The 55,892-nt window shown below is 63.9% G+C and carries 55 protein-coding genes, 1 tRNA gene and 1 pseudogene (2 of these 57 only partly in view); 24 read left to right on the forward strand and 33 right to left on the reverse strand.

The window, feature by feature from the left end:
- The 5 genes from Bsp3421_RS24900 to Bsp3421_RS24920 form a co-directional block, all read left to right on the forward strand.
- A protein-coding gene (locus Bsp3421_RS24900) for an aminotransferase-like domain-containing protein (RefSeq protein ID WP_273998507.1) crosses the window boundary here: on the forward strand, positions 1-158 show its final stretch. The gene continues 1,024 nt to the left of window position 1, outside the view; the window shows 158 of its 1,182 coding nt (coding positions 1,025-1,182); the start codon falls outside the window, past its left edge; it ends in the stop codon at positions 156-158.
- A gap of 99 nt (positions 159-257) precedes the next feature.
- Complete coding sequence (locus Bsp3421_RS24905; RefSeq protein ID WP_273998508.1) at positions 258-716, forward strand: RidA family protein; 459 nt, start codon at positions 258-260, stop codon at positions 714-716.
- A 20-nt stretch (positions 717-736) separates the two neighbouring features.
- Complete coding sequence (locus tag Bsp3421_RS24910; RefSeq protein WP_274004344.1) at positions 737-1,609, forward strand: PhzF family phenazine biosynthesis protein; 873 nt, start codon at positions 737-739, stop codon at positions 1,607-1,609.
- Positions 1,610-1,798: 189 nt separating this feature from the next.
- Positions 1,799-4,159, forward strand: a complete 2,361-nt coding sequence (locus tag Bsp3421_RS24915) for a bifunctional diguanylate cyclase/phosphodiesterase (RefSeq protein ID WP_273998509.1) — start codon at positions 1,799-1,801, stop codon at positions 4,157-4,159.
- Positions 4,160-4,301: 142 nt separating this feature from the next.
- On the forward strand, positions 4,302-5,498 hold the full coding sequence (locus tag Bsp3421_RS24920) for a chromate transporter (protein ID WP_273998511.1): 1,197 nt from the start codon (positions 4,302-4,304) through the stop codon (positions 5,496-5,498).
- Positions 5,499-5,519: 21 nt separating this feature from the next.
- Here Bsp3421_RS24920 and Bsp3421_RS24925 read toward each other — a convergent pair whose 3' ends face one another.
- From Bsp3421_RS24925 to Bsp3421_RS24935, 3 genes are read right to left on the reverse strand one after another with little or no spacing between them, the layout of a single operon-like run.
- On the reverse strand, positions 5,520-6,545 hold the full coding sequence (locus Bsp3421_RS24925) for a histone deacetylase family protein (RefSeq protein ID WP_273998513.1): 1,026 nt from the start codon (positions 6,543-6,545) through the stop codon (positions 5,520-5,522).
- A gap of 59 nt (positions 6,546-6,604) precedes the next feature.
- Positions 6,605-7,858: a Zn-dependent hydrolase gene (locus Bsp3421_RS24930; RefSeq protein WP_273998514.1), complete on the reverse strand. Its 1,254-nt coding sequence runs from the start codon at positions 7,856-7,858 to the stop codon at positions 6,605-6,607.
- A 1-nt stretch (position 7,859) separates the two neighbouring features.
- Entirely contained in the window at positions 7,860-9,170 is a 1,311-nt protein-coding gene (locus Bsp3421_RS24935; RefSeq protein ID WP_273998515.1) for an MFS transporter, read from the reverse strand.
- Between the two features lie 205 nt (positions 9,171-9,375).
- On the opposite strand from Bsp3421_RS24935, the gene Bsp3421_RS24940 reads away from it, so the two are divergent.
- The gene (locus Bsp3421_RS24940) at positions 9,376-10,335 is read left to right on the forward strand and encodes a LysR family transcriptional regulator (protein WP_273998516.1); all 960 of its coding nucleotides are present in this window, start codon (positions 9,376-9,378) and stop codon (positions 10,333-10,335) included.
- Between the two features lie 78 nt (positions 10,336-10,413).
- On the opposite strand, the gene Bsp3421_RS24945 is transcribed toward Bsp3421_RS24940, so the two are convergent.
- Positions 10,414-10,851 carry a multidrug/biocide efflux PACE transporter gene (locus Bsp3421_RS24945; protein WP_273998518.1) on the reverse strand — a complete coding sequence of 146 codons (438 nt, stop codon included), beginning with the start codon at positions 10,849-10,851 and terminating at the stop codon, positions 10,414-10,416.
- A 103-nt stretch (positions 10,852-10,954) separates the two neighbouring features.
- Between Bsp3421_RS24945 and Bsp3421_RS24950 the strand changes: the two genes are divergently transcribed.
- Positions 10,955-11,839, forward strand: a complete 885-nt coding sequence (locus Bsp3421_RS24950) for a LysR family transcriptional regulator (RefSeq protein ID WP_273998520.1) — start codon at positions 10,955-10,957, stop codon at positions 11,837-11,839.
- A gap of 10 nt (positions 11,840-11,849) precedes the next feature.
- On the opposite strand, the gene Bsp3421_RS24955 is transcribed toward Bsp3421_RS24950, so the two are convergent.
- The 5 genes from Bsp3421_RS24955 to Bsp3421_RS24975 all read right to left on the reverse strand — a co-directional run bounded on the left by Bsp3421_RS24955 (position 11,850) and on the right by Bsp3421_RS24975 (position 19,602).
- The gene (locus Bsp3421_RS24955; protein ID WP_273998522.1) at positions 11,850-12,308 is read right to left on the reverse strand and encodes a CopD family protein; all 459 of its coding nucleotides are present in this window, start codon (positions 12,306-12,308) and stop codon (positions 11,850-11,852) included.
- A gap of 218 nt (positions 12,309-12,526) precedes the next feature.
- Positions 12,527-14,845 carry a DNA topoisomerase IV subunit A gene (parC, locus tag Bsp3421_RS24960; RefSeq protein WP_273998524.1) on the reverse strand — a complete coding sequence of 773 codons (2,319 nt, stop codon included), beginning with the start codon at positions 14,843-14,845 and terminating at the stop codon, positions 12,527-12,529.
- 55 nt (positions 14,846-14,900) lie between these two features.
- On the reverse strand, positions 14,901-16,883 hold the full coding sequence (gene parE, locus Bsp3421_RS24965) for a DNA topoisomerase IV subunit B (protein WP_273998526.1): 1,983 nt from the start codon (positions 16,881-16,883) through the stop codon (positions 14,901-14,903).
- Between the two features lie 247 nt (positions 16,884-17,130).
- On the reverse strand, positions 17,131-19,074 hold the full coding sequence (locus Bsp3421_RS24970) for an ATP-binding cassette domain-containing protein (protein ID WP_273998527.1): 1,944 nt from the start codon (positions 19,072-19,074) through the stop codon (positions 17,131-17,133).
- 120 nt (positions 19,075-19,194) lie between these two features.
- Positions 19,195-19,602 carry a DUF4399 domain-containing protein gene (locus tag Bsp3421_RS24975; RefSeq protein WP_273998528.1) on the reverse strand — a complete coding sequence of 136 codons (408 nt, stop codon included), beginning with the start codon at positions 19,600-19,602 and terminating at the stop codon, positions 19,195-19,197.
- Positions 19,603-19,800: 198 nt separating this feature from the next.
- Here Bsp3421_RS24975 and Bsp3421_RS24980 point away from each other — a divergent pair, with 198 nt between their 5' ends.
- Together Bsp3421_RS24980 and Bsp3421_RS24985 are read left to right on the forward strand one after the other, a co-directional pair.
- Entirely contained in the window at positions 19,801-19,983 is a 183-nt protein-coding gene (locus Bsp3421_RS24980; protein WP_273998530.1) for a rubredoxin, read from the forward strand.
- 145 nt (positions 19,984-20,128) lie between these two features.
- Positions 20,129-20,551 (forward strand): hypothetical protein, encoded by a 423-nt coding sequence (locus Bsp3421_RS24985; RefSeq protein WP_273998531.1) that lies wholly within the window; start codon positions 20,129-20,131, stop codon positions 20,549-20,551.
- Positions 20,552-20,779: 228 nt separating this feature from the next.
- On the opposite strand, the gene Bsp3421_RS24990 is transcribed toward Bsp3421_RS24985, so the two are convergent.
- Positions 20,780-21,394, reverse strand: a complete 615-nt coding sequence (locus Bsp3421_RS24990) for a trypsin-like serine protease (RefSeq protein WP_273998533.1) — start codon at positions 21,392-21,394, stop codon at positions 20,780-20,782.
- A gap of 272 nt (positions 21,395-21,666) precedes the next feature.
- On the opposite strand from Bsp3421_RS24990, the gene Bsp3421_RS24995 reads away from it, so the two are divergent.
- Together Bsp3421_RS24995 and Bsp3421_RS25000 are read left to right on the forward strand one after the other, a co-directional pair.
- Positions 21,667-21,741: transfer RNA gene (locus Bsp3421_RS24995), tRNA-Arg, on the forward strand.
- 163 nt (positions 21,742-21,904) lie between these two features.
- The gene (locus Bsp3421_RS25000) at positions 21,905-23,119 is read left to right on the forward strand and encodes a tyrosine-type recombinase/integrase (RefSeq protein ID WP_273998535.1); all 1,215 of its coding nucleotides are present in this window, start codon (positions 21,905-21,907) and stop codon (positions 23,117-23,119) included.
- 66 nt (positions 23,120-23,185) lie between these two features.
- Here Bsp3421_RS25000 and Bsp3421_RS25005 read toward each other — a convergent pair whose 3' ends face one another.
- Complete coding sequence (locus tag Bsp3421_RS25005; protein WP_273998536.1) at positions 23,186-23,443, reverse strand: helix-turn-helix domain-containing protein; 258 nt, start codon at positions 23,441-23,443, stop codon at positions 23,186-23,188.
- 63 nt (positions 23,444-23,506) lie between these two features.
- Here Bsp3421_RS25005 and Bsp3421_RS25010 point away from each other — a divergent pair, with 63 nt between their 5' ends.
- Both Bsp3421_RS25010 and Bsp3421_RS25015 read left to right on the forward strand, forming a co-directional pair.
- Positions 23,507-23,863, forward strand: coding sequence for a hypothetical protein (locus tag Bsp3421_RS25010; protein ID WP_273998537.1), 357 nt, complete (start codon positions 23,507-23,509; stop codon positions 23,861-23,863).
- Positions 23,864-23,870: 7 nt separating this feature from the next.
- Entirely contained in the window at positions 23,871-24,206 is a 336-nt protein-coding gene (locus Bsp3421_RS25015) for an H-NS histone family protein (RefSeq protein ID WP_273998539.1), read from the forward strand.
- A gap of 903 nt (positions 24,207-25,109) precedes the next feature.
- Here the strand turns inward: Bsp3421_RS25015 and Bsp3421_RS25020 are convergent.
- The 8 genes from Bsp3421_RS25020 to Bsp3421_RS25055 form a co-directional block, all read right to left on the reverse strand.
- Positions 25,110-27,962, reverse strand: coding sequence for a DUF927 domain-containing protein (locus Bsp3421_RS25020; protein WP_273998540.1), 2,853 nt, complete (start codon positions 27,960-27,962; stop codon positions 25,110-25,112).
- A gap of 127 nt (positions 27,963-28,089) precedes the next feature.
- A complete protein-coding gene (locus tag Bsp3421_RS25025) occupies positions 28,090-28,416 on the reverse strand; it encodes a hypothetical protein (protein WP_273998541.1) in 327 nt (108 codons plus the stop codon).
- 9 nt (positions 28,417-28,425) lie between these two features.
- Entirely contained in the window at positions 28,426-28,770 is a 345-nt protein-coding gene (locus Bsp3421_RS25030) for a hypothetical protein (RefSeq protein ID WP_273998542.1), read from the reverse strand.
- 234 nt (positions 28,771-29,004) lie between these two features.
- The gene (locus tag Bsp3421_RS25035; RefSeq protein WP_273998544.1) at positions 29,005-29,181 is read right to left on the reverse strand and encodes a hypothetical protein; all 177 of its coding nucleotides are present in this window, start codon (positions 29,179-29,181) and stop codon (positions 29,005-29,007) included.
- Positions 29,182-29,545: 364 nt separating this feature from the next.
- Positions 29,546-29,827 carry a hypothetical protein gene (locus Bsp3421_RS25040; RefSeq protein WP_273998545.1) on the reverse strand — a complete coding sequence of 94 codons (282 nt, stop codon included), beginning with the start codon at positions 29,825-29,827 and terminating at the stop codon, positions 29,546-29,548.
- Positions 29,824-30,525 carry a Rha family transcriptional regulator gene (locus Bsp3421_RS25045; protein WP_273998548.1) on the reverse strand — a complete coding sequence of 234 codons (702 nt, stop codon included), beginning with the start codon at positions 30,523-30,525 and terminating at the stop codon, positions 29,824-29,826. The genes Bsp3421_RS25040 and Bsp3421_RS25045 overlap by 4 nt, the downstream gene beginning before the upstream one ends.
- Positions 30,525-30,788: a helix-turn-helix transcriptional regulator gene (locus Bsp3421_RS25050; protein WP_273998549.1), complete on the reverse strand. Its 264-nt coding sequence runs from the start codon at positions 30,786-30,788 to the stop codon at positions 30,525-30,527. Before Bsp3421_RS25050 ends, Bsp3421_RS25045 begins: the two co-directional genes overlap by 1 nt.
- Positions 30,789-30,901: 113 nt before the next feature.
- Entirely contained in the window at positions 30,902-31,792 is an 891-nt protein-coding gene (locus tag Bsp3421_RS25055; RefSeq protein ID WP_273998551.1) for a hypothetical protein, read from the reverse strand.
- Positions 31,793-32,278: 486 nt separating this feature from the next.
- On the opposite strand from Bsp3421_RS25055, the gene Bsp3421_RS25060 reads away from it, so the two are divergent.
- Positions 32,279-34,159, forward strand: a complete 1,881-nt coding sequence (locus Bsp3421_RS25060; RefSeq protein ID WP_273998553.1) for an ATP-dependent nuclease — start codon at positions 32,279-32,281, stop codon at positions 34,157-34,159.
- 286 nt (positions 34,160-34,445) lie between these two features.
- On the opposite strand, the gene Bsp3421_RS25065 is transcribed toward Bsp3421_RS25060, so the two are convergent.
- From Bsp3421_RS25065 to Bsp3421_RS25075, 3 genes are read right to left on the reverse strand one after another with little or no spacing between them, the layout of a single operon-like run.
- On the reverse strand, positions 34,446-35,342 hold the full coding sequence (locus Bsp3421_RS25065; RefSeq protein ID WP_273998554.1) for a plasmid partitioning protein RepB C-terminal domain-containing protein: 897 nt from the start codon (positions 35,340-35,342) through the stop codon (positions 34,446-34,448).
- Positions 35,339-36,253: a ParB/RepB/Spo0J family partition protein gene (locus tag Bsp3421_RS25070; protein WP_273998556.1), complete on the reverse strand. Its 915-nt coding sequence runs from the start codon at positions 36,251-36,253 to the stop codon at positions 35,339-35,341. Before Bsp3421_RS25070 ends, Bsp3421_RS25065 begins: the two co-directional genes overlap by 4 nt.
- A complete protein-coding gene (locus tag Bsp3421_RS25075; RefSeq protein WP_274004345.1) occupies positions 36,246-37,742 on the reverse strand; it encodes a recombinase family protein in 1,497 nt (498 codons plus the stop codon). Before Bsp3421_RS25075 ends, Bsp3421_RS25070 begins: the two co-directional genes overlap by 8 nt.
- Before the next feature lie 854 nt (positions 37,743-38,596).
- Between Bsp3421_RS25075 and Bsp3421_RS25080 the strand changes: the two genes are divergently transcribed.
- Both Bsp3421_RS25080 and Bsp3421_RS25085 read left to right on the forward strand, forming a co-directional pair.
- Positions 38,597-39,172 carry a recombinase family protein gene (locus tag Bsp3421_RS25080; protein WP_273998558.1) on the forward strand — a complete coding sequence of 192 codons (576 nt, stop codon included), beginning with the start codon at positions 38,597-38,599 and terminating at the stop codon, positions 39,170-39,172.
- A gap of 518 nt (positions 39,173-39,690) precedes the next feature.
- Positions 39,691-41,163: a P-loop ATPase, Sll1717 family gene (locus tag Bsp3421_RS25085; RefSeq protein WP_273998561.1), complete on the forward strand. Its 1,473-nt coding sequence runs from the start codon at positions 39,691-39,693 to the stop codon at positions 41,161-41,163.
- A 386-nt stretch (positions 41,164-41,549) separates the two neighbouring features.
- On the opposite strand, the gene Bsp3421_RS25090 is transcribed toward Bsp3421_RS25085, so the two are convergent.
- Positions 41,550-42,812 (reverse strand): IS256 family transposase, encoded by a 1,263-nt coding sequence (locus Bsp3421_RS25090; RefSeq protein WP_273998330.1) that lies wholly within the window; start codon positions 42,810-42,812, stop codon positions 41,550-41,552.
- A gap of 47 nt (positions 42,813-42,859) precedes the next feature.
- Here Bsp3421_RS25090 and Bsp3421_RS25095 point away from each other — a divergent pair, with 47 nt between their 5' ends.
- Positions 42,860-43,339 (forward strand): DUF2778 domain-containing protein, encoded by a 480-nt coding sequence (locus Bsp3421_RS25095; protein WP_274004346.1) that lies wholly within the window; start codon positions 42,860-42,862, stop codon positions 43,337-43,339.
- Complete coding sequence (locus tag Bsp3421_RS25100) at positions 43,336-43,623, forward strand: hypothetical protein (RefSeq protein WP_273998563.1); 288 nt, start codon at positions 43,336-43,338, stop codon at positions 43,621-43,623. The genes Bsp3421_RS25095 and Bsp3421_RS25100 overlap by 4 nt, the downstream gene beginning before the upstream one ends.
- A gap of 19 nt (positions 43,624-43,642) precedes the next feature.
- On the opposite strand, the pseudogene Bsp3421_RS25105 reads toward Bsp3421_RS25100, so the two are convergent.
- Positions 43,643-43,816, reverse strand: a pseudogene (locus Bsp3421_RS25105) (lysis system i-spanin subunit Rz); the annotation flags it as partial.
- 19 nt (positions 43,817-43,835) lie between these two features.
- On the opposite strand from Bsp3421_RS25105, the gene Bsp3421_RS25110 reads away from it, so the two are divergent.
- The 3 genes from Bsp3421_RS25110 (at position 43,836) to Bsp3421_RS25120 (ending at position 45,325) form a co-directional block, all read left to right on the forward strand.
- Positions 43,836-44,543 carry a PRTRC system protein B gene (locus tag Bsp3421_RS25110; RefSeq protein ID WP_273998565.1) on the forward strand — a complete coding sequence of 236 codons (708 nt, stop codon included), beginning with the start codon at positions 43,836-43,838 and terminating at the stop codon, positions 44,541-44,543.
- Positions 44,544-44,646: 103 nt separating this feature from the next.
- Positions 44,647-45,033 (forward strand): DUF1493 family protein, encoded by a 387-nt coding sequence (locus tag Bsp3421_RS25115; protein ID WP_273998566.1) that lies wholly within the window; start codon positions 44,647-44,649, stop codon positions 45,031-45,033.
- Positions 45,034-45,049: 16 nt separating this feature from the next.
- Positions 45,050-45,325, forward strand: a complete 276-nt coding sequence (locus Bsp3421_RS25120; RefSeq protein ID WP_273998568.1) for a hypothetical protein — start codon at positions 45,050-45,052, stop codon at positions 45,323-45,325.
- 441 nt (positions 45,326-45,766) lie between these two features.
- Here Bsp3421_RS25120 and Bsp3421_RS25125 read toward each other — a convergent pair whose 3' ends face one another.
- The 9 genes from Bsp3421_RS25125 to Bsp3421_RS25165 all read right to left on the reverse strand — a co-directional run bounded on the left by Bsp3421_RS25125 (position 45,767) and on the right by Bsp3421_RS25165 (position 54,620).
- Positions 45,767-46,795, reverse strand: a complete 1,029-nt coding sequence (locus Bsp3421_RS25125) for a GntR family transcriptional regulator (RefSeq protein WP_273998570.1) — start codon at positions 46,793-46,795, stop codon at positions 45,767-45,769.
- 19 nt (positions 46,796-46,814) lie between these two features.
- Entirely contained in the window at positions 46,815-47,966 is a 1,152-nt protein-coding gene (locus tag Bsp3421_RS25130; RefSeq protein ID WP_273998572.1) for an ABC transporter substrate-binding protein, read from the reverse strand.
- 80 nt (positions 47,967-48,046) lie between these two features.
- Positions 48,047-49,099 carry a CobW family GTP-binding protein gene (locus Bsp3421_RS25135; protein ID WP_273998574.1) on the reverse strand — a complete coding sequence of 351 codons (1,053 nt, stop codon included), beginning with the start codon at positions 49,097-49,099 and terminating at the stop codon, positions 48,047-48,049.
- 17 nt (positions 49,100-49,116) lie between these two features.
- A complete protein-coding gene (locus Bsp3421_RS25140) occupies positions 49,117-49,299 on the reverse strand; it encodes a hypothetical protein (RefSeq protein WP_273998575.1) in 183 nt (60 codons plus the stop codon).
- 128 nt (positions 49,300-49,427) lie between these two features.
- On the reverse strand, positions 49,428-50,189 hold the full coding sequence (locus Bsp3421_RS25145; protein WP_273998576.1) for an SDR family NAD(P)-dependent oxidoreductase: 762 nt from the start codon (positions 50,187-50,189) through the stop codon (positions 49,428-49,430).
- Positions 50,190-50,230: 41 nt separating this feature from the next.
- Positions 50,231-50,986, reverse strand: coding sequence for an SDR family NAD(P)-dependent oxidoreductase (locus Bsp3421_RS25150; RefSeq protein ID WP_273998577.1), 756 nt, complete (start codon positions 50,984-50,986; stop codon positions 50,231-50,233).
- Entirely contained in the window at positions 50,983-52,347 is a 1,365-nt protein-coding gene (locus tag Bsp3421_RS25155) for an MFS transporter (protein ID WP_273998579.1), read from the reverse strand. Before Bsp3421_RS25155 ends, Bsp3421_RS25150 begins: the two co-directional genes overlap by 4 nt.
- Positions 52,348-52,383: 36 nt before the next feature.
- Positions 52,384-53,271, reverse strand: coding sequence for a polysaccharide deacetylase family protein (locus tag Bsp3421_RS25160; protein ID WP_273998580.1), 888 nt, complete (start codon positions 53,269-53,271; stop codon positions 52,384-52,386).
- Positions 53,272-53,291: 20 nt separating this feature from the next.
- A complete protein-coding gene (locus Bsp3421_RS25165; RefSeq protein WP_273998582.1) occupies positions 53,292-54,620 on the reverse strand; it encodes an amidase family protein in 1,329 nt (442 codons plus the stop codon).
- A 329-nt stretch (positions 54,621-54,949) separates the two neighbouring features.
- Between Bsp3421_RS25165 and Bsp3421_RS25170 the strand changes: the two genes are divergently transcribed.
- From Bsp3421_RS25170 to Bsp3421_RS25180, 3 genes are all read left to right on the forward strand, one after another.
- Entirely contained in the window at positions 54,950-55,246 is a 297-nt protein-coding gene (locus Bsp3421_RS25170; RefSeq protein WP_273998584.1) for a hypothetical protein, read from the forward strand.
- Positions 55,247-55,374: 128 nt separating this feature from the next.
- Positions 55,375-55,608: a hypothetical protein gene (locus Bsp3421_RS25175; RefSeq protein WP_273998586.1), complete on the forward strand. Its 234-nt coding sequence runs from the start codon at positions 55,375-55,377 to the stop codon at positions 55,606-55,608.
- A 112-nt stretch (positions 55,609-55,720) separates the two neighbouring features.
- A protein-coding gene (locus Bsp3421_RS25180; protein WP_443111524.1) for a serine hydrolase crosses the window boundary here: on the forward strand, positions 55,721-55,892 show its start. The gene runs 929 nt beyond the window's last position; only the first 172 of its 1,101 coding nucleotides appear in the window; it begins with the start codon at positions 55,721-55,723; the stop codon falls past the right edge of the window.

Raw genomic sequence — 55,892 nt, forward strand, 5'->3', positions numbered from 1 at the left:
CCTCGATCGCCCGCAACGTCGCGTTCGTGCCGGGCGCGCCGTTCTTCGCGGACGACGCGCAGGCCAACACGCTGCGCCTGTCGTTCGTCACGGTGCCGCCCGAGAAGATCGAGGCCGGCATCGCCCAGCTCGGCGCGCTGATCCGCGAACGCCTGTGATACCGCGCCGCGCGCGCCCCGTCGGCGCGCGCGGCGCCCTCCGCCCGCCGGCTCGCGCCGCGGGCATCCCTTCCCCCTGTCCTGCGAGGATTCCCCCCGATGGCAAACGTCTACGACACCCTCAAGACCCTCGGCATCGAGCTGCCCACCGCGGCCGCGCCCGCCGCCGCGTACGTGATGAGCGCCCAGACCGGCAACACCGTGTTCCTGTCCGGCCACATCGCGAAGAAGGACGGCAAGGTATGGGCCGGCAAGCTCGGCGCGACGCTCGGCACCGAGGAAGGCAAGGCCGCCGCGCGCAGCGTCGCGATCGACCTGCTCGCCACGCTGCACGCGCACACGGGCGACCTCAACAAGGTCACGCGCATCGTCAAGGTGATGAGCCTCGTCAATTCGACGCCCGAGTTCACCGAGCAGCACCTCGTCACCAACGGCGCGTCGGAGCTGATCGCGGACGTGTTTGGCGCGGCGGGCAAGCATGCGCGCTCGGCGTTCGGCGTCGCGCAGATCCCGCTCGGCGCGTGCGTCGAGATCGAACTGATCGCCGAGGTCGCGTGAGCGATTCCCTCCGCGACGGGATGGTCCGCTTCAAGCAGGTCGACGTGTTCACGTCGACGCCGTTCAAGGGCAATCCGCTCGCCGTCGTCTTCGACGCGGATGCGCTGGGCGACGCCGACATGCGCGCGATCGCGCACTGGGCCAACCTGTCGGAAACGACGTTCCTGTGCGCGCCGACCGATCCCGCCGCCGATTACCGCGTGCGGATCTTCACGACGGGCGGCGAGCTGCCGTTCGCCGGCCATCCGACGCTCGGCAGCGCGCACGCGTTTCTCGACGCCGGCGGCGCGCCGCGCACGCCGGGCCGGCTGGTCCAGCAGTGCGGCGCGGGGCTCGTCGAGCTGGCCGAGGACGACGCGGGCGGCTGGGCGTTCGCCGCGCCGCCCGCGCGCCTGACGCCCCTGCCCGAGCGCGACTACCCGGCGCTCGCGGCCGCGCTGCGCACCGGCGCGATCGAATTCGACGCCACGCCGCACGGCGTCGACAACGGCGCGCCGTGGCTCGTGGTGCGGCTCGCGCGCGCGGCGGACTGTCTCGCGCTGCAGCCGGACTTCGACGCGCTCAAGCGCCTCGCCGCCTCGGTCGGCGCAGCCGGGCTCGCCGCCTACGCGCCGCATCCGGCCGACGGCCCCGCCACCTTCGAGGTGCGCTGCCTGATGACGGGCGACGCATTCGGGATCGGCGAGGATCCCGTCACCGGCAGCGCCAACGCAGCCATCGCGGGCCTGCTCGACCGCCAGGGGCGGCGTCCCGGCCCCGCCTACACCGCCCGCCAGGGCACCGCGATCGGCCGCGACGGCCGCATCGCGGTCCGCTACGACGACGCCTCCGGGAAAATCTGGATCGGCGGCCCGGCCGTCACCGTGATCGACGGCCGGATCCGGCTCCGGTAAGGCTCCCCGGGAGTCCGCCGCGGCGGACTCCCGCTTCCCGCGCCCCCCTCGATCAAGCTGATATCTCAGACCAGCTATCTTAATTTCGGACCATTCAGTAATATCGGGCCTAATCCGCTGCCAGCGCGGCCCATCATTGAATTCGGCTTCCTGCGGGACGCCTCTGCGCGCAAGGATTCTGACCGTCCGATGAGTGCCTCTCGGCCCCCGGCCCCGCATATCGTGCGGCCGCCGCGCGTGCCGCGCAAACCGCGGCGACGCGCCCTGTTCGCCATCCCGGTGCTCGGGATCCTGGCGCTCGTGCTGTTGTGGGCGGTGATCGTCGCGCGCCTCTCGGTCGAGAAGGACAGCGCATACCGGGAAGCCACCGCGTCGGCCGCGATCCTGTCGACCGCGCTCGAGCAGCACACCATCAAGGCGATCCATCAGGTCGACCAGATCACCCGTTTCGTGAAGTACGAGTTCGAGAAGTCACCGGACCACTTCAACCTGTCGGCCACGGTCGAGAAAGGCGTGGTGCCGAGCGACACGCTGGTCCAGGTCTCGATCGTCAACGCGCGCGGCGAGCTGATCGCCAACACCTCCGACCCCAATCCGCGCCCGATCGACCTGTCGGACCGCGAGCACTTCAAGGTGCACCAGCACAACAGCGCCGACCTGCTGTACATCAGCAAGCCGGTGCTCGGCCGCGTGTCCGGCCACTGGACGCTGCAGATCACGCGCCGCCTCAACCATCCCGACGGCTCGTTCGCGGGCATCGTGGTGGTGTCGGAGGACCCGAGCTATTTCACGAGCGACTTCTACAACAACGCGGCGATCGGGCGGGACGGCGTGATCGCCGTGGTGTCCGACACGGGCGCGGTGCTCGCGCGCCGCACCGGCTCGCTGGACAACGCGCCGGGCGCGTTTTCCGCATCCGGCGTGTACCCGGTCGCGGAACGCGCGTCGGGCACCTATGTCGATCCGATCGACAACGTCGCGCGCATCGTGTCGTACCGCCACCTCGATGGCTATCCGCTCGGCGTGATGGTCGGGCTGTCGCAGACCGAGGAGTTCTCGGACTACCATCACACGCGCAACATCTACCTGCTGATGACGACCTTCATCACGCTCGCGATGCTGGCCTTCTTCGGCGTCGCGACGGGCCTGATCGGCAAGCTGCTCGGCCGCGAGCGCGAGATGACCCAGCTCGCGGAATACGACCTGCTGACGGGCCTCGCGAACCGCTACGCGACGCTGCGCGGGCTGCGCAACGACGTCGCGCTGCCGTCGAGTCTCGCGCGGCTCGCGCTGCTGTTCATCGACCTCGACAACTTCAAGACCGTCAACGACACGCTCGGCCACAACGCGGGCGACGTGGTGCTGCAGATGACCGCGGCGCGGCTCGCGGGCGCGGTCCGCGACGAAGGCGCGCTCGCGCGGATCGGCGGCGACGAGTTCGTGGTGGTGGTCAAGGGCGACGACGTCGAGCGGCACGCGGTGCGCCTGTCGGAAACCATCATCAAGATGTTCGGCGAACCGTTCGAAGTGCGCGGCAGCGCGTTCGTGCTGCATGCGAGCATCGGCATCGCGCTGCACTCGGTCGCCAACGAGAGCGAGATCGATCTGCTCAAGAAGGCCGACCTCGCGATGTACAGCGCGAAGGACGCCGGCAAGAACTGCTACCAGTTCTACGCCCCGCACCTGTCGCATCGCGCCGATCACCTGATGCGCTGGGAGCAGCAGCTGCGCGTCGCGCTCGCCGAAGGCCAGCTGTTCCTCGCCTACCAGCCGAAGATCGACCTGACGCTGCGCTGCATCACCGGCTTCGAGGCGCTCGCGCGCTGGAACCATCCGGAGCACGGCGTGATCTCCGCGAACGAATTCATCTCGATCGCCGAATCGACCGGCCTGATCGTGCCGATCGGCGACTTCGTGATCCGCACCGCGTGCGAGCAGCTCGCGCTCTGGCAGCGCGACGGCCACGCGACGCTGACGCTCGCCGTCAACATCTCGCCCGTCCAGTTCTGGCGCGGCGACCTGATCGACACGATCTCGAGCACGCTGCGCGAAACCGGCGTCGAGGCGAGCCGGCTCGAACTGGAAATCACCGAGACGGCGATGATGGAGTATCCGGAACTGGTGTCCGAGAAGATCACCGCGCTCAAGCAGCTCGGCCTGCGGATCGCGCTCGACGACTTCGGCACCGGCTACTCGTCGCTGTCCTACCTGCACCGCTTCCCGGTCGACACGCTGAAAGTCGACCGCTCGTTCGTGCAGGCGATCCCGGGCGACCGCAGCGTCTGCGTGATGGTGGCGTCGATCGTCCATCTCGCGCGCTCGCTCGGCCTGACCGTGGTGGTCGAGGGCACCGAGACCGACGAGCAGATCGCCTGGCTCGCCGCGCTCGGCCAGATCGAGGCGCAGGGCTTCCTGTTCTCGCGGCCGGTGCCCGCCGACGGCATCCCCGCCCTGCTCGCGCGCTTCGGCGTGCGCGGCGCGGACGGCGCGCGCCTGGGCGAACGCCGCCACGCGGCCGATGTGACCCGCGATCCCTCCGACGCGAACTGATCCGCCGCCCGCCGCTTTCCTCTGATCAAACGGGGAAACGCCATAGTGTTTCCGCTCATATCCGCCGCCTGACGCGCGTCGCACAATTTCCCGATCGGCGCACGCGGGCCGCGCACGCCGTCGAGAGAGCCAGAACGCCATCATGCTCAGCCTGGATGCCGTCGAAACCAGCGAACGCGAGTCGCTGTGGGAACTGTTCAAGGTCATGGCCGGCATCTCCGCGCTGTCGTGGGGCGGCCTCGCGATGATGGCGCAGCTCCAGCGCCATTACGTCGACCACGAACGCCGCATCGGTCCCCACGCGTTCGCCGATCTGGTCGCGCTGGCCTGGATGGTGCCCGGGCCGGTCGGCTGCAACGTCGCGATCCAGCTCGGCCAGACGCTGCGCGGCCGCGCCGGCGCCTGGACCGCCGGCGTCGCGAGCGTGCTGCCGTTCTTCGTGCTGATGACGCTGTTCGCGATCTTCTACCAGACCCCGCTCATCCGCACGCTCGCCGGGCCGGTCATGCTGCGCCACTTCAGCATGGTGCTCGCCGCGCTGATCGGCGTGACCTGGTTCCGGCAGGTGCGCACGCTCGTGCGCGCGCCGCTCGAACGCGGCGTCGCCGTCTGCGCGACCCTCCTGCTCGCGCTCGCGCACAGCCCCGCCGCCTTCGTCGTGATCCTCGCCGCGGCCTTCGCGGCCGGCTGGCTCACCTGCGCCGAGCCCGGCAAGCGGCTGCACGTCGCGCTGCGCGCGCGCGAGCGCCGGCTGCTCGTCGCGCTCGCGCTCCTCGTCGCGGTGTTCGCGCTGCCGATGCCGGGCGACTACGCGGCGCGCCTGCTGTGGCCGCGCCTCGCCGGCGCCGGCATGACCCTGTTCGGCGGCGGCTTCTCCGCGCTGCCGGTGCTCAAGACGCTGTTCGTCACGCCCGGCACCGGCATCAGCGAGCACGATTTCACGCTCGCCTTCGCGCTGTCGCCGGTCTCGCCCGGCCCGCTGCTCAACGTGGTGCCGTTCCTCGGCTATCTGACCGACGGCTGGAGCGGCGCGCTGCTCGCCACCGTCGCGCTGTTCGTGCCGTCCGGCTGCCTCGTCGTGTTCGCGCAGCGTCACGTGCGCCGGCTGCAGCACGATCCGCGCTTCGCGCACGGCATGCGGCTGCTGCGCACGTCCACCACCGCGTTCCTGCTGGTCGCGGTGCTGCGGATCGTCGTGAAGGTGCCGGCCGAGCCCGTGTACTGGATGACGGGCGCCTTCGCGACGCTGTGCTTCGCGCGCTTCAGGCTGCCCGTCTACGCGGTGTACGGCGCGGTCGCGCTCGCATGCGGCGCCTGGCTGCTGTTCGTCTCACACTGACGCGGCCGGCGCCGCGCGCCATCAGCGCCGCGCGGCGCCGAACCCCTCGAAGAACGCGCGCGCGTTGGCCTCCAGGCTGTCGAGGTGGTAGCCGCCCTCCTGCACGATCACGGTCGGCGCGCCGAGCGCGCCGATCAGGCCGCCCAGCCGGCCGAAGCCGTCCGTCGTCACCGCGACCTGCGACTGCGGGTCTTCGTGATAGATGTCGAAGCCCAGCGACAGCACGAGCGCGTCCGGCTCGAAACGCTTGAGTTCGCGCAGCGCGTCGTCGACGCGCGCGAAGAACACCGCCTCGCTCGAACCGTGCGGCATCGGCAGGTTCACGTTGTAGCCCGCGCCCGCGCCGCTGCCGCGCTCGTCGTCGAAGCCCGCGACGGCCGGATAGAAGTTGGTCGGATCGCCGTGGATCGACACGTACAGCACGTCGCGCCGCGCATAGAAGATTTCCTGGATCCCCTGCCCGTGATGCATGTCGGTGTCGAGGATCGCGACCCGTTCGACGTCCGCGCGCAGCGCCTGCGCCGCGATCGCCGCGTTGTTCAGGTAGCAGAAGCCGCCCGCCGCGTCCGCGCGCGCATGGTGGCCCGGCGGCCGGCACAGCGCATAGGCGTCGCGCGCGCCCGCGCGCACCGCCGCCGCCGCCGCGAGCGCGCTCTGCGCCGACCAGTAGGCGGCGCGCCAGGTCGCCGCGCCCACCGGACAGCTGCCGTCGGCCAGATAGCGGCCCGCCTGCGCGAGCACGCCGCGCAGCGCGTTCGGCTCGCGCACGAAGATGTTCGACATCACCTCGTCGCCCCAGTCCTCGGGCAATCGGGTCCAGTCGCGATGCGCGGTTTCGAGGAAGCGCAGGTAGTTCATGTCGTGCACCGCCGCGAGCGGCGCGACCCCGAAGTCGCCCGGCGCGCGCACCTCGAAGCCGAGCGCGTGCGCGGCCGCGACGAGCCGCTCGGCGCGCGCCGGCACCTCCTGCGGCGTGCGCATGCGGCCGCGCGAATAGTAGTTGCGCGGATGATGCAGGGTCTGGTCAGGATGAAAGAATGTCAGCATGGGTCGGTTCCTTCTGTCTGGGGCGCGCTCGCGCGCGCACGGTCAAGCGGGAGCGGCATTCAGGCGGCGACGCCCGCGCGCGCGAGCACGGCCGCCGCCAGCACCTGCGCGCCGCGGGTCGCGTCGGCGGGCAGCACGTCTTCCGCCGCATTGTGCGACAGGCCGCCGACGCACGGGATGAACACCATCGCGGTCGGGCAATGGCGCGCCAGATGGATCGCGTCGTGCCCGGCGCCGCTCGCGATGCGCTCGTGCACGCAGCCGAGCGCATCGGCCGCCGCCGCGACGCCGGCGACGCAGGCCGGATCGAACGGCGTCGCGGCGCTGGTCCAGTGCGTCGCCACCTCGGCCCGCACGCCGCGCGCGGCCGCGACCCGCGCGCACAGTTCGCGCACGGCCTCGGTCATGCGGTCGAGCTGCGCATCGTCGGGATGGCGCAGATCGACGCTGAAGCGGACCTCGCCCGCGATCGTGTTGCGCGACCCATCCGGAATCGCGACGCAGCCGATCGTCACGAGGCCGCGCGGCGCATAGGCGTCGAGCGCCCGCTCGATGCCGGCCGCAAGGTCCGCGAACGCGAACAGCGCGTCGCGCCGGTAGCCCATCGGCGTCGTGCCCGCGTGCGCGCGCTGGCCGACGAGCGTCACGTCGAGCCAGCGGATCGCCTGCCCGCCCGTGACGACGCCGATCTCCGCGCCGCTCGCCTCCAGCACCGGCCCCTGCTCGATATGCGCCTCGAAATACGCGTCGACGCGCTGCCCGGTCGCGGCGCGCGCGCCGCGATAGCCGATCCGGTCGAGCGCGTCGCCGAGCGTGATCGCCTCGGCGTCGCGCACCGCGAGCGCCGCGTCGAGCGCCAGCGCGCCCGTGAACACCGCCGAGCCGAGCATCGCGGGCGCGAAGCGCGCGCCCTCCTCGTTGGTCCAGACGACCAGCTCGATCGGCTTGCGCGTGCGGATGCCCGCGTCGTTCAGGCCGCGCACCAGTTCGAGCGCGGCCAGCACGCCGTAGACCCCGTCGAAGCGGCCGCCCTCGGGCTGCGTGTCGAGATGGCTGCCGACCAGCACCGGCGGCGCGCCGGCCTCCGTGCCCGCGCGCCGCGCGAACAGGTTGCCGATCGCATCGACGCTGACCGCGAGGCCCGCGTCGCGGCACCACTGCGCGAACAGGTCGCGGCCGCGCCGATCCTCTTCGCTCAGCGCGAGACGGCGCACGCCGCCCTTCGAGGTGCCGCCGATCTGCGCCATCGCGGTCAGCGCGCGCCACAGCCGCGCGCCGTCGACGGCCGGCAGATCATCGAGTGCGAGCGTCATGTCAGCGGGCCTCCAGCGTGTCGGCCGGGCGCGTCCGGTTCGCGCGGCGCGCATCGAGCGCGACGATGCTCGCGAACGACACGCCCGCGAGCGCGGTGTAGAACAGCGCGAGCGGCAGCCACTCGCCCGCGTAGCGATGCGCGAGCCAGGTGCCGGCGAGCGGCGTGAGGCCGCCCGCGAGCGCCCCGCACACCTGGTAGGACAGCGAAATGGCCGAGTAGCGGATAGGCGTCGCGAAGATCCCGGACACGAAGCCCGCGATCACCGAGTAGAAGCCCGCCATGCACACCACCGCGAGCGCGATGCCGATCACGATCGACGCCGGCTCGCCGCTGCGCACGAGCACGAACATCGGATACGGCGACGCCATCGCCGCGAGCGCCGCGAGCTTCAGGAAGCGCGCGCCGCCGAGCCGCTCGGCGAGCCAGGCGGCAAGCGGCTGCGCGCAGAACTGGATCAGCGCGACCGCGAACAGGCAGTCGAGGATCGTCGACTTGCCGATGCCGAGATGCTGCGTGGTGTACGCGATCATGAAGGTATTGGTGAAGTACACGCCGGCGATGCCGATCGTGTTCGCGCCGATGCACAGCAGCACGAGGCCGGACGCCGACCGGAACACCTCGGCGATCGGCAGCTTCGCGGTGCGGCGCGCGCGCCGCACCTGCTCGAATTCGGGCGACTCGCCGACGCCGTGCCGGATCAGGATCCCGATCACGAGCAGCACCGCGCTCGCGAGGAACGGCAGCCGCCAGCCCCAGGCGAGGAAGTCGGCCTTGTCGAGCGCGGTCACCGCGCGGAACGCGACGAGCGACAGGATCAGCCCGGCCGGGCTGCCGAGCTGCGCGAACGAGGCGAAGAAGGTGCGCCGGCCTTCGGGCGCATGCTCGCCCGCCATCAGCACCGCGCCGCCCCACTCGCCGCCCACCGCGATGCCCTGCACGACGCGCAGCAGCACGAGCAGCAGCGGCGCGAACACGCCGATCGACGCATGGTCGGGCAGCAGGCCGATGCAGACGGTGGCGGCGCCCATCATCATCAGCGTCGTCATCAGCGCCTTCTTGCGGCCGATCCGGTCGCCGAGATGGCCGAAGATCACGCCGCCGAGCGGCCGCGCGAAAAAGCCGACCGCGAACGTGCCGAACGACGCCATCGTGCTCAGGAACGGGTCGCCCGATGGAAAGTACAGCTCGCCGAACACGAGCGCGGCCGCGGTCGCGTAGATGTAGAAGTCGTACCACTCGATCATCGTGCCGATGAACGCGGCGCTGGCGGCGCGCACCGGCTGGCGCGCGGCGGGAACGGAGACGGTCATGATGCGAAGCTCCTCTGATGCGCGTCTTCGCCGGCCGGCGCGGCGGGCGGACGCGTTTTATTGTCGTGGCGGACGGATCGTGGGCACGCCCGGCGCGCGCATCGGGCACGCACCTGGGGTTTATCGCCGCCCATTAATTATTAGTCAAATTTCAGTTTATTATTCAATGCATAAATTCAACTAATACCTGTAATCCGGAGCCGCCATGCGCGTCGATGCCGCCCGCTTCCTCAACGACCGCCTCGACTGGAACCTGCTGCGCACCTTCCTCGTGATCATGCAGGAGCGCAGCGTGAGCCGCGCGGCCGCGCGCCTGCACGTCACGCAGCCGGCCGTGAGCCAGGCGCTCAAGCGTCTCGAAGACACGCTCGGCCACACGCTGATCCGGCGCCGCGGCCCGCATTTCGAGCCGACCCAGGCGGGCAGCGAGGTCTACCGGATCGCGAGCGACATCTACGGCACCATCTCGCGCCTCGACACCGAACTCGACGACCGCGCCGACCTGACCGGCACGATCCGGCTCCTGACCGTGAGCCGGATCGAGTCCGGCGCATACGACCTGTTCCTCGCCGAGTTCCATCGCCAGCATCCGCGCGTCGACCTGCAGATCGACGTGATGCGCGCGTCCGACGTGATCTCGTCGCTGCTGCGGAAAACCGCGACGGCGGGCCTGAGCCTGTGCCGCAGCCCGGTCGACAAGCTCGAACGCGCGCCGTTCCTGCGCCAGCGCTACGCGATCTTCTGCGGCCGCCATCACCGGCTGTTCGGCCAGTCGCAGCTGACCATGAACGACCTGCTCGCGGAAAACTTCGTGTCGTTCACGAGCGACCAGATCGGCGACAGTCTCTCGCCGCTCACCGTGTTCCGCGACCAGAAAGGCTTCACCGGGCGGATCGTCGCGTCCTCGCCGAGCCTCGACGAGGTGCGCCGGCTGATCTTCGCCGGCTACGGCATCGGCTGCCTGCCCGAGCACACGGTGCGCGACGACCTGTTGCAGCAGCGCCTCTGGCGCCTGCCGCCCGACGACGGGCTGGTGGACGTCGAGATCTTTCTGCTGTGGCACCGCGACCGCAAGATGAACGCCGCCGAGCGCGCGTTCGTCGACGGCTTCCAGCGCACCATGCAGCGTTATTCGTTCGAGGAGCGGCTCGCGCCGCGCACCTGACACGCGACGAAGCCGGCGCGCGGCCGGCTTCGTCGGGATGGATGGGAGGGTCGGACGGCGCCGCGCGCCGGGGCCGCCTCAGGCCAGCGCGCGCGGCGCGGACAGACGGGCGCGGAGCCGGTCGTAGCCGAGGTTGAACAGGAACGTGTACGGCAGGAAGAACAGCAGGATGCCGAGATCGAGCACCAGCGCCTCGAACAGGCTGATGCCCAGCCACCACGCCGCGATCGGCACCACCATCACCACCAGGCCCAGCTCGAACGCGATCGCGTGAACGACGCGGAGCGCCAGGTTGCGGGTCAGGCCGAAACGACGCTCGAAGCGGTCGAACAAGGCGTTGAACGCGATATTCCAGGCCATCGCGACGAGCGAGACCAGGGCCGTGAGCGCGCCGACGTGAACCAGCGACAGCCCGAGCACCCAGCTGAGCAGCGGCGCGCACAGGGCGATGGCGACCAGTTCGAACGTCAGCGCGTGAACAAGCCGCTCGGTCAGGGATTTCTTGAGGGTTTGCATGAAACACTCCGTTGAACAATGCGATGTCGCCATTTTCATCGGATTTACCGGTGTAAACCAGTTTGTTAATATCGGTTTTTCCGATCTATTGCCGGAGCCCCGCATGCGCCACTCTCCCGAAGCCCTGCTCGCCTTTGCCGAAGCCGCGGCGCTCGGCTCGTTCTCGGCCGCCGCGCGCAAGCTCGGCAAACGGCAGTCGACGATCAGCGAGGCGATCGCCAATCTCGAGATCGACCTCGGCCTCACGCTGTTCGACCGCTCGACGCGCCAGCCGACCCTGACCGAGGCCGCGCGCGCACTGTTGCCCGAAGTGCTGCGCGTGCTGGAGGCGGGCGAGGCGATCGACCAGCTCGCCGCGCGGCTCGCGGGCGGCGAGGAGGCGCGGCTCACGCTCGCCGTGTCGGACACCTATCAGTCGGCGCGCTACGACGCGACGCTCGCGGCGCTCGACCGGCGTTTCCCGACCCTGGAATTCGAATGCCTGATCGCCGAGCACGACGACGTGCTCGACCTGATCCAGCAGGACCGCGCCCAGCTCGGCCTGATGGCCGCGCGCAGCACCTACCCGCCGGACATCGGCGCGGCGATGGTCGCGGAACACTCGGAGATCGGCCTGTTCGTCGGCCTGACGCATCCGTTCGCCGCCTACGGCGCGACCGAGGTGCCGCTCGCCGCGCTGCACGAGGCGCGCGAGCTGCGCCTGAACACCTATGTCGCGCCGCGCGGCGCGCCGGTCGAGACGGGCCTCGTCGCGGGGCGACGCTCCTGGTCGGCGCCGAGCTATCTGATGCTGCTGGAAATGGCGGTCGCGGGCTTCGGCTGGGCGGAGCTGCCGCGCTGGATGGTCGAGCACTTCGCGAACGCGCGGCTCGTCGAGCTGAACGCGCGCGGCTGGCCGCGGCGGGTACCGGTCGACGCCGTCTGGTCGCGCGGCCGGCCGCTCGGGCCGGCCGGCTCCTGGCTGCTGGAGCAGATGCTGGCCGCGTAGGCGGCCCGGATCAGAAGCCGCGCGACAGCACGGCCACCCCGATCGTCACCACGCCGAGCACGAGGTTCACGATCACCAGGAGGCGCATCGCGCCGACCGCGCGCGCGCCGTCCGGCCAGTTCTGCGCCTGCACCGCGCGACGGATGCGCGGGAACAGCGCGAAACGGATGTGACCGAAGATCAGCATCATCACGACGCCCAGCCCCGCCATCGCGTGCAGCGGCCAGGTCGCGTGCGCGCCGCCGAAGCTCACGAGCAGGAAGCCGCCCGTCAGGAGGATCGCGATGACCGCGGCGGCGACCCAGTTGAAGAAGCGGCCGAACACCGCCTCGATCAGCGGCAGCCGCAGCTGCGGCGAAAGATCCGACAACGCGGGACGCAGACAGAAATGCGCGAACACCATCCCGCCCACCCAGACGGCGACCCCGAGCAGGTGAAGGAACAAGGCGAGGGCAACGGCGTGGGACATGTCGGGCGATCCTGATGAAGGGTGAATTGAGGGGAACGGTAGCCGCGCGTCATGGCGCGCGATCATCACGCGCATTCGACAGCCGCCGCGCGCGCCGGTTCAGCGCGCGGGTCGGCCGACGCGTCGATCGCGCGCACTTGTCGCGCGACCGGTGGTCCAGACAACACAAAGCCGCGCGCCCGCGACAGCAGGCACGCGGCTTCGAGGGCCCCGCGAGATCAGCCGAGGTTCGGACGCAAGCCGAGCAGCTTGAGGCGGCCGTCCGGCGCGCGGCCCTTGCGCGCGCGCTTGCCGACGTGCGATTCGAGCGCGGCGCCGGTCAGCCGGTCCTCCTGCGCCTTGCCGCCCCGGCCCGTGCCCATCAGCACGACGCCCGTCGGCCCGACCGCGAGCGCCTGCGCGAGGGTTTCCCTCGGTTCGAGCGCCATCAGGATCACGCCGCGACCGCCGCCCGACAGCGACTTCATCTCGTCCATGCCGAACACCAGGAGACGGCCGCCGCTCGACAGACACGCGACCTGCACGGCATCGGCCGGCACCGGCATCGGCGCGAGCGGCGCTGCGCCTTCGTCGATCGTCATGAACGCCTTGCCGGCCTTCACGCGGCTCACCATGTCGCCGATCTTCGCGACGAACCCGTAGCCGTTGTTCGACGCGAGCAGCAGCGGCTGATCGGCAGGCGCCGCATAGTAATGCAACAGGTGCGAGCCCGATTCGAGTTCGATCAGCGAGGTCACCGGCACGCCGTCGCCGCGGCCGCCCGGCAGCAGCTGCACGGCCACCGAGTACACGCGGCCGCTGCTGCCCCACGCGATCAGCGTGTCGGGCGTGCGGCACTGGAACGCCGCGTAGAGACTGTCGCCGGCCTTGAACGAGAAGCTCGCCGGATCGAGGCCATGCCCCTTGAGCGCGCGCACCCAGCCCTTCTGCGACACCACCACCGTCACCGGCTCGTCGACCACGCGGGCCTCGAAGGTCGCGCGCTTCTCCTGCTGGATCAGCGTGCGGCGCTCGTCGCCGTACTGCTTGGCGTCGCCCTCGATCTCCTTGATCATGAGGCGCTTCATCGCGCTCTCGTTGGCGAGCAGCTCTTCCAGCTTCGCCTTCTCCGCGCGCAGTTCCTCGAGTTCCTTCTCGATCTTGAACTTCTCGAGCCGCGCGAGCTGGCGCAGACGGATGTCGAGAATGTCGTCGGCCTGCCGCTCGGTCAGCCCGAACGCGCTCATCAGCGCGCTCTTCGGCTCGTCCGACTCGCGGATGATGCGGATCACCTCGTCGATGTTCAGGAAGACGATCATCCGCCCTTCGAGGATGTGGATCCGGTCGTTCACCTTGTCGAGCCGGTGGCGGCAGCGCCGCGTCACGGTCAGCTGGCGGAACGCCACCCACTCGCCGAGGATGTCGGACAAGCCCTTCTGGCCCGGCCGGCCGTCCGCGCCGATCATCACGAGGTTCAGCGTCGCGTTCGATTCGAGGCTCGTGTGCGCGAGCAACGAATGGACGAACTCGGTCTGGTCGATCGCGCGCGACTTCGGCTCGAACACGAGCCGCACCGGCGCATCCTTGCCGGACTCGTCGCGCACCGCGTCGAGCAGGTCGAGCATCGTCTTCTTGGTATTGACCTGTTCCTGCGACAGGGCCTTCTTGCCGAGCTTCAGCTTCGGATTGGTCAGTTCCTCGATTTCCTCGAGCACCTTCTGCCCCGAGGTGTTCGGCGGTAGTTCGGTCACCACCAACTGCCACTGGCCGCGCGCCAGTTCCTCGATCTTCCAGCACGCGCGCACCTTGAGGCTGCCGCGCCCGGTTTTATAGGCGGCCGAGATTTCCGCGTCGCTCGAGATGATCTGCCCGCCGCCCGGGAAGTCGGGGCCGGGCACGAGCTGCATCAGCGCGTCGTGCGACAGCGTCGGATTGCGGATCAGCGCGACCGCGGCGGCCGCGACCTCGCGCAGGTTGTGCGACGGAATCTCGGTCGCGAGCCCGACCGCGATCCCCGACGCGCCGTTCAGCAGCACGAACGGCAGCCGGCCCGGCAGCAGCTTCGGCTCCTCGAACGAACCGTCGTAGTTCGGCATGAAGCCGACCGTGCCCTGGTCGATCTCGTCGAGCAGCAGCTGCGCGATCGGCGTGAGGCGCGCTTCCGTGTAACGCATCGCCGCCGCGCCGTCGCCGTCGCGCGAACCGAAGTTGCCCTGGCCGTCGATCAGCGGATAGCGCATCGAGAAGTCCTGCGCGAGACGCACGAGCGCGTCATAGGCGGACTGGTCGCCGTGCGGGTGGTACTTGCCGAGCACGTCGCCGACGACGCGCGCGGACTTGACGGGCTTCGCGTTGTTGCCCAGCCCCATCTCGTTCATCGCATAGAGGATGCGGCGTTGGACCGGCTTCTGGCCGTCGCAGACGTCGGGCAGCGCGCGCCCCTTGACGACGCTGACCGCGTAGCCGAGATACGCCTGCTCGGCGTAGTGGCCGAGCGTGAGGAACTCGCCTTCCGGCGCGGCCGGCTCGGCGAAAAGATCGGGAGTGATGTCGTCCATCTTGAATCCGTGTTCTGTATGTGGCGCGAGTGCGAGCGGGCGGGGCCCGCCGCGCTCAGATATCCGCTTCGACTTCGTTGCCCTTTTCCTCGAGCCAGCTGCGGCGCGCGGCGGCTTCGCCCTTGCCCATCAACATCGTCATCCGCGCGACGGTGCGCTCGTAGTCGAGGTCGCCGAGCCGCACCGGCATCAGGCGGCGGGTGTCGGGATTCATCGTCGTGTCCCACAGCTGCTCGGCGCTCATTTCGCCGAGACCCTTGAAGCGGCTCACGCTCAGCTGGCTCTCGCGCACCCCTTCCTTCGCGAGCTTGTCGAAGATCGCGACGCGCTCGCCCTCGTCGAGCGCGTAGAGCTTCTGCGCGGGCTTCTTGCCGCGCGCGGGCGCATCGACCCGGAACAGGGGCGGACGCGCGACGAACACGTGACCGCGCTCGATCAGCTGCGGGAAGTGCTTGAAGAACAGCGTGAGCAGCAGCACCTGGATGTGGGAACCGTCGACGTCCGCATCCGACAGGATGCAGATCTTGCCGTAGCGCAGGTTCGACAGGTCGACGCTGTCGTCGGGGCTGTGCGGATCGACGCCGATCGCGACCGAGATGTCGTGCACCTCGTTGTTCGCGAACAGGCGGTCGCGCTCGGTTTCCCAGGTGTTGAGCACCTTGCCGCGCAGCGGCAGGATCGCCTGGTATTCCTTGTCGCGGCCCATCTTGGCCGAGCCGCCCGCCGAATCGCCCTCGACCAGGAACAGCTCGTTGCGCGCGATGTCCTCGGTCTCGCAGTCGGTCAGCTTGCCCGGCAGCACCGCGACGCCCGAGCTCTTGCGCTTCTCGACCTTCTGGCCCGCACGGGTGCGCGCCTGCGCCTGCTTGATCACGAGCTCCGCGAGCTTCTTGCCGTGCTCGACGTGCTGGTTCAGCCACAGTTCGAGCGCCGGACGCGCGAACGACGACACGAGCTTGACCGCGTCGCGGCTGTTCAGCCGCTCCTTGATCTGCCCTTGGAACTGCGGATCGAGCACCTTCGCGGACAGCACGAAGGACACCCGCGCGAACACGTCCTCGGCGAGCAGCTTCACGCCCTTGGGCTGAAGGTTGTGCAGCTCGACGAAGCTCTTCACCGCCTGGTAGAGGCCGTCGCGCAGGCCCGACTCATGGGTGCCGCCCGCGGGCGTCGGGATCAGGTTCACGTAGGACTCGCGCACGAGCGAGCCTTCCTCGCTCCAGGCGACCACCCACGACGCGCCCTCGCCCTCGGCGAACGAATCGTCGCCCGAACGGCCGTCCGCGAAGCGCTCGCCCTCGAACAGCGGGATCAGCAGCTCGCTGTCGTTCATCCCTTCGAGCAGGTAGCCGCGCAGGCCGTCCTCGTACTTCCAGCTCTGGCGCTCGCCCGTCTTCTCGTTGATGAACGCCACCTCGACGCCCGGCAGCAGCACCGCCTTGGAGCGCAGCAGGCGCTGCAGCTCGCCGAGCGGCAGGTTCGGCGAATCGAAGTACGTCGGATTCGGCCAGACCGTCACGCGGGTGCCGGTCTTCTTCTCGCCGCGCCCCGCCGACTGGATCGCCAGCTGCCGCACCACGTCGCCTTCCGCGAAACCGAGCGTGGCGACCTTGCCGTCGCGCCACACCGTCACGTCGAGACGCGTCGCGAGCGCGTTGGTGACCGACACGCCGACGCCGTGCAGGCCGCCCGAGAACGTGTACGCGCCGCCCGCGGCCTTGTCGAACTTGCCGCCCGCATGCAGGCGCGTGTAGACGATCTCGACCACCGGCACGCCTTCCTCCGGATGCAGGCCGAACGGAATGCCGCGCCCGTCGTCCTCCACCGATACCGATTGATCCGCGTGCAGCGTGACCGTGATCTGCTTGCCGTAACCGCCCAACGCCTCGTCGGACGCGTTGTCGATGACTTCCTGGATGATGTGCAGCGGATTCTCGGTCCGGGTGTACATACCGGGCCGCTGCTTGACGGGCTCGAGGCCCTTCAGCACCTTGATCGATGCTTCGCTATACGCCGCGCTGGGCTTTTTCGTGGACATAGGCGCTTGGGTTCGTCATTCCTCGTGAAGTTATCCACAGCTACTGTGGATAACGTCGTGGACAAAACGTTGAATTCGATAAAAAAGCGAATCGAAACAATGGCGAGCTTAGATTGCTTCGAAAGCGGGCGGCGGCCACTGTGCAAAACGCAGTGGCGGGCCGCCCGGAGCGCCGTCGCTCCGGGCGCGCCGCGCCGAACGGGCCGTATTCTACTGGTTCCGTCGGCGCGCCTTCATGAACGGAGGCTTACACCGGCTTGCGCTTGGCCTCGAGCAGCTCCCAGCGCTCGAGCGCGGCGAGGAGTTCGTCGTCGAGCGCGGCGAAGCGCTCGGTCAGGCGGGCGCCCTCCTGGGCGTCGCGCGCGAAGATCGCGCCGTCCTCGAGCTGGGCGCCGATCGCCTTCTGCTCGGCCTCCAGCGCCGCGATCCGGTCGGGCAGCCCGTCCAGCTCGCGCTGCTCGTTGAACGACAGCTTCACCGTGCGCTGGGCATTGCGGCCGGGCGCGCCCTTCGCGTCGTCGCGCACGGGGGCCGGCTCCTTGGGCGCGCGCTTCGCGGCCTCCTGCTGGGCCAGCTGCGCCGCGCGCCCGCGCTGCACCTGCCAGTCGGAGAAGCCGCCGACGTACTCGCGCCACAGGCCGTCGCCTTCCGCCGCGATCACCGAGGTCGCGACGTTGTCGAGGAACGCGCGGTCGTGGCTGACGAGCAGCACGGTGCCGTCGTAGTCGGTCAGCAGCTCCTCGAGGAGTTCGAGCGTCGGGATGTCGAGATCGTTGGTCGGCTCGTCGAGCACCAGCACGTTGGCGGGCCGCGCGAACAGGCGCGCGAGCAGCAGGCGGTTGCGTTCGCCGCCCGACAGCGACTTGACGGGCGAACGCGCGCGCTCGGGCGCGAACAGGAAATCGCCGAGATAGCTCATCACGTGCTTCTTCTCGCCGCCGATCTCGACCCACTCGCTGCCGGGGCTGATCGTGTCCGCGAGGCTCTTCTCGGCATCGAGCTGCGCGCGCATCTGGTCGAAGTACGCGACCTGGAGGTTGGTGCCGGTGCGCACCGTGCCTTCGTCGGGCTGGATCTCGCCGAGGATCAGCTTGAGCAGCGTGGTCTTGCCGGCGCCGTTCGCGCCGATGAAACCGATCTTGTCGCCGCGCATCACCGTCGCCGAGAAGCGCTCGACCACCGCGCGCGCGCCGTAGCGCTTCGTCACGTCGGTCAGCTCCGCGACGATCTTGCCCGAGCGCTCGCCCTGGGCGACGTCGAGCTTGACGTTGCCCTGCACGTTGCGGCGCTCCGCGCGCTCGTTGCGCATCTGTTCGAGGCGCGCGACGCGCCCGACGCTGCGGGTGCGGCGCGCCTCGACGCCCTTGCGGATCCACACCTCTTCCTGGGCGAGGAACTTGTCGAACTTCTCGTTCTCGACGCGCTCCACCTCCAGCTGCTGGGCCTTGCGGACCTGGTACGCCGAGAAATTCCCGGGATAGGACAGCAGGCGGCCGCGATCGAGCTCGACGATGCGGGTCGCCACCCGGTCGAGGAACGCGCGGTCGTGGGTGATGAACAACAGGCCCGCGCGCTGCGACACGAGCAGATCCTCGAGCCAGCGGATGCCGTCGAAATCGAGGTGGTTGGTCGGTTCGTCGAGCAGCAGCACGTCGGGCTGGACGACGAGCGCGCGCGCGAGCGCGACGCGCTTTTGCATGCCGCCCGACAGCGCGTCGACCTGCGCCTCGCCGTCGAGGCCGATCTGCGCGAGCGTGGTGGCGACGCGGGTGCGCCAGTTCCAGGCGTCGGTCGCGTCGAGCGACGACTGCAGCGCATTCATGCGGGCCAGCAGCGTGTCGTGCTCCGCGCCCTCGGGCGTGTCGGCGAGACGATGCGCGATCGCATCGTATTCGTCGTGCAGCTCGCGGGCGTGCGTGAGGCCCGACGCGACCGCATCGAACACCGACAGCCCGGCGTCGAACTCGGGCTCCTGCGGCACGTACACCGTCACGAGATCCTGCTGGCGCGTGACGAGGCCGTCGTCGGGCCGCGCGAGTTCCGCGACGATCTTCAGGAGCGACGACTTGCCTGCGCCGTTGCGGCCGATCAGACCGACGCGTTCGCCGGCCTCGAGCGAGAAATCCGCGTGATCGAGCAACGCGACGTGGCCGAACGCGAGTTGGGCGCCGGTGATGGAATAAAGCGACATGGAGGAAACGGCGAAGAGGAATCGGAAGCGCCCATTGTACCGGGCGCGGCGCGCGGCGCCGCACTGGCCTGATGGCCTAGGCGGCGAACGGCAAAACCCGCGAACGCGGGCGGGGCAGACTCAGTGGTCGACGTTGACTGAAATCGTCTGGCTTATTTCGGGACCATACGAGCGGTGGGCGCCGTCGCCGAACTGCAGGGTCAGCGTGTGCCGGCCGGGCGGCAAGACGATATCGGTCTCGGTCTGGCCCTTGCCGTAGTGCAGCGACCGATCGGAGGCGGGAATCACGTCGCCTTTCGGAACCGGCCGGCCGTCGATCAGCAGGTGATGATGGCCCGTGTTCGGCGTCATGTCGCCGGCCGGCCGGATCTCCATGCCTTCGAGGCCGAACTTCACGTGTATCGGGTTCGACACGGTCGCGCCGTCATCCGGCGCGACGAAATACACCCGCGCCTCGGCGCGGGCAGCGGCGGACGCGACGAGCGCGGCCGCACAGAACAATCCGGCGATCCATTTCGTGTTGCGCATCGATTTCCTCCTTCTGACGTGAAAGGCCCTCGCAGCATACACCGCTGTTGCGCGGCACGGCGCTGGGGTTCCGGGGCGGGCGCGTTTGAAACGGGCGCGGGCGAGGCGGCGCGCGAATTCCGGTACCATTGCGCGTTTTCCGCCGGCTGCGAACGTGCGCCGGCGCATCGGATCAACGCATCATCGGGAACGCAACACATGAGCGAAGTCATCGAATACAAGAGCTGGGTCTGCCTGATCTGCGGCTGGATCTACAACGAAGCGGATGGGCTGCCGGATGAAGGCATCGCGCCCGGTACGCTGTTCGCCGACATCCCGAACGACTGGCGCTGCCCGCTGTGCGACGTGGGCAAGGAAGATTTCGTCACGGTCGAGTTTTGAGTCTGATCCGGGGGAGTGGCACGGGTCGCGTCAATCACCTGCCCGGGCTCACCGCCTGAGCGTCGGTTTCTCGACTGACGATCCCGCCAATCCAGCGTCACCTCCCAGAATACGTAGGTTACTCCGCGCATTGCCCCGATTTAGCATGGATGAACCCGGCGACCCGACAAGGGGTGCGCCGCGGTTGGCGTCTGTCGACAGCTTGCGCTCGCGGCATGGTCGATACGGCGCCACCATTTACAAACCGGATGACATCCTGGAGAAAAAAATGGCCACTCCTCGCATTTCCTGGGGCTCCGTCAATGCGAACGGGCAAATCATCAGCGGCAGCAACGACTTCACCGTCACGAATACCAGCAGCGGACGGTACACCATTGCGTTCAATCAGGGATTCTCGACGACGCCCGCCGTGGTCGGATCGCAGAACAATTACGACAACGCCAATCAGAGCAACCTGGATGGCGTAGCCTTCCCGTTCGTCAACACGAACTCCTTCCAGATCAATACCGGCGACGGCACCGGCAAGGCGGCGAATCGCAGCTTCGCCTTCATTGCAATCGGCGCCTGACGATCCGGCAAGGTCCGCTGTAACGCGCCCTCGTCGACAGGCAGGGCGCGTTTTGCTTCATGCACAGTCCGCTGGGCAGACGATTTCCTCGTATGGCATGTCGATGCTTCACACATAGATCCGAGCGCACGAGGCGGGAGCCGCACACGGTGCGCGGGCGTAAATGTGGGCGGGAGCCGCGCCGCCGCGTTCGGTCACCATCGTCGCTCGCGGTCGTCATGACCTTGTCTAGTCCCAGACCAGATTGTCGAACGGGGTAAACCACCCGCAGTATTTGCCGTCGTGTTTCACGCGACCGCCGTACACGCCAAAGCAGATCTCGGTGCCCTCGCCGACCACCGGCGCGCCGCTGTCCCCATCCTGGGTCTGGATCCCGTTGTCAAACTCCACGAGGACTACGTTCCGGGCCACTTCGTTGGTTTCCGGGACGGTGATATCGACGTCCGGTTCGAGCACCGTGCCGGTCAAGGTGCCGCTTGCCATGCCTTCCAGCCAGACTCGCGAACCCCGTCCAGGCAGCACGCTCGCGCCGAACTGCACGGTCCGGGTTCCCTGATTCGTCCAGATCTGGTTGAGCGCGGCCTCGACGCCCGGCGCGATGCTGACCAGCGCGATGTCCTGGGGCGTGTCGGCGTGCAGGAAGTTCTCGCGCAGCTCGCCGACCACGTGCGCATCGTCGGGCTGCCCCACTTTCTTGTCCTTGGCGCCGAACACATGGCCCGCCGTCACGAAGCATTTGTCGCCCTCGTACATCACGACGAGACCCAGGGTGCCGATCTTGCTGTGGGTGACGATTCGAATGCCGCCGACGAGCGGGCGCACCTTGAGATGGTTCTCGGGCATGGCTGGCTCCTGTTGCGGTGAATGGACGCGGCTGGAATGTCGGTCCCGATTCAGGGACGTGCGGGGCGGGTGGGTGTGAAGGGCGGGGGGTACGGGATTGGATGGGTGTGTTTGTCTGCGTCGATGCGTGTTATTTGCAAGGTCTTTGATATACTCTGCGCTCGCCGGCGGGGGCGTCATGCTCCGGCTCCGGTGTTGTGCAGGCATATCGATTTCAATAGCGATATGCCCGGGCCGGTTGGTTGACGCATTCAACCCGGCCAGACTATCCGCTCCCCGTAGTTCAATGGATAGAACAAGCGCCTCCTAAGCGCTAGATACAGGTTCGATTCCTGTCGGGGGGACCAGCCAAGCCCCAAACCTCTCCCAAGATTCACAAGAAAACCCCCGCTCAAGCCCGTCTGACAGGCCTCCAGCTCACATCATTACCCAAGGTTGCTCAGTGACAGCCGGAGAAAGTGTTGGTATTTTTGTTGGCATCAACAGATACCAACAACTCAGATACCAACAATGCCTCTCACTGACATACAGGTACGGAACGCGAAGGCCAGCGCAGCACCGTACAAACTCACGGACGGCAACGGGATGTTCTTGCTCGTCCAGCCGAACGGCGCGAAGTACTGGCGCTTGTCCTACCGCTTCGTTGGCAAGCAGAAGACGCTCGCCCTCGGCGTCTATCCGGCCGTCACGCTTGCGACGGCGCGTAAGAAGCGCGACGAGGCCCGCGAGCAGATCGCGGCCGGCATCGATCCGGGCGAGGCGAAGAAGGACGCGAAACGGGCCGCCGAGATCGCAGCAGCCAACTCGTTCGAAGCGGTAGCCCGCGAGTGGTTCGACTCTCAGCGTCCGGGCTGGAGTGACGGCTACGCGGAGAAGGTGCTGAATTCGCTTGAGGTCGACGTGTTCCCGAAGATCGGCCGTCGCCCGCTCACGGAGATCGATTCGCCGCAGATGCTCAGCATCGTTCGAGAGGTCGAGGCGCGCGGGGTACGCGAGACGGCGAAGCGGATTCTCCAGCGCTCTCGCGCGGTCTTCCAGTACGGGATCATGACCGGGCGATGTTCCCGAAATCCGGCCGCAGACATCGACGCGCAAACGGTGCTGAAGAAAGGCCCAGGTGTTCGGCACATGGCGCGCGTCAAGGCGGCAGAGATACCGCAACTGATGCGTGATATCGACAACTACCAAGGCGATCTAGTAACCCGGCTCGCGCTCCGCCTCATGGCGCTAACGTTCTTGCGCACAAAGGAAATGATTCGCGCCGAGTGGTCTGAGTTTGACGAAGCCGCCGCAGAATGGCGCGTACCTCCCGAACGGATGAAGATGCGCGACCCGCACATCGTGCCGCTGTCTCGGCAGTCGCTCGATGTGCTCGTACAGCTCCGCGCGATCAATGGTCAGCATCGATTCGTCTTCTACAGCGTGCAGGGCCGAAGCCACATTTCGAACAACACGATGCTCTATGCGCTCTATCGCATGGGCTACAAGTCGCGAATGACGGGGCACGGCTTTCGCGGGTTGGCCGCTACGGCTCTGCGTGAATTCGGCTTCACCCGGGACGTTGTAGAGCGCCAGATGGCGCACGCCGAACGCAATCAAGTGACGGCCGCTTACGTCCATGCGGAATATCTGCCGGAACGCCGGCGCATGATGCAGGTGTGGGGAGATCACCTCGACAAGCTCAAAGCTGGGGCGGAAATCATCCCAATCGCGGTGGCAAGATAGACGGCAGCCGCACTCTTCCCAAACGCGCAGCAGCGCCGCGTTGGAAATGCGGTTCAGTCAAGGAATTTATCGGGGCAACTGAGGTAATGACTGAGCCTGTACCCGATCGATGAATTCATGCGGATCGGCGTCAAGTGCATGAAGGATGTCCAGCAATTCGATCAAATCTACGCGCCTCGATCCACTTTCATATTTCGACACGAAGGTTTGCGTCCGCTTGAGTCGATCCGCAAGATCTTGCTGACGTAAGCCTCTGTCTAAGCGAATCTGAATCAGCAGTTTCGCGATGAGCGGATAACGATGGTCGTGAATGGGATGAGTCATAGCGTGCAATCTACATGCACATACGTTATATTCTATATTCGCATATAGAATAATGAGGGTTCAATGACCGTGCTGTTGGGGTTGCTTGCCGCCATCGGCACAGCAACCGGCATTGTGCTGGACATGGACTGGCTCGGGATTAACCGTGCGGGCCTATCCAGAATCGGCTGGTGTCTCGCCAGCGTTGTGACTGGACCATTCGCAGCCGTTGCATATTTGGCCTGCCGACATTTCGCGCGACGCCGGCTGATCTCCGCTGTCTGGAAGATGGTGGGCAATCGGGCCTCCCCTACTTGCCTGCGTCGCTCGCGTCTGCTGGCTCTGCGTCAGCACAACGTGATTTCGATCCCCATTTTCAATGCGTGTTTTGTTGCATTGCAAAACGATGTCTTCTCAATGGACCGGACGACCTGCGAATAAGCCCCTCGTGGTCGTCGCTATGCCAGTTAATCAAGAATCAGTTTCCTTTATGCCAACCTATCAAGAACTTCTCGCCGAACAAATCGAACTGACGAAACGCATTGCGGAGGCACGCACGCTCGAGCGTCGTTCGGCGCTCAAGCGCATCCACGGCTTGATTGCGGAATTTGAACTGGAGCAATCCGAGGTGTTTGGACGGGCATTGCGCCCTGGAGGCCGCCCCCGTGCCCCCGCCAAATATCGTGATCCGGTGTCCGGCGTGACATGGAGCGGACGAGGGCGCCAACCCACTTGGATTCGCGGTAGGGATCGCACTGCGTTTCTGATTTTGCCTGAGTCCTGACACAATACGAGGCAGTCGAGCCAAGCGTTACCGCCTGAATTTTGGACACCTCCTCCGGCCAATTTGACTTCTTTCATGAGGAGCGTCGGTGAAGGTTCAGCATTGAACGCAACTATCATCCCGAAAGCCAGCACACCGGTTACCACAACAAACCGGACATGATGATGGCCAGCATGGGCATGAGGGAGGCGAACGACCTCGCGCCTGTGAGTCTGTGGGTCATTGCCGGCGCGCCGATAGTTCTCGGCAATGACCTGTCGAAGGCACTCTCGAACGATACGACAAGATAGATTCGTGCCGCCACGCTTATGCCCCCCTTGCTGCGCACCTCCCACCGATTTCTCAGAGTTGGCATCGCACTGCCGGCTCCCTGCATTTCGGTATGAATATGACCCCCCTTAGGCACTCAGCGAGTAGGAAGAAGGACGCGGGTTGCGCCCCGCGTGTTTCGCCCCAGACGCAGGGTCCCCCGCCTTCCGCCCCCCTGACATTTGCGGCTGACGTAACGATGTCGGATCGGTTCGCGTCGAGGCCCCCCGTCGAAAACATATTGCCGATGCCCTTCGATTCCCGGTAAGCCGCGCCCCGTCTGGGTTCGCGGCCGACACGAACGATCCACGCCTGACCGCTCAGCGCAAAACGAGTTGGAGACTTGGAGACAAACGCCCGAATCGGTCGAAAAGCCTTGTGGAGTAAGGCTTCGCATATCTCCAAGGGATTTGGAGAGCGCTGGAGATACTGGAGACAAATCCGGCCGGATCGTTACGGATTCGGCAAGATTCGCAGCAGCCGGCGACCCGGTTCCGTCTGGTGCAGATCGCTCAAAGTAACTTTGTGGTGCGGGCGAAAAATGCCGCGCAAAGGAATGCCCGCCACCGCCCTCCCGGACGGCGGCGGCGTCTTTCACAGTTCGAGCGTGAAGATCGACGGCAACACACGGTAGACCATGAACTTGCCGTGGCCGGGTATGTACTCCTGCCGATACGGGTAGCCGTCACTACGCGGCATCAGCACACCCCGCTTCATCAATGCTTTGGCGACGATTTTGTGGTCGAAGCCGGCGCACACGTCCTTGCGAAACACAGCCGCTTCGATCAGGTATTCCGTCTCAACGCTTTCCGCATCGTCGGCACTCATCTTGCCGCCGAACTCCGCGAAATACTCGCGATCGGATGCAATGGGCATCCGGCGTTCGTCGCGCTTCACGTGTTGCTTGAATCCCGCACGGTGCGGCACGTTCGGTCGATGATCGTCCTGCGCCCTGTTCATCCACACGAAACGGTTGTCACCGTGCGCGGCAAGGAAATGCTGTACTTGCCGCACGGCTTCCGCCTCGTCCGAATTGCCTGCACCGCCGCGCAGTTCGAGCCAGCCCTCGAAACAGCGACGCGCAGCCTCGACCGACTCGCCGTGCGGCCAGCCGGTCAGGCCGTAGGCGGTCGCCAGTTCGCCAGCTACCGCAACCAGACAGAACCGTTTGGCGACGCGCGCGACCTGCGAATGCGCGCCGTCCGGCACCCACTGCGCGACCAGCTCGTCCACACGCCTGCGCAGGCTGTCCGCCAGTTCGCCGGCCTGCGACGACGCCCACTCGATGAACGCCGTGCCGGCCGTGCCGTAGTGCATGCCTGCATGACGCTCTAGATGCTCGATCAGCGCGGCAGGCGTCGGGAAACCGTGCAACCTCTCCACCACACCCATTTCGCCAACCTCGGCCGGAATCGCGGGCAAGCGTACTTCGATACCACCTTTCATTGGCTTGTTGCCTTCGGCCATCAACGCGGAGACGCTCTTTTCACCGTTCGACAGAAACAACAGCCGCCACGTGAGAACGGGCTTGGCCGAGCCGCTACGCGACGCGCGGGCCTTGCCCGACTCGTTCGCGAGCATGTAGATCACATCGCCAACCAAGCGCGGCTCCACCTGCCCGATTTCATCGAGGATCAGCAGCGCGTCGCTATGCTGCGTGGCGACGGCTTCGAGCGCGTTGTCGGTCGCCTTCCAGCTCCGCACATAGTCCGGCGAGCCGAACACGGACGCGGCGATGACACCGCCTGTCGACTTGCCCTTGGACGTCGTGCCGAGCAGATGAAAGCCGCCCGACTGAAGCCCGGAAAAGTGCAGCAACGGACCGGCGAAGGCGGTAGCGACGCAGAACAGCAGCCGGCTATTGCCTACGCAGTAGGCCGCAACCTCGCGTTGCCAGTCGTCCAACGTGCCGCGCTCCTTGAACTGGCTCTGGATCGGCGTATCGGCCTGATAGATCAGCGCCTCTTTGCCGGTGCCGATGACCCGATCGGGCAGCACGAACGCGCCGTGATGCCAGCCGACGCGCGGCACGCAGCGCACGCGCTCGTCAGGCTGCGCCATCTGCACATAGTTCGCGATCTGCGTGCGGGCGATCTGCGTCACTCCGAGCTTCACGCCCATATCGAGCAGCATACGGCGCAGCTCCGTGCCGTCGCCGGCAAAAAGGCCGGCCGGTACCGCCCATCGTTTCAGGATGCCGTCGCGGTCCGTGAATTCGAGCAGGTAGCCCCACTCGCTGTTCATCTCGTTCCGTGTCTCCGCGATTACGTCGATCCGCGTGCTCACCCAATGCGGCGGGAGCGGATCACCCTGATTGTTGAAGCCGTGAAACCACACGCCCTTATCGTCGACGACGAACCGCGACTTGCCATCCTGCGCGCGGGCCGTTTTCGGGCGCTTGGCGGGCTTCGCGGTGGGCAATGATGCGTTGGCCTTGCCTGCATCAGCCGAACCGGCCGGCGCGAGCGCAACGCGCACGGTAGCCGCCACTGCATCCGGGCCGACGTGTGCAGCCAGGTCATTGAAGTCGGTCCCGGCCGCCGAGCGGTTCGGACCGAAGTCGGGCACGGCGACGATTCCGGCGACGGCCTCGGCCGCCGCGCGTGCCTTCGTCACGCCCGGATTGCCCTTCGTCGTGTGATCGTCGTCGGCGCACACGACGATGCGAGCGTCCGGATACTGGCCGCGTAGCGCCGTCGCGACCGCGTGCAGGTTGCCGGAGTCGAACGCGACGGCGGTCGGATAGCCGGTCGCGGCCGCGAGCGTCGCACATGTGGCGTAACCCTCGCCAATCAGCAGCGTGGACGACACCGGCCCGCCGATCAACGAGAAGCAGCCCGCCTTGCGGCCGTTCGGCAGATAGCGTTTCTGGCCGTCCGTCAGGACGAATTCCAGCGTCCACAGCTTGCCGGCCGCGTCACGGGCCGGAATGACGAGTGCGCCGTCGCACGCGGCCGTGCCGATGCACAAGCCGCCGCGATAAACGCGCAGCGCATCGACCGGAATGCGCTTGCGAACGAGATAAGGGTGATCGGCCGGCGCCGATTCGGCCGCCGACCAGATCGATTCAGCGAGCGCCGATGCGGCTCGCTGCTTCTCGGTCAGTTCGGCCAGCTCGGCCGCTTCGCGGGCCGCGCGCTCGGCCATCTGCCGCTCACGCTCAGCTGGATCGACCGGCTTGGCGCGATGCGCACGCGGATCGAAGCCGCCAAGCTTGGCGAAGTGAAACAGCGTGTTGATGGTGATCTTGCCGCCCTTGAACGACTTCCACACATCGCACGCGTCCTTGCCGCTGTAGTTTTGCGCGCCTCGGCTCCATTCGTTCCAAAGGGCGAAGCCCTCCTCGCCAAACTCGGCCTTGAGCGCCATCCCTACCTGACGCCACGTTTCGCGGTCGTCGGGCGGGACATAGCCGAGCGCGACTCTCGCCCTCTCGAATTCGGACATCGGTGCGTTACTCATAGTTTCCCACTAGACGTGCGTCGGCCGACTTTCAATTAGTAGTCCATATCATGAAATTACTTACCTGACGCACGAAGAATTGAATGATGCGATGCCGCCTAGCGGCTGGGTGTCAGCCGGCCGCGCGAGGTACCGACAAAACCGCTCCGCCGGCCGTGACATCGTTGCTGTAAACGTAGCGACCTAGACGCGACTCGCCGAGTGCGTCGTTGGCTGCCTCCAGCGCTGCGCCGATCGACGGGAGGGACGCACGAAACAGGCTCAACACCAGCCAGTAGTCTTCATCGGACATGGCCTTGTCAGCCGCCCAATGCAAGCTGTCCAGCAATTCCATCGCATCGCTGATCCGCGTGCCGATGAGGTTGCGATCGGGGCGATTCACCTCAGCCACGAAGTGCGGCGCGAGCGGCTGCACGGCATTCTTGTTTGTCTTTGCCATGGCCACCCCTCAGTGCGTTGTGCGCGGTTCGCGCGTGACGAGCCCGAGCGCGGCGAACAGATGCTGTTGCACGCGCCCCATCAGACCGGCCGCGAACGCGTGCCGGCTCATGGTCACGCGGTACGCATCGACGTCGTCTGCGTCCTGCATGGCGGCCTCCATGCCGCGCGCGAACGCAGCGGCTTGATGCGCCGCATAGTCGTGCAGGCGGACATCGCCTTTCAGATCGAGCCATGCGTCGGCGCAGATCGCACCCAGGTCGACGGCGAATTGCAGCTCTATCGGAGCGCCGGTATCGAGCGGCGGTGCGTTGTCGAATCCCTCGACAACTGCGGTGCGAACGTGCTCGCTCATTACTGGCCTCCCACGCTAGCGTCGTCGATATACGCATAGAGCAAGCTGGATGCCATATCGAGGCACCACGTCAGGACCGCGAGCCGATGAACAGGGGTAATCGCTTGGTGCGGATGTGTAGCGATCGAGCCATCATGGGCGATCGACATGCCAACGACGGATGCCGGTGCAGCGCCGCGGGACGCGCGATAGGTCGACAGGTCCACGACAGAGGCACGCAGAGCGGACGAGCAGTTAGCCATGACGCACCTCCGCGCGGACGAGCGCCGCGATCGCGGCCAGCGCTGCTCCGACCGCATCGAGCTTGTCTTGATATGCGTAGGCAGTTGCCGCGTCGCACAATGCTGTGCAAACGATGGATTGGATGAGGTGGGATTGCTGCCCGGTAAGGGCGTGCTTGAACTGGCGCATCTGCTGCGACCTCCTTTGGGTTTGGCTACAACCCGCGTCCCGGTTCCAATCGGGGTGGGCGGGCACATGGCGGGGTTGGAACACCGGACCAAAGGAAACCGGCACGGCCAAAGCCGTCCCCACCAAGGCCCACCCATAGAAGAAGGCGCGCGAAGGCGTGCGGACGAAAAAATACCGCCAGTGCGGCGGCTGTCCGCCTTTGGAGTCGGGGTTCCACGCCCGGACGCTGTTGTCTCAGCGACATTCACAGGATACTGCGCTCCGCCGCGATGTGCAAATCGGCCACTGGACGATCCAGCGAAGGCGAGAGGATGGGAGTGCAAGCCGTCGCTCATCGCCGCGACAAAGTGACTTTGACGGATCATCACCATGCCGACGCATTCGGATCGAGCATGAAAATGGCATCCTTCATCAACCGAATAGCGCGCTTCGCACGCGACGGCATCGATATCGCATCGCGCTCGAAGACACCCGCACCGACTGCAACCATACAAGCAGCCTCGCGCCGCATGCCGTGCTCGGTACGCTGGAGCACTTCTGACATAAGATCATGTAGACGAGTAAGTTCGCAATCGTAAAATTCCGCGTCTACTTGCTTTTTGCTTGCGCGTGCCGCAGCGTGTTCGTTTTTAACGTTACTTGTCATTGTGCCCCTCCATTCGTCTTGTGGTTAATGCTTCCTGCGCCACTGGCGCGCAGCTCAGCGGCAAAGGCAATGAGCGCAGCCTTGCGCTCGTCGTAAGACCTCCCCATGCCAATCAGCGCAGTGGCGCGCATTTCCAATCGCTTCAGAATGCGCTGATCGGCCGCCGATAAGCTCTCACGATCCAACGACTTGAATTCACCGGTCAGGGCGAAGGCAAGCAAGCGGGCTTCGTTGACATAGTGATGTGGCCGAGTCTCTTTGCCCTCTGCGTCGCGACGCATGGCGAGCATTTCACACACGACACCGTAATGGGCCGCCGACACCTGACGATTCTCAGACCAGTCGGATGTCGCCTTTTCCGCCTGCACGGCACGCATTGCCAGGAACGCGTCGACCAAGCGACTCTGACCAATGCGAGCATTGCGACCGCCCACGAACGGCATAGCGATTAGCGCGCCACGCTCGTCCAATTCGATCATGCGCTGCCGGCGATTCCACTTGTCCGTGTAGGAGGTCGGCTCAAAATTGAGTCGATCTATCGTGCCGTCAGCGATCAAACTATCGATCGTACGTAGCACGTTTTTATGATTGCGACCAAATTCACGCGCGATTTTGAGGCTGTCGGTGATTAACTTGCCGCCGTGCACCTTCACAAGTGCTGCTGCCAAAGGGGCCGCACCTCGACCGATTTCAGCCATTACGTGCCCTCCGTCACTTCGCTCGCCATATCGGCGACGCGGTAGTTCAGGGGATCAGCGAGATAGCGATGAATCTCTCGATTTCTCCAGACTGTGCAGCGCTGGGTCAGGCGGATCGAGCGCGGAAACTTCCCCTCGCGCTCACGCTGACGGACAGTTTCACGGGACAACTGGATGGACGAACGCAGACTTTCCCAGCGAGAAAGACCGTCAAGCGGCAGCGCAACCGGGGAAAACAGTGTGGAAGTGTTCTTTACGGACATATGTGCTCCCTGAGCATGCCTACGTCACCATTGACATAGACGGGAGCGACTATCGCCGCACGATCAGCACCTTTTAAAGTGAAATGTCCTGATTACAGGAATGTCCTGCAATTTCACATCGAAATGTCCGTAGATGAATCGTCGCCAGCAAATTGTTCGATCAGCCGGCGCACGTGACGCTCTGAAATATCCAGGATTCTCGCGATCGTTTTTCGCTCGTCGATTCCAATCTGCACCCCACGATTGCGATAGCGCGCAACTTCCGCCTTCACTAGTGCACGCGTTGCGGCCCCCTTCGCGACATTGGCATCCCGACCAACTGATCCGTCTCTCTTCCTCTTCTCTCGGAGCATCGCCTCTGCCTCCAGAGTCGCCGTAGCGGTCGTCAACTGCCGACGTTGGTGTTCGAGCGCAGCGGTAAAGGCATGAGTGATGCCGCAATAGACGAAAGCGTAAATCCGCTGTTCACGTTGGATGCTGCTGACATCAGCGGAAACAGCAAATTCAATCGCTCGCTCCATATCCGGCCATAGCTTTCGAATCTGTGCATAGATGGCCTTATCCGGCTTAAACAAGCCGAAAAGATCGCCGCCGGCGCGTGCTCGCCGCCTAGCCTCCGCCACCCCGCGCAAATACAAGGCGTACATCCATTCCGTTCGCTCGTACTTCCCACCACTCATGCGTGCGACGTGCGCCGCATTCTGTTCCAACGGATACGGCAACGAATCGCTCGACGAAAGCCGTCGCACCCGAAGCAAATCGAGGCGCTCCATCTGGAAATGCTCGCGCTCCCACCGTTCATACTCCACCTTGATTAGCTGAGCAGCGGCGGCCTGCACTGCAAGACTGTCCCTATCGGCCGGATCGAGATGCAGAAAATGGTCGGAGACTTGATTGATTTTCGCGGCCGGGCCGCTGTCGGCAAACGCGGCCAGTTCTTCCGCAGAGACCGGATCTTCGTCCGGATCTATTTCCTCGTGACCGAGGAAATGTGACTTTCTCATGTCCACCCTTCGCGTGGACCTTCACGACGAACGCCGAGCCAGCCGGTGAAGGTGTCCGGTTTTCGGGTGACCGCCCTATGCTCAACGAATGACATTTTCTCACGACTCGCTACACCGACTGTTCTGTCGGCCAAGTATGAAACCTACCAGCTACGGAAGTCGGCAGCGAAAAAGGCAGCGCGTGGCCGGTACGCAGCGCCGACCTTTCAAGGTCGGCCAAGACGAGCCAGCCATTGCCGAAAGTCTGGTTTATAGTGGTTCCTGCCTGTCGGATACGGTTGGCGAATAACCGCTGCTATGACGCGTCGATTTTCACCATTTCGAGCAGCAGTCTTCCACTGCGCCACCCAACTGGACTGCAATAGGTCACTAGGTAAAGGTACGCTTGTCGTTCGCGGACAACTTGGCGAGAACCTGCTCTTTTGGGCAGCGAGTCGGTATTCGCGGCTCGGCCGAGGGCAAAAAGCACAGGGAGCTGGAACCCCTATGAAAATCCAATCTGTTCGAATCATGAACTTCCGCACGTTGAAAGACGTGACGATCCCATTCGACTCCGTCACGACATTCATCGGTCCGAATGGTGCCGGCAAGTCCACTGTGCTGCGTGCGCTCGACTGGTACTTCAACGGTAAGCCAGGCTCGCTGACGGATAATGACTGCTCCTTTGGAGTTACTACCGAGAATATCGAGGTTCAAGTCACCTTCATTGATCTCACCGACAAGGATCGCGAAGCACTTGGCAAATACACGCCGGACGGTGTAGCCACATTCACAGCATGGAAGCGCCGATTGCCTGACGGCTCTGAGGTGCTTTCGGCGAATGCAAAAGGCTTTCCAGAATTCAGCGCGATCAAAGCAGCTGGCGGCGCGACAGCGAAGAAAGTTGAATATGCCAAGCTCCGCAGTAGCCGTTCGGATCTAAATCTCCCTGCGGCCAACACCGGTGCAGCCGTTGATCAGGAGATGATGACCTGGGAGGCATCTCATACTGATCTACTCCTCGACGCTCCCGAGGCGCTGCAAACCAACTTCTTCGGCTTCAACAGCGGCGGCAAGATGAGCGGTCTCTTCGACTTCGTCCTGGTCACTGCCGACCTTCGAGCGAGCGAAGAGTCGATCGACGGCAAGTCAAGCATCATCGGCCGAATCCTTGAGCGTTCGGTTGATCGTGCTGCTGCCGACGACGCAATTGCGGAGATCGTCGAAGAGTCACGTGCGAAGCAGCAGATAGTCTACGAGGAGAAGTTCAAGACGCAGCTCGATACCATGTCGGCGCAGCTCAATGAGATCCTCATATCTTACTCGCCCGGTCGGGCTGTCACGGTTTCCCCGGCCGAGGTGGAACTCAAGGCCCCTCGGACTACATTCGAGGTCGCCGTGCTCGATGGCACAACCGAGACTGCTGTGGAGCGGCAGGGCCATGGCTTTCAGCGCACTCTTCTGATCTCGGCGCTCCAACTGTTGGCGCAGTCAGGTGCGGCCTCAGCAGAGGGAGTCATCTGCCTGGCGATCGAGGAGCCAGAGCTATTCCAGCACCCGATACAGGCTCAGACGTTCGGAAAGGTACTCCGGTCGCTCGCTGAGGATGCGGGAAAACGCATTCAAGTCACCTATGCGACTCATAGCCCTTATTTCCTTGAGGCGCGACACTTCGATCAAGTCAGGCGGTTGACGAGGTCATCAGGCGAGATTCCTTCGGTCACTGTCCACCTCGCGACGGTCGATGACGTGAAGACGAAGCTCAATGGAGTGATTGACGCCGACCACGTCAGCCGTCAGCTCGATGGCATCGTCACGAATCGCCTCTCTGTCGCGTTGTTCGCAACGCGTGTGTTACTGGTCGAGGGAGATACAGAGGCGGCCGTGTTCTACGGCGTCGGCGATCGAAACGCTGTAGGAAGTCTCGAATCCCAGGGACTGTCGATCGTTTCGACCGGTGGCAAGGGTGGGATCCCGCTTGCTCATGCAATCCTTACCTGCCTCGGGATTCCAACCTATGTACTCTTCGACGGAGACAGTGGCTTCGAGGTGCGAGCTATCGCTGCTGGCAAGTATTCGACCGTGATAGAAGGCGAGCGCACGAAGTTTTCGACAGAGAACCGTCGGCTGCTGAAGTACCTCGGCGAGACCGAAGTTGATTTCCCATCAGAACAAATCGGCGAACGAGTAGCGACCCTGAGCGATCACCTCGAGACCTACCTAGAGTCCAACTGGACTGAATGGGTCACGTCGTGTACCGCGATTGAGGCTACTGCCGGAATACAGTTCGCAAAAAATCAGCAGGCTTACCGGACTGCGACGCTGGAGGCAAAAGGAACTGTTCCAGAAATGCTCAAGCAGATTCTTGCGAAGGCGGGGGGAGCATAGACATGCGTGAAAGCATCTGCCCGTACTGCGAGAAAGCAGTCGAGATTGAAAAAAACAAGGGCGTGGGCACCTTGGCGCACGTTCACGACATCGTGTTTGATCTGTAGTTGCGTGAACAGCTTGATCTGGCCGAACAAGACAAGCAGGACGCCGTCGAACTAACACAGACAAAGGTTTGGCAGCAAAATGTAGAAAGCTGCCGCGACCAAGGATGTCAAGACTCAGAAGCTGAAAGCAAACTTCGGCACCGGCAAGATTGCGCAAAATCCCGCAATGGCCGAGGCTGTTACTCTCGCTCGGTGATGCGATTGTCAGCCGAGATCGCATCCATCGTCGACATGAGGCTTGCCAGCAAATCGCCGTGATGCCTCCTCAAATGGCCTTGAATGTTATCGTTGCGAAGCAGGCGCGCCATGAAGCTTTTAGCGACGACCAGCGATAGCATGGTGTCGCCAATCTCGTCCTCGACCGCTTGACAGTCTTGCCGAAGCCGCTCCATTTCGCTTTCCATCTTCGCGAGGTCCTCGTTCGATATTTTGTTCTTCTTCGGCTTCACCCCATCCGTCAACGCCTCGGCACGAGTAGCGACCAAGATCATTTCAGCGTAAGCCGCGGTGAGCTTATTGGCCGCAACCATCATTTCGGCCGCTTCGATCTGCCGGTATGGCTTCATCTTCTTTAAGATCGAGAAAACCTTCGTTGATGCTTGTCGGTTCTTGAGGATCGAGGCAGCCTCGGGCGCGACGCCATCTAGCAAAGTTGCCCGCTCCCGAATGTTCCGAACATCCATCCGAAGCACTTCGGCGATTCGCTGCTCCGACGCACCCTTCGCCAACGCGGCCCGGATCATTTTGTGCTCTTGTACTGCCGATAGACGAGTGATGTGCCGATTGAAGGTAAATCCTTCGTCGTCGGTCGCGACCATGCACGGAGCGGCCTCACGACCGAGTTCTTTTAGCGCCTCAAGGCGCAGCCTTCCATCCAGCAGATCATAGTCGCCCAGACGCCGAACCGATCGGAACACAGCGAGCGGCTCGATGACGCCCAATTCAGCAATAGAGCTGAGAATGGTTTTGTATTTCGGGGTCGCTAGGGCACCTTTGGACAAGGAGGAGACTGCAATTATCCTGTCAAGAGGAATCTCGACGACCTTTGCTTCAAATCCGTGCCTGACATTGCTCATGGCATAAGCTCCGGTGGGATGCGTGAGGCGACAGCCTCGGGTATGTCCTTGATGCCTTCCGCTCTCAACAGCGTCCTGAAATGCTCGTCTGCAAGAAAGTGCCGCAGTGCCGACGTGATAAGCAACAGCCGTTGCTCTTGCAAATTGGCGTTCTGCACAATCATCTTTTGACGGCGGACTTCATTCTTGTAGGTTCGCAGAAGGTTTTGCGGAGTCGGCTTTTCACGCGGAACCGGACGACCGTGCAATTTTTTCCCAGACACCTCGCGCTTACTAAGAAGGCGCCGAACACGCAGCAATTGATCTCCGGTCAGCGTCTTGGACTCGTAGGCGGCGACCATAGCTGCCTGAATCTCGCCGCTCGATGAACGAGCGACCTCGACGGCAAGCCAAAGGGGCATGACACGCTTTTCCACGGCCTGTATCAGCCGCTGCTCTCCTTTCTCCAACAGCTGCAAGATGCCGTTGATGTAGCACGCATCGAGATTCGTCTTTTTTGCGATTTCCTCTGTGTCGTAGCCCTTCTCACGCAAAACCTGAAGGCCGCTCAAAAGCTCAGCGGTCGAGTGTCGCCGCCGAGCGATGTTCTCGGTCAAAGTGATGAGGTAGCGATCGACTTCACCGGCCTCGACAATGGAGCAAGGGATCATCGTCTCGCCAAGCGCTTTCAAGGCTTCCAGACGGCCTTGCCCGCACAACACCTCGTGCCAATCGCCGTCCGCGTCGTGGCCTCCATGCGCAACCGTTATTGGCCTTTTGAGCCCTACCGACGCGATGTTCTCGACAAGCTGCGAGAAAAAATATGGATTGCGCGTTCTCGGGTTTAACACTCGAAGCCGATCGACCGGAATCAATGCGATCTGCTCGCTACGCGAAATCGCGGACACGACTTTGTCTACGCGGTCATTCATAACTGACTCCCTTTAGAGGGACGCGGCGAGCCAGGTGGCAAAGCATACCCAGGTCGTCATAGCGATATGCCTCAAAACCGAAATCGTTGTGGTCGCCCAAGCGGACGACATCTGACGAGACGTCAACGGCGGGTAGGAGGTAATAATCGCGGATGGACTTTGCGTCGAGCTCCATTCGAACCGCGACCGTGATATCGGGGCGCAGCGCGTTATCAAAGCGGATGATCCAGCGATTCGAGCCGGCCCCGGTCGGCCGGCACCGCGACAGGGCTAGCGACACCTTGAACTCTTCGTTGACCCAAAGCAGCCCGGACACGACATCTCGCTCGACCCGCGCCCCCGCCTCAGCCATCGCCCGCTCAACGGTCGAGACGACCTCGGGATGAAGCTCCCGCAGGCGACGGTTGATCTCGACGTAACGATAGTCCCTGTCGGGCTGATATCCAATGAGGTCATAGGTTCGAAGCAAGCTGCCGAAACGGCACGCGTAGGCGCTACTCGACGGGCAACTTGGCGACTCGTCAATGACGATGCCTGAAAGATAGCCGTTACGCAGCAGAAGCTTGCGCAGAGCGTCCAACATATCCGCATCGGTCAGACGGTAGGAGCGCGCGAGAATGATCTGGCGGGCGGCCTCGAAGATGATCCTATCAACGATCGGCTCGAACGCGTTGTCCGCCCGAATCCATGAAGCCGGCGGGTTGCGAACCCGATCTTGTTTGAGCTTGAACGACACCCGATTCCACACGTTGTCTCCAACGTATTTGTCGTTGGTTAGGACCTGATGGATGGTTCCCCGCGTCCAAAAGACGCCACGATCGGTGCGGACGCCGGCTTCGTTTAGAGTTGCGGCAATTTCCGCCTCAGACCGCCCCTCTTCGACGAACCAGCGATAGATCATTCGCACGGTCGCGAGCTCGTCTATCGGCCCAGGAACAAGAATGACGCGATCTGTTTGGATCGCCTTGCGTTCCCCTCGTTTCAACTCGTGCCTCTCGCCGGTCTGTTCGACGCGAACGCGGCGCAAGCCGAATCCTGCCGGCCCACCTTGCCGAAATCCATTGCGGATGTGGCGGCATTGACCCGCGTAGACCTTCACACTTAGCTCGCGGCTGTATTCTCCCGCCATCGTCCGCTTGACGCTTTTGATGATGCTTGAAACGGGACTGCCGTCATTCTCGAACTGTTCGGCGCAGTAGAGCACTTTCACGCCCGCGTGCTTGCAGCGAATTTCGTAGCTCGCGCTTTCGTCCGGATCTTGAAAGCGGCCCCACCGGCTAACGTCGTAGACGAGAATGACAGAAAAATCTGCGATCCCCGACTCCACGTCGCGAAGCAACCCTTTCAATGAATCGCGCCCGTCCAGGCTCAGGCCGCTCTTCCCCTCATCGGCGTAGAGGCGCACAACATCGAGGCCCCGACTTTCGGCAAACGCCCGGATGACGTCTTTCTGATTTTCAGTTGAGTATTGTTGGTGCTCCGTCGACATCCGCACATACGCCGCCGCGCGGCCTCGGCCGTCACCATCGTGTGGGATTCTGTTGCGCGATGTCCGTTCCACCCTGCCTCCCGAGAACCACCGAGGGGTCTGCTCTGTCGCTGCATGCTCCTTCGGAGTAGAGACAGGCGGCCCAGTTTCGACGCTGCGTTCAGGGAATATAGTTTTGGAGGCGCGAAAAATGTTGCCGACAACACGCAAGAATTTGCGCGGAAAGAGAAAAGAGATCGGAGCTGAATATCCCTTGGCAATCGCCATGGCACTCAAAGAAGAGCTCGGCGGCTCTCGGCAGGCGATCAAAAAGCTCGCCCGGTGGACCGGTGCGAGCGAGAGAACGGTCCAAAATTGGCTAGGCGGCGTGCGCGGCCCAAGCGGCCCACACCTAGTGGCCTTGGCGAAGCATTCCTCCGCCGTCCACTTCGCCTACCTTTCCATGACCGGTAGAACGGACGAGCCAGAGGTGGACGTCAGCACATCAGTGGTCTTGCTTCGAGAGGCTCTCTCTTTGCTGACCGCCTGTCGCCGTTCAGAGTTGAGCTGACTTGGCTGGGGCAAATACTAGCTGCATGGATATTGGTAAGTTAGAACCATCGTTCGTGCACCTTTGTATCTACATGCCGCAACTGGTCGGTTTGTACCACTTACATGAAACTGTCTTTCGATTTCACGTCTTCACAGATTCACACCTGATCCGGCGGCTACCGGCTTCCGCTCTAGCTGGCCGTAATGTCCAAAACCGAACCCTTTCGAACATAGATACACAACCCTGTCCATAAATAAGGCCTCGCCCATTTCGTACATAGGCTATGATTCGGACGTCCTTTTCGAACAGCCCGGAGTGCAATATGTCGCGAACCTTCGCATACGCCCGCGTCAGCACGACAGATCAAACGCCAGCGAACCAACTCCGCGAGATCGAAGCGGCAGGCTTCACTGTCGACAAGCGCCGGGTCGTTACCGAAAGTATCTCGGGTAGCATCAGCGCGGATCAGAGGCCGGGATTCGCTGAGCTACTTCTCAAGATGGAAGAAGGTGATGTGTTGATCGTGACGAAGCTCGACCGACTTGGCCGGAATGCGATGGACGTGCGCGCAACCGTCGAAACTTTGGCAGATCGCGGCATCCGGATTCATTGCCTCGCGTTAGGCGGCGTCGACCTAACCAGCGCGGCCGGCCGCATGACCATGCAGGTATTGAATGCCGTCGCCGAGTTTGAACGCGATTTGTTGATCGAGCGGACTCAAGCCGGCATTGCAAGAGCAAAGGCCGAAGGGAAAGCGATCGGCCGGCCGTCCGCACTATCCAAACAACAGCAGGACAATGTTCGGCAACAGCTAAGCCAAGGAGCGAGTGTGGCAAGCCTCGCGAGACTATACGGCACGAGCCGACAAACGATCATGCGGGCGCGGGACGTCGGTTAAGAGTCGATCCTTTCAAATACCCTTTCGGATTCGTTCGACGCCAGCCCGCGCCGCAGCGGGACGGCGGCGGCATGGGATATTTTTGCGCGCAGCGTTCCAGACGAAGAGGAAAACTTTCAAGACCCGCCGTAGAGTGCTATCTGTTCGATCAGATGTCTCCAACATTGTCTCCAAAAAATAGTCAGTTTGGAGATATATTTGGAGATACGCGGAGCCTTGCTGGACAAGACGAACAGGCCGGAATGCGCGCTTATCTCCAAATCTCCAGCAAGTTTTGCTTCCGCGACAAGGCGACGTGGATGGATGACGTCGTTGCGCAAGGATTGCCACTCCGCGCAGCAAGGCTGCACATGACAACAACCGCACGATAACGGGACGCCAGAATGACCGAGCATGTACGCAGAAGACGTAGGCCTAACCGGACTAGCAGGGCAACACAATCGACGACCGCCCTCACCAACGCGCCGCATTCGCAGAATGCAGGAAGTGTTGCGAATCAGCCTCGCACCCAGAGGCCAATGGAACGGCATACGCGACTAAGCTTCGATGAGGCAAAACTCCAATCTATTTATCAAGAACTGCGTGACGGATGGATGCTAGAAGCAAAATCCGAAGACAGCCAAAGATATTTCTTTTACATCGACGAAGTCGAGTCCATAAAAGCCGGGCGAAAGTCCTACGTGATCGGCAGAAAAGGCACTGGGAAAACGGCAATCTCTGAGCATTTGCTCTCGATTTCAAACTACAAGACTTTCTGCGACAGATTGTCGTTCAAAAACTTCCCATTCAACGAGCTCTACTCAAAAAACAACGATAAATACAAGTCGCCCAACCAATACATAACGATCTGGAAATATATAATTTATAGCTATATTTGCAGATTGATGGCGACCAACCAGAATATTGAGTCTGGAATCCGAGATGCTCTCTCGAAAGTCTTTCTTCACGATCCAGCCAAGACGCTAGCTAGCTGGGTGCACAAATGGACTGGCACGGACTTCAATCTCAGCGTCTTGGGAATAGGAGGCGGCGTAAAAGGTCAAATTATCAAAGACCAACCTGATTGGATTTCGCGCGTCGACACGCTCGAAAGAATTATCTCAGACAACATCGACTCCTCGACCTACTACATTCTGTTTGATGAGCTCGACGAAGATTACCGAGACATCACCGACAAAGCTCAACATGAAAACTACACATTCCTCCTGACGGGGTTGTTCAAGGCGGTGCAGGATGTGAAATCGGTATTCCGCCAAACCGGGGCAAATCTATTTCCGATTATCTTTTTACGAGATGACATCTACGATCTCATTGACGATAACGACAAAACAAAATGGGATGACTTCAAAATAGATCTCAACTGGAACGAAGACAAAATAAAACGATTGCTGGCTTTTCGCCTATCCAAGGCATTCGACAAGAATGGCGTAATCCTGCCGTTTCCTGATGCATGGAACGCAATATTCTCCGCAACATTAATCAGCCCTGGCGGCGGATACGGCAAACCAATGCCCGTATACAATTATATAAGCAGAAGCACTCAACTTAGACCACGCGACTATGTTCGATTCCTTAAAGTCTGCGCGGAAAGAGCACTGGAAAAAGATAAAATACGACGAATCGGCGAGCGCGTAGTAAAAGACGCAGACAAGGCCTTCTCCAACTATCTCAGAAGCGAGCTAGTTGATGAAATCAGGGGCGTGATCCCAGATATTGCCCAAGTCTTCGGCGTTTTTTCCGAGCTAAGAACGCAAACAATGAAGATCGAAGATTTTCGACGCGTATATAGCAAACAGGCGACCGAGAAAGGATTCTCACAAACCGATGTTGACTGGGTGCTCCAGATTCTTTTTCTATTTAGCGTCATAGGAAACCAACCAAAGCAAATAAATCAACAAGTCTTTAGATATAAAAACAAAGACGCAAATCTCAACTTCAACGAACCCATAGTCGTTCACCGGGGGCTCTTCAAATCCCTTCAAATAATATAGATATGCAGTTGCCACGATACGTCGCTCATCCTTGGCACCCGGAGAGCGACGGATAACGGCAAATGTTGTACCGAAATTGCCCTGATAAGCGAGGGCGGTCGTTTGCATACCGTGACCGGGCGACCGCCCTTTATCTTCGATAAGAGCCTACGATGACCCGATCACCTGATGGGCCGCACTGTCTGTTTCGGATCCCCCATGCTCTTTCTTGTGAGCAGGTGGAACCGCCGTCAGCCCCTTAGCCGATCACCTCGTTGGTACATTTGTTGGTATTTCGACCTGAAGAGTCCTCAAACGCCGCTCCAGTTATACAGATATGAATTCTGTCGGGGGACCAGCCGGACCTGTCCGCATTTTTGTGGGCGAGGCGGTTGAACAACCAGTGATCAGCGGGCTTGCGTAAATCGCTCCCCGAACAGAATAGCAAACTGGTTCATCGCGGATTTCCAGTCGAAGGTCGTTCGTACCGACTTGGCCAGCACGTTGCGCAGCGCGAGCCAGAGCAGTTTGACGGCGGCTTCGTCGTGTGGGAAGTGACCGCGGGTCTTGATGATCTTGCGCAGTTGCATGTTCAAACTCTCAATGGCGTTTGTGGTGTAAACCACTCGCCGAATGTCCGGCGGAAACACGAAGAACGGTGTGACGTGCTCCCAGGCGCGCTGCCAGCACTGGACGATCATCGGATACTTGTTTCCCCATGGACCCTCGGCGAAATCCTGTAGCGCTTGCTGGGCCGCTTGCGCACTGGCCGCGGCATAGATCGGGCGCAACGCTCTGGCGAGTACGCTGCGATCCTTGTAGCTGGCAAACTCCAAACTATTACGGATCAGATGCACGATGCAGGTCTGCACGGTAGTCTGGGGATAAACCGTGCCGATTGCCTCGGGAAGTCCTTTCAGACCGTCAACCACGGCAATCAGAATATCCTGGCAGCCGCGTACCTTCAGTTCATTGAATACCTTGAGCCAGAACTTGGCGCCCTCGGTCTGCTCGATCCACAGCCCCAGCACGTCGCGCTGGCCGTCAGCCTGGATGCCCAGTGCCAGATACACGGCCTTGTTGCTGACGATTCCGTCATCGCGGATCTTGACCCGCAGCGCGTCGAAGAACACCACCGGATACATTGTTTCGAGCGGCCGGCTTTGCCAGGCGAAAGCCTCGGCCATGACCTCGTCGGTTACCGAACTGATGAAATCGGGAGACACCTCGGTACCGTAGCTCTCTGCCAGAAACGCTTGAATCTCGCGTACGCTCATGCCGCGCGCGTACATCGCGATGATGCGCTCATCGAAACCGGTAAAGCGGCGCTCGTGCTTGGGAATCAGGATTGGCTCGAAGCTACCGTCGCGATCACGAGGCACTTCGACCCGGACCGGGCCGCGCTCCGTCATGACCGTCTTGCCGCTGGCACCGTTGCGCTCGTTGGCCTGTCCAGGTGGCTTGGGCTGTCCGGACGGGTAACCCAGGTGCAAATTCATCTCAGCACCCATGGCGCGCTCGATGAGTGCCTTGTTGAAGGCCAGCATCAGGTTCTGCACCTCGGCTGGCGTCATTGGACCAGTAACCAACTGGTCAAGCAGTTCTTTGGGCAGGTCCGGCAGCGGGCCCCGCTCCGCCGCCTGCGCAGCGGCTGTTCGTTTTTTCGGCATCGGCATATCCATGACTTTTACCTCTCATGATATGCCCCGCCCACAAAATCCCGGACAGGTCCTTCGAACTCAACAGCAAAAGCACATCGTTTCTGAACTGTCCTGGCGTTGGCATGCTGCCCGCGTTCTCCGGCAGAGATAGCGGGCGCGACAATCCTAACGCGACGGGCATCGAAACGATCGGGCCTATTCCGAAAGGCACGTATTACATCGTTGACAGGCAATCTGGCGGCCGCCTAGGGTGGCTGCATGACGCTTGGGGCCAACACGGCTTTGGCAGTACCGACCACACCCAGTGGTTTATGCTGTGGAACAAGGACACCGGCGATTCGACATACGTCGGAAAAATCAAACGCGGCCAGTTTCGCCTACACCCGGTCGGCCGCATGCGACTTAGCGAAGGCTGCATCACCGTCACGAACCCAACGACCTTCTATAAATTCGCCGAGTTCTTGCGAAAGAATGGGGCCGATTTGCCTGTTCCCGGGTCGAACCTCAAAGCCTACGGAACGGTTGAAGTGAAATGAAAAAATTTGGCCGCATTGCACTGAGCATTTTCGTCACCCTCATCGGCGGGTGGATACTCGGCAATGCCATCATCAACCTTCCCATGAACATGCCCAGCCTGCTCGACGACGGGTTGCGCGCACTGTTGCACGTGACAGGGCATGACGAACTTGCGAACCCTGACGACATGCCGGTACTCGGCATGACCGCAGTTCTTATCGCGTCGACCCTCGTTGTTGGTGCAATCGTATGGGCGGTGAATATCGCAATCGCGCGCACGCAGACCACCCGCGCACGCACCTGACCGGCCGCCCTGTTTCCCATTAGCGGTCGCCGCATCCTGGCACATCCGACCGCACCGCGCAGACGTAAGCCTGCAACACCTTCAATTTGTCGATCTCGCGTTGGTCGTCGGCCGCGACGGCGAAAACGCGTTCCGCAGTCGCTCGGTCGACGTCCGCATAGGCGGCGGCTCCATCGCCCACGCCGGCGGCGCCGGCAACCCACGCAGCACGTGTGATTGAAGGCACGCCGGTACTGATGGCCGGACAGCCCATCACTCGCCAGCGGCTAACAGATTTCGTCTCCGCAGCGGCGAAACATGTCGGGCACTTGGGATTCATTCATGAGCGCGCGATTTTCTCCGCCCCCGGCACGGTCGCGTGGTGGACGCCAGCAGGACAGCGTCGGGTGTGGTTTTCCGCTGCTGAACCGATCGGCACTCGATCCGCAGTAACGCAACACCCCGCGTTGCTGTTTATTGCAAACGGAAAAGAGCGGTTCGTGTTCGCACTTACCGACAACAGCCGTCCCACCGCCGACACGCAACTGTACCAGGCGCCGTATTTCAACGTCAGCAATAGCGGCTGGATCTGCACTGGCAACGTCGACGTCACAAGCAATCCAAACGCGGCAGACATTGAACACTACGAAACCAACGAGTTTTTCCGCAGCAGGTTCACCCACCCGAACGCCGCGAAATTGATCAAGGGCGGCAGCGCAACCGCCCTGTGGGCGCAGTTACTCGACGGAGCTGAGTTCCCGACCAAGCACCTCATACGGAGCAACCTGTCCGTCGCCGCCGCCAATCAACGTCAACCGGCCTCCCCTCACTCGCGATCGCAAGTACCCCCGGGACCACATGTGTCGGGGCAGTTCCTTCTTGCTTGCATAAGTTCCGAAGATAACCTGGGTCGACAACTGCACCACAAATGGCATCCTTAAGGAATCCATCAGATTTCCAATATCTGTCGCGTACTAGCTGCATCGAAAAATCCCCCCGCTACAATAACCGGCTGGTGAAGCCTGAGGACCGGGTGCTCTAGTCATGCAAGACAACACATGGGAACGCCTGGAGGCGTTTGCACGAGAAGAGCTTGGGCGCCCTCTGTTCGGTGGAGCGCTGACTTTTAGTCCGGAATCCAGACTTGAGCAGGATCTAGGTTTAACGGGCCTCGATGCGGTCGAATTCATCGAGAAATGGGCGACAACGTTCAACGTGGAAATCCGGGACTTTCCACACCGCCGCTACTTCGGCCCCGAGGGGCAAGAACTGCTGTCGTCGGTGATTGGGCTGTTCTCGAAGCGCCTTCGCAAACCGGAACGGATTCCGTTGACCCTAGGCATGCTTGCTGAAGCGACGCGACTCGGAAAATGGGATACGGACGCAGTTGAAGCTGCTGCGGGATGGCTTCCACATGCGCCGTCCCTCTGACGGCGAGTCGCGTTGAATGAAATTACTCGCAAAGCTCATCGTAACGATCCTTCTCACACTCAGCATTTCGCGCCTGATCTATTCATCGGACTGGGCGGATGCGTGGTATCGCAGCCCGACCGGCCAACGGGTATATGAATTCCTCGCACGCTTCTCCGGCATGAATGGAGCCGACCAACGCGACAATTTGATATTCCTCGTCATCGCCGGCATCTCTCTTATTGCCGCATTGATCATGGTCTATATTTCTGGCCGCCTCATCCGGCGACGTGAGACGAAAGCGCCTCATTAAGTGCTCGAAGATTTGCTGACTCGACAAGCGTACTTGAACGGATGAACTCCATGGGGCAGCGTTTTCAACCACCCCACAAGATGATTCGATCTGCCATTCTGAAACGGGAAAGCGAGGTTATGAAACTCGCGGCACGTGATATCTCGCGCAAGGCGGCCTCGATCGCCAAGAATAGGGCCTCTCCATCCTGCCACCAAAGACAGATAGTAAGAAGCGCGCAACACGCTGAGTGTCGGTGAGGGTATCGGTCCTTGATACTCGCAACGCTCAATCCTCGACGCATTCCAACGTAACGGCCGCCAGCGATGGCCTAGGTAATCATCCACGAAACACAACGGCTTGGTTAAGCGCCCCAACGACGAGGGATCATCACATTCCCTCAATTGCCCAATACTTCGCCTGGCCATCGCTCAACGGGGCACCTCGTATCCAGCTTCCCCCTCAAACAATCCGCTGCATATACCCCGGCAACTCCGGCTCCGGCAACACCGCCAACACCTTCAACCGTTGCAACGTACGCCGGCACCCCGCCTGCAGGTGCGCGGCAAGCGCATCCGCTGCGCCATTCGCATCCCCCGCGATCAATCGCGTCACGACCTCGCGATGTTCAACCAGCGTGCCAACATCGGGATGCATATGAAACGCCTCATAGAACGCATGATTCACCGTCAACGGCATGTGCGCGCGCCCGACCATCCCGAGCAACTTCCGATTGGGTGCATACGCGAGGCACTCGACATGCAGTGTCAGCTCAAGCCGATGTAACGCGGCGGCATCGACCTCATCCGGTGTCGCAATCGCACGGTCGAGCGCATCACGCGCAGCAACCGGAACGTCGTGCGATAAAAACGGCTGGCTCGCCGCCAGCGCGGCCGGCTCCAACAGCATGCGCAACTCATAGTCCTGCGCCACCGCACGCGCCGTCAGCGGACCACACAGCCAGTGCGAATACGCGGTTTTCTCGACGAGCCCCAGGTCGCGCAATCGCTGCAGTGCTTCGCGCACGACACCCCGGCTCACGCCGAACGTATCCGCAGCGTCCCCTTCATTGATCCGGAAATGGCCGAACACGATGCTCAACGACACCGCGGCCTCCAGCGCGTCATAGATCCTTTCGCTGTGAGACGGCAGGTCGAGCGGCGGCGGCGTCTCGTCGAAACCGAGTGCAGCTTCCGACAGCGGCTCGCGCACCGGCGACGGAACACCGCCTTCCGGATGTGCGACCAGATAGCCCCGTCCGTCGAACGTATGCAACAAACCGCCGGCGTGCAGCATTTCGAATGCCTTGCGCACCGGTACGCGGCTCGTGCCGAACAGCCGCGCGACCGGCCCTTCGAGCAGCACGAGGCCCGCCGTGATCCGGCCGCGCACGATCGCGCTCTTCAAACGGTCGTGAATCAGTTGGTAGCGCAGCCGGCTGTCGGCGCCGGTGTCGGGCATCATCGCGGCGGACCGCTCACGTGTCGTCATCGCCGGAGAATACGCGTCGTCATGCGCGCATGAATTCGTTCCATCGGCGCGCCAGATAGTTATGTTCGTCCATTACGGAATTCCAGACTGCAATGCGGCCCATGCGGGCCGCGTAGCCGCCGCCGTCGCGGCGCTGCCCCGCGGCCACGAGGCGTTGGCGGCCCGGCCCGGGCAGGTCCCGCGCCGCCGGCTCGCCATCGTACCAGTAAGCCCATTCGTCGACATCCAGCTGCGCGCGCACGCGCGCCGGGTTGGGCAGATAGAGGCCCTGCCGCATCATGGCCGCCCCCGCCGCACCGTCCAGCCACCAGTTCAGGTAATCGTACGCGGCATCGAGCACCCGCCCGTGCGCGGCACGCGACACCGCGAGGCCACCGAACCACGCACGGTAGCCTTCCCGAGGCGCAGCCAGGGTATGACGCACTCCTGCGCGCGCCAGCTCCCCGACAGCCGGCGACCAGATGCTCTGGATCGCCACCTTGTTCGCGATCATCAGTCGCGCCGCCTCGGCAAAGCTCGACCAGAATCCGGCGAAATGACCGCGCCGCTTGAACGCGACCAGGATGGCAATCAATCCGTCGATCTCTTCGATCGTCAGATTGCCGAGGTCGGCAAAGCGCATCAGTCCGCTCGCCTCGACCGCAAGCGCCGCATCGATCGCACCGATCGCCGGGTCCGCCTGCAGCGCCACGCGTCCGGCCAGTTCCGGCGCCAGCAGCCATGCCCAGCTTTCACCACCCTCCAGCAGCGCCGGCGGCAATGCATCGGCGAGATACGCGAAACTGTCCGCGTTGTGCGTCAGCGGCAGCATGCTGATGCGCGCGGTCGGGGTAGCCCCAAGCGATCCGTCCGCCTGTACGTACAAACGGTTCGCCGGTCCACCGCCCGCGCGCGCGCGCGGATGCCCCGGCAGGCAGCCGGTGCGCGCGAGCGGCCCAATGCCGTCCCACCCCCGGATCCTCGCCAGCTCGAGCGGCTGCAGCGCGTGCGCGGGCCACAGGCAGTCGAGACTATGGAACCACTGGTCGTACAGTTCGTAGCCCTCGGGATGCATCACGCCGTCGCGCTGAACCGCCGAGCCGTCCTCGACCAGGAAACGCAACCGGATCCCGAGATCCTGCTCGGCAGCCTTGCGCACCGGCTCTTGCAGCGTGACGGTGGTGCCGAGCACGCGCAACTCGACACGCGCCCGATGCACGGCGGGCGCGCGCGGCGCGGCGAATGAAGACGTGGAAGGCAATCGCGTGGGCATCACTGGCGAGGCTCCGAGAGTGCGAGTCGGAAACGATGGTACGAAGCGTCGAGTGCGTCGCGTGACAATCCGTCGACGATGAACACGAGCCGGGACACGCGCTCATCAACGGGCCATGCATCCAGATGCAGCACCGGATGCACGAGGTGCTGAACAGCATGCAGCACGACCGGCCGGCTCGCTCCGGCCAGCGCCAGCACGCCCTTGACCCTCAGGATGCTATCACCGTGCCGATTCAGCAGCAGTGTGAACCAGAGCGTGAATACCGGCCAGTCGAGTGGCGCGTCGAAATCCAGGCAGAACGCACGGATGCCGGCCGGCTCCGCGTCTCGCCGGTGCGCCAGCCCCCCGCGCCCGAAGCGCGCGGGCGCGGGCGGCGCCATCCCGGGCAACGCAGCCATGCTGGACTCCCCACGGCCCAGCCGTCGGAGCAGGTCGAGCGGATCGGCGGATTCGGCGAGCCATGCCAACAAGGCCGCGTCATTATCGAAGCTCTCTCGCGTCGCGATCGAGGCGGCGGGATTCAACGCCTGAATCCGTTCGCGCACCGCACGCAGCGCCGGCTCATCGCAAAGGTCCGTCTTGCTGATCAGCACGCGGTCCGCCGCGACGATCTGCGCGAGCCACTCCGGATGCCGGTCGCCCTGAGTCTTCGCGTGCAGCGCATCGACGACCGTCACCGTCGCGCACAGCGTGTAATGGCTGCGCACGATCGGATCGGCAAGCAAGGTCGCGACAATCGGCGCAGGCATAGCCAACCCCGTCGTTTCGATCACGACACGGGAAAAGGCCGACACGGCGCCGCGCGCGCGGCGCGAGAACAGATCGACCAATGCGTCTTTCAGCTCGCCCCGGATCGAACAGCAAAGACAACCGTTATCCAGCAGCACGGTCTGCGCCTCGACCTCGCCGATCAGCAGATGGTCGAGGCCCACTTCGCCGAACTCGTTGACCAGCACGGCGGTATCGCGCGCGGCTTCGCCGCGCAGCACATCGGCGATCAGCGTCGACTTGCCGCTGCCGAGAAAACCCGTCACGATCGTGACCGGCACGACATCGTAGGCCGCATTCATTCGCGCCCCTCCTCTTCCGCGAACATCGTCAATGGATCGAGCGGCACACCGAGCATTGTTTCCGCGGCCCGCCACACCTGAGCGAAGTCGTCGACGAGCACGCGCGCGCCGGTCGGCGACGACAGCACGAACGCCCGCCCGTGAAAATCGTCGAGCCCCAGCCTGACTCGCGCCAGCACCCGTTTCGCCAACGCGACCTGGACCTGTCGCTGGCGGCGTGCGTTGTCCCCGCTGCCCGCCACAACCACGCTTGACCAATGCCGCCCGCCTCCCAGCAATCCGCACATCCCGCACATCGGCGTCTCCGTCAGGGCATCACGTCGCCGGCATTCGGGCCGAGCGTCTGTCCGACAAACAGATTGCCGCCCGGGTCCGATGCGAGCAAGAGCGCGGCAGGCGCCACCTCGTCGGCAAGGCCGAAGCGGCGCAACGGCAATTCGGCAGCTTTCGCGCGTTTCCATGCGTCGCTGATTCCGTCGACCAGCGGCGTTTCGATCGGCCCGGGCGCGAGCGCATTGACCAGCACGTTGTCGGGCGCCACTTCGAGCGCGAGCGACTTGGTAAAACCGATCACCCCGGCCTTCGCGGCCGCATAGTGCGCAAGCTCGACGCCGCCCTTGATCCCAAGCTGCGACGCGACATTGATCACACGCCCCCAGCGCTGTGCCAGCATCGACGGGAGCGCGTGACGGGTACACAGGAAAACACTGCGCAAATCGACGCGCATCATCTCGTCCCACATCGCCACGCTCAGATCGACGCAGCGCGCCTGGGTCAGCATGCCCGCGTTGTTGACGAGGATATCGATCCCGCCGAATTGCGCGATGCAGCGTGCGGCGATCGCGCGTGCGCCGTCGTCCTCGCCGACATCGGCGAGCACCGTCGCGACCTCCGCACCCAGTCCGCGGCAGACATCGGCCGAGACGGCGAGCCGGTTGGCGTCACGATCGACCAGCACGAGCCGCGCGCCCGCCCGTGCATAGGCGCGGGCGATCGCGGCGCCGATCCCGCTGGCCGCGCCGGTCACGATCGCGCGCCGGCCGTCGAGCATCCAAGTTTGTTCGGACATGGTGGTTCCCTCCAGAGCAAATGGAACGGCGCACCGGCGGCTCAACCGGGCCAGCGCACCGTCAGGCCGCCGTCCGCGACGATCGACTGCCCGGTGATATAGGACGCGTCGTCGCTGGTCAGGAAGCGGATCAGCGTCGCGATCTCGCGGGCCCGACCGACCCGGCCCAGCGGAATGCCGCGCGCCGCCTGCGCAAGCCCGGCCGGCCCGAGCGAATTGACGGCGTCGAGCGACTGCGGCGTCTCGACGAGCCCCGGGATGACAGCGTTGCAGCGGATCCCGCGCGGCGCGAGTTCGACCGCGACCGCGCGGCACAAGCCGAGTACCCCCGCCTTCGCGGCGGCGTAATGCGCATGCGCATCCCATCCGTACACCCCGCCCGCGATCGATGACACCGCGACCAGCGCGCCGCCGTCCGCCAGCCGGCCCGCCGCGGCGCGAAAGGTGCGCATCACGCCCGTCAGGTCCACGTCGAGCATCTCGTGCCACTGCTCATCGCGCATCGCGGCAAGCGGCGCGGCACGCAACAGCCCGGCGTTCGCAACCGCGTAGTCGAGCCGACCGAAGCGCTCGAGCGCAACCTGTGCGAATGCGTCGACCGCCTCGGCCGAGCGCACGTCGACGGGATGCATCGCGCAACTGCCGCCCGCTTCCTCCACGGCGCGTTGAGTCGCCTGCGGATCATGCGGGTCCCCCGGGAAATAGCCGCCGACGACCGCGACACCCGCCTGCGCATAGGCAACCGCCAAGGCCTGTCCGATGCCGCTCGCGGCGCCGGTCACGAGTGCGACTTTCATACGCGTTCTCCTTGAACGAAATGATCGGGAACGACCGCCGGATCAACGTGCTTCGCCGCGAATACCAGCAATCCGGACAGCAGGCACGGCAACGCGCCGAACCACAGCGCGGCATGCATCCAGTCGCCACCCGCGTTCAGCATCGTGGTCACGCCCACGCCTGCGAGAATCGCGCCGACGGGCCCCATCGCATGCACGATCGCGCCGCCGGTGCCGCGAATCGCGGTCGGGTAGCTTTCGCCGATAAAAAACAGCGCGGCGGAATAAGGACCGATCAGGAAGAACAGCCCGATGCTGTACAACGCGACGACGACCCCTGTGTCGCTCGGCCCTGCCAGCATCGCGGCAAAGGCCAGTCCGCCGAGCATCCAGCCCGCCGCCAGCGTGTTGCGCCGTCCGATCCGGTCACCGATCCAGCCATGCGTCAGGTAGCCGCAATAGCCCACCACGTTCGACAACACGAGAATCAGCAGTGAACCTTCGAACGACACGCCATGCACCTGGGTCAGCACCGTCGTGCCCAACACGCTGAACACCTGGATCGCCGCCCAGTTGAGCAGCACGCTGCCGCCGAGCACCAGCGTCGCGCGCAACGCGTCACCCCGAAAGGCCGCCGCGACACCTGCGCGGCGATGCTGCTCGTAGTCGACGCCATGCGCGGCTGCGAGCGATTGCGCGGCCGGCTCATCCCCATGTTCGCGCAGCCGGCGGATTTCCTGGTGCAGCAGAAATTGCGGGCTTTCCTTCAGCCGCCGGGTCAGGAAGACGATCACCAGCGCCGGAAACGCCGCGAACAGGAAGCAGCCCTGCCAGCCGATCCGCGGCAGCAGCAACGCGGTGAGGCCGGCCGCGAGCAGCGCGCCGATCGGCCAGCCGCCTTGTACCAGGCTGTAGAGGAACCCCTTGCGACGATTCAGCCTGGGATCGTTTGCGGCGGCGTACAACTCGTTCAGGTACGTCGCATTGACGGTTTCCTCGGCATAGCCAAGGCCCGCAAGCGAGCGGATCAGCACGAGCGGCACCTTGCCCAGCGCACCGCCTGCGACCGTCAGCGCCGAACACAGCGCGGCGCCCGCAACGGTCCACACCAGCCCCGCCTTGCGGCCGAGCCGGTCGAGCAACGGCCCGATGGCAAAGGCGATGACTGCCGTGCCGACCGCGACGTACGTGGCGATTTCCGCCTGTGTCCGCGTATCCCAGCCGTAGTGACGGCCGATCTCGGGCAGCAGGGTGCCGAACAGGATGAAATCGTAGACAGCGAACACCCACGCCAGGAACGCGACGAAGGTCGCGCGTCTGACGTCGGCGGGAAGAATCGGCGGCGGCGCATAAAGCGCAGTCGGTGCGATGGGCTGGGACATGGTGATGCTCCTCAACGGATGATCTGAGCAGGTTCGTCAGGCTGACTTCACGCGCGGCCGACGCCGCAGGAAATCGTCGGCAATCTCGTCGCAGGTGCAAAAGCGCACGCCGTCATGCGCCTTGAAGTGTGCGATCAGCCGTTCGAGCATCAGCAGCACTTGCGGACGTCCCGAGACATCGGGATGAATCGTGATCGGGAATACCGCGTAGTCGTGTTCGCGATAGACCCAGTCGAACTGGTCACGCCACATCTGTTCGATATCGCGCGGGTTGACGAAACCGTGGCTGTTCGGCGCCTTCTTGATGAACATCATCGGCGGCAGGTCGTCGAGATACCAGTTCGCGGGAATCTCGACGAGGTCTGTTTCCTCGCCGCGCACGAGCGGCTTCATCCAGGTGTCCGGGTGCCGCGCGTAGTCGATCCGGGTCCAGTTGTCGCCGACCCGCACGTAGTACGGGTGGAAATCGTTGTGCATCAGGCTGTGGTCGTACTTGATGCCTTTCTTCACGAGCAGTGCGTTGGTCACCTCGCTGAATTCCCACCACGGCGCGACATAGCCGGTAGGGCGGCGTCCGGCGAGCTGCGTGACCAACTCGATGCTGCGATCGAGCACCACCTCCTCCTGCTCCGGCGTCATCGCAATCGGGTTCTCGTGGCTATAGCCGTGAACGCCGATCTCGTGCCCAGCCGCCGCGACCGCGCGCATCTGCTCGGGGAAAGTTTCGATCGAATGCCCGGGAATGAACCAGGTGGTCCTCAGTCCCTCGCGCTCGAACAGCTTGAGCAGCCGCGGCGTACCGACCTCGCCCGCAAACATGCCGCGCGAAATGTCATCCGGCGAATCCTCGCCGCCGTATGAGCCGAGCCAGCCGGCCACAGCGTCGACATCGACGCCGAATGTGATCAGGATTTCCTTTGCCATCGTCCCTCCTCCTCTCTGGATCAGTCTTCGTGTTTTTCGATGGCGAGCGCGACGGCCAGCAGCGCGTCGTCGTCGCCTCGCGCCCGCATCAATTGCACGCTGGTCGGCCAGCCGCCGTCGTCCGCGCCGGCGGGCAATGCAATGGCCGGGGTATCGAGAAAACTGCCGGGCATCGTCAGTGCAAGCGTCGCGAGATTGATCCGGGAAAAGCGTTCAGGATCGGCTTCAAGCGGATCGAGCGGCGGCGCAACGTGTGCGACGGTCGGCGCGACGAACGTCGCATCGCCGAGTTCATCGCGAAACAGGGTCAGCAGGCCGGCACGCGCCGCGTGCAAGGTATCGAGACGACCATCGCTCAGATCGCGGCTGGCCTCCAATCGCCCGCGCACGCGCGGGTCGAGACCCTCCGCCTCGCTCGATTCGAGCAGCGCGCGATGGGTCTCGAACGCCTCGATCGCGCCCAACCAGCCGTATCGCGCGCCCAGATCGCGCACCTTGCTCAACGATGCGAATGCGTGCGCTTCGACACGCGCGCCGGTTTCCCGAAGACGCGCGACGAACTGCTCGAAATCGCGCGCGACCGCCGGTTCCAGCGTGTAACCGGACAGCCAGCCCGGATCGATAACGAACCGCTGCGTCCGCAGCGAGGCACATGGCGCAATGAAGGAGGCGCCGCGCACCACCGCGTCGAAGGCCATGCAGTCGGCAACGGTGCGCGCGAGCGGGCCGCCCGTATCGAGCGTCGGCGCGAGCGCGGTCATGCCGCCGCGCGGATAGCGCGCGGTGCTCGCTCGATAGCCGACCAAGCCATTGAATGCGGCGGGAATGCGGATAGAGCCCGCGGTGTCGGTGCCGACCGACAGCGGCACGATGTTCTCGGCCAATGCGATCGCAGCGCCCGACGACGAACCGCCCGGCGCTCGCGCACCTTCCGTCATATCGCCATGCGGATAGGTCGGTGTGCCGAAATGCGGATTGAGTCCCAATCCCGAATACGCGAACTCGCTGAGGTTGGTCTTGCCGATCGCAATCAGCCCCGCGCGCCGCGCCGCCGTCACGAGGGCTGCATCGCTTGCAGCTGACGCACGGCTGCGGTAAATCGCGGCGCCGGCCGTGGTGACGGCCCCGGCAACATCGAACAAATCCTTCCACGCAACCGGCACCCCATCCAATGGACCGAGCGGCTTGCCCGCACGCCAGCGTGCGGCGGACGCGGCGGCCTCCTCGAGCGCGCGCGCATCCAGCGTCGCGATGAAAGTCGCGCGAGCCTCACTGGCATAAGCCAACGCAACCTCGACAACGTCAAGCGGATCGGCGTCGCCACGGGCGTATGCATCGGCCAGCGCCAAAGCAGTCGATCCTGATCGCAACGGACACGTCATCGCCACACCATCCCAATAAATGTACTTCGTTGACAAAGTACGTTTACTGTAAGCCTCGGAAAATTCCGTCCAAATAGGACTTACCCTCGGCTGTGAGACGCGGCCTCGCGCTCGGCGAACCGGAACACCGGCATCAAAATGCCGACCCGACGCGGGGACACGAACACGACGTCTCCGACATGTCCGCCCCCTTCCCACCCCATCGCCTAAACTTCCCTACATCACCCCACCGTCCGCGCCCACCCGCCGCGCACGCCTCGCCGCCGCCCACCCGCGTGCGGCGCACGGAGGTCACCATGTCCGACCAACCGGCACTGCCAACCCGCGAACTCGACTACGAGGGCTTCGAGATCCACGTCACGCTGATCCCGATCCCGCCTGACGCAACGCACCAGACCTACGCCGGCTACGTCTGCCACCCTGGCGCGAACCCAACCCTGCCCGACCACGTCGTCCCGTTCCGCGCGGACGGCGAGGCCCGCTTCCCCACCCCCGACGACGCCGCCCGCGACGCCTTCCAGATCGGCCGCAGCATCATCGACGGCACGCATCCCGACCTGTCGGTGCTGTCGCTCGTCACGCACGGCTACTGAGCGGCTGCTGATCCCCCGCGCCCCGTCGCCTTGCCCCCTGCTCCGCTTGCTGCGATGATGGCCGGGAGACCACCGCGCCGGCCCGATGATCCGGCCACCATCAACCGCCCGCCGTCATCCGAACGCCCATGAACACGCCATCGCCGCCCCCGGAAAGCGCACCGCCGAAGCCCCCGCATCGCCCGCACAACCGCGCGCTGAACCTGCTCGCGATCTTCGCCGGCCTGGCAACCTTCGCCGTCGGCGCGGGCTGGGTGATCTACTCCTACATCGTCGACCGCGAAGCCCCGTACTTCGCGATCCCGCTGGTGTTCTCGGTCCCGGTGATCGTCGCCGTCGCGATACGCGGCATCTGGGACTAGCCCTCCGCTCTCCCTCCCGCGCCGAATTTATCGGCCGGCCGCCTGTCCTACCTCGCACCGTCCGTTTCCAGCCCGTCCACCGCCCATGACCCGTCACCTCCCCCGTCCGCGCATGACCGCCCGCCTCCTCATGCCGCTCGCGTTCGTCGTCTGGCTCGCCACCAGCCTGCTGCCCGGCGTCGCCACGCCCGCCCAGGCCGCCGGTGTCAACTGCACGAAGGCGACGCCGTCCCACGGGCGCCATTGCCGCGCCGTCCGCAACACGCACGTGAAAAAGGCCGTCC

The sequence above is a fragment of the Burkholderia sp. FERM BP-3421 genome (genome assembly GCF_028657905.1).
Taxonomy (GTDB): Bacteria; Pseudomonadota; Gammaproteobacteria; order Burkholderiales; family Burkholderiaceae; genus Burkholderia.

Coding starts and splice junctions, on each gene's coding strand:
- Bsp3421_RS25005 (WP_273998536.1), bottom strand. CDS start 23,443: ATGACTCATCCCATTCACGACCATCGTTATCCGCTCATCGCGAAACTG.
- Bsp3421_RS24980 (WP_273998530.1), top strand. CDS start 19,801: ATGAGCGAAGTCATCGAATACAAGAGCTGGGTCTGCCTGATCTGCGGC.
- Bsp3421_RS25050 (WP_273998549.1), bottom strand. CDS start 30,788: ATGTCCGTAAAGAACACTTCCACACTGTTTTCCCCGGTTGCGCTGCCG.
- Bsp3421_RS25070 (WP_273998556.1), bottom strand. CDS start 36,253: ATGAATGACCGCGTAGACAAAGTCGTGTCCGCGATTTCGCGTAGCGAG.
- Bsp3421_RS25045 (WP_273998548.1), bottom strand. CDS start 30,525: ATGGCTGAAATCGGTCGAGGTGCGGCCCCTTTGGCAGCAGCACTTGTG.
- parC (WP_273998524.1), bottom strand. CDS start 14,845: ATGGACGACATCACTCCCGATCTTTTCGCCGAGCCGGCCGCGCCGGAA.
- Bsp3421_RS25035 (WP_273998544.1), bottom strand. CDS start 29,181: ATGCGCCAGTTCAAGCACGCCCTTACCGGGCAGCAATCCCACCTCATC.
- Bsp3421_RS24915 (WP_273998509.1), top strand. CDS start 1,799: ATGAGTGCCTCTCGGCCCCCGGCCCCGCATATCGTGCGGCCGCCGCGC.
- Bsp3421_RS24935 (WP_273998515.1), bottom strand. CDS start 9,170: ATGACCGTCTCCGTTCCCGCCGCGCGCCAGCCGGTGCGCGCCGCCAGC.
- Bsp3421_RS25125 (WP_273998570.1), bottom strand. CDS start 46,795: ATGACGACACGTGAGCGGTCCGCCGCGATGATGCCCGACACCGGCGCC.
- Bsp3421_RS25010 (WP_273998537.1), top strand. CDS start 23,507: ATGACCGTGCTGTTGGGGTTGCTTGCCGCCATCGGCACAGCAACCGGC.
- Bsp3421_RS25115 (WP_273998566.1), top strand. CDS start 44,647: ATGCAAGACAACACATGGGAACGCCTGGAGGCGTTTGCACGAGAAGAG.
- Bsp3421_RS24920 (WP_273998511.1), top strand. CDS start 4,302: ATGCTCAGCCTGGATGCCGTCGAAACCAGCGAACGCGAGTCGCTGTGG.
- Bsp3421_RS24930 (WP_273998514.1), bottom strand. CDS start 7,858: ATGACGCTCGCACTCGATGATCTGCCGGCCGTCGACGGCGCGCGGCTG.
- Bsp3421_RS24940 (WP_273998516.1), top strand. CDS start 9,376: ATGCGCGTCGATGCCGCCCGCTTCCTCAACGACCGCCTCGACTGGAAC.
- Bsp3421_RS24950 (WP_273998520.1), top strand. CDS start 10,955: ATGCGCCACTCTCCCGAAGCCCTGCTCGCCTTTGCCGAAGCCGCGGCG.
- Bsp3421_RS25160 (WP_273998580.1), bottom strand. CDS start 53,271: ATGGCAAAGGAAATCCTGATCACATTCGGCGTCGATGTCGACGCTGTG.
- Bsp3421_RS24990 (WP_273998533.1), bottom strand. CDS start 21,394: ATGCCCGAGAACCATCTCAAGGTGCGCCCGCTCGTCGGCGGCATTCGA.
- Bsp3421_RS25020 (WP_273998540.1), bottom strand. CDS start 27,962: ATGTCCGAATTCGAGAGGGCGAGAGTCGCGCTCGGCTATGTCCCGCCC.
- Bsp3421_RS24945 (WP_273998518.1), bottom strand. CDS start 10,851: ATGCAAACCCTCAAGAAATCCCTGACCGAGCGGCTTGTTCACGCGCTG.
- Bsp3421_RS25065 (WP_273998554.1), bottom strand. CDS start 35,342: ATGAGCAATGTCAGGCACGGATTTGAAGCAAAGGTCGTCGAGATTCCT.
- Bsp3421_RS24985 (WP_273998531.1), top strand. CDS start 20,129: ATGGATGAACCCGGCGACCCGACAAGGGGTGCGCCGCGGTTGGCGTCT.
- Bsp3421_RS25150 (WP_273998577.1), bottom strand. CDS start 50,986: ATGAAAGTCGCACTCGTGACCGGCGCCGCGAGCGGCATCGGACAGGCC.
- Bsp3421_RS25040 (WP_273998545.1), bottom strand. CDS start 29,827: ATGACAAGTAACGTTAAAAACGAACACGCTGCGGCACGCGCAAGCAAA.
- Bsp3421_RS25060 (WP_273998553.1), top strand. CDS start 32,279: ATGAAAATCCAATCTGTTCGAATCATGAACTTCCGCACGTTGAAAGAC.
- Bsp3421_RS25025 (WP_273998541.1), bottom strand. CDS start 28,416: ATGGCAAAGACAAACAAGAATGCCGTGCAGCCGCTCGCGCCGCACTTC.
- Bsp3421_RS24905 (WP_273998508.1), top strand. CDS start 258: ATGGCAAACGTCTACGACACCCTCAAGACCCTCGGCATCGAGCTGCCC.
- Bsp3421_RS25085 (WP_273998561.1), top strand. CDS start 39,691: ATGGAACGGCATACGCGACTAAGCTTCGATGAGGCAAAACTCCAATCT.
- Bsp3421_RS25145 (WP_273998576.1), bottom strand. CDS start 50,189: ATGTCCGAACAAACTTGGATGCTCGACGGCCGGCGCGCGATCGTGACC.
- Bsp3421_RS24910 (WP_274004344.1), top strand. CDS start 737: ATGGTCCGCTTCAAGCAGGTCGACGTGTTCACGTCGACGCCGTTCAAG.
- Bsp3421_RS25100 (WP_273998563.1), top strand. CDS start 43,336: ATGAAAAAATTTGGCCGCATTGCACTGAGCATTTTCGTCACCCTCATC.
- Bsp3421_RS25030 (WP_273998542.1), bottom strand. CDS start 28,770: ATGAGCGAGCACGTTCGCACCGCAGTTGTCGAGGGATTCGACAACGCA.
- Bsp3421_RS25000 (WP_273998535.1), top strand. CDS start 21,905: ATGCCTCTCACTGACATACAGGTACGGAACGCGAAGGCCAGCGCAGCA.
- Bsp3421_RS24925 (WP_273998513.1), bottom strand. CDS start 6,545: ATGCTGACATTCTTTCATCCTGACCAGACCCTGCATCATCCGCGCAAC.
- Bsp3421_RS25080 (WP_273998558.1), top strand. CDS start 38,597: ATGTCGCGAACCTTCGCATACGCCCGCGTCAGCACGACAGATCAAACG.
- Bsp3421_RS25090 (WP_273998330.1), bottom strand. CDS start 42,812: ATGCCGAAAAAACGAACAGCCGCTGCGCAGGCGGCGGAGCGGGGCCCG.
- Bsp3421_RS24955 (WP_273998522.1), bottom strand. CDS start 12,308: ATGTCCCACGCCGTTGCCCTCGCCTTGTTCCTTCACCTGCTCGGGGTC.
- Bsp3421_RS25175 (WP_273998586.1), top strand. CDS start 55,375: ATGAACACGCCATCGCCGCCCCCGGAAAGCGCACCGCCGAAGCCCCCG.
- Bsp3421_RS25170 (WP_273998584.1), top strand. CDS start 54,950: ATGTCCGACCAACCGGCACTGCCAACCCGCGAACTCGACTACGAGGGC.
- Bsp3421_RS25075 (WP_274004345.1), bottom strand. CDS start 37,742: ATGTCGACGGAGCACCAACAATACTCAACTGAAAATCAGAAAGACGTC.
- Bsp3421_RS25155 (WP_273998579.1), bottom strand. CDS start 52,347: ATGTCCCAGCCCATCGCACCGACTGCGCTTTATGCGCCGCCGCCGATT.
- Bsp3421_RS24970 (WP_273998527.1), bottom strand. CDS start 19,074: ATGTCGCTTTATTCCATCACCGGCGCCCAACTCGCGTTCGGCCACGTC.
- parE (WP_273998526.1), bottom strand. CDS start 16,883: ATGTCCACGAAAAAGCCCAGCGCGGCGTATAGCGAAGCATCGATCAAG.
- Bsp3421_RS24975 (WP_273998528.1), bottom strand. CDS start 19,602: ATGCGCAACACGAAATGGATCGCCGGATTGTTCTGTGCGGCCGCGCTC.
- Bsp3421_RS25055 (WP_273998551.1), bottom strand. CDS start 31,792: ATGAGAAAGTCACATTTCCTCGGTCACGAGGAAATAGATCCGGACGAA.
- Bsp3421_RS25120 (WP_273998568.1), top strand. CDS start 45,050: ATGAAATTACTCGCAAAGCTCATCGTAACGATCCTTCTCACACTCAGC.